The 57671-nt window shown below is 47.2% G+C and carries 46 protein-coding genes (2 of these 46 cut by a window edge); 31 read left to right on the top strand and 15 right to left on the bottom strand.

Annotated elements, in window-relative coordinates; translation table 11 throughout:
* The 4 genes in view from Q4Q49_RS12125 to Q4Q49_RS12110 are tightly spaced (each overlapping or abutting the next) and all read right to left on the bottom strand, a layout consistent with a single transcriptional unit that may run on beyond the window.
* Positions 1-1901 carry the 5' end (the start) of a beta-ketoacyl synthase N-terminal-like domain-containing protein gene (locus tag Q4Q49_RS12125; RefSeq protein ID WP_311999456.1) on the bottom strand. It extends 4063 nt beyond the left edge of the window, so 1901 of the gene's 5964 nt are visible here — the first part of the coding sequence; its start codon is at positions 1899-1901; its stop codon lies off the left edge, out of view.
* Positions 1898-4111 carry a PfaB family protein gene (locus tag Q4Q49_RS12120; protein WP_311999455.1) on the bottom strand — a complete coding sequence of 738 codons (2214 nt, stop codon included), beginning with the start codon at positions 4109-4111 and terminating at the stop codon, positions 1898-1900. Before Q4Q49_RS12120 ends, Q4Q49_RS12125 begins: the two co-directional genes overlap by 4 nt.
* The gene (locus Q4Q49_RS12115; RefSeq protein ID WP_311999454.1) at positions 4108-12405 is read right to left on the bottom strand and encodes a phosphopantetheine-binding protein; all 8298 of its coding nucleotides are present in this window, start codon (positions 12403-12405) and stop codon (positions 4108-4110) included. Before Q4Q49_RS12115 ends, Q4Q49_RS12120 begins: the two co-directional genes overlap by 4 nt.
* Positions 12402-13271: a helix-turn-helix domain-containing protein gene (locus tag Q4Q49_RS12110; protein WP_011846331.1), complete on the bottom strand. Its 870-nt coding sequence runs from the start codon at positions 13269-13271 to the stop codon at positions 12402-12404. The genes Q4Q49_RS12115 and Q4Q49_RS12110 overlap by 4 nt, the downstream gene beginning before the upstream one ends.
* Positions 13272-13922: 651 nt before the next feature.
* Between Q4Q49_RS12110 and Q4Q49_RS12105 the strand changes: the two genes are divergently transcribed.
* The 3 genes from Q4Q49_RS12105 (at position 13923) to Q4Q49_RS12095 (ending at position 16383) form a co-directional block, all read left to right on the top strand.
* Positions 13923-14816 carry a 4'-phosphopantetheinyl transferase superfamily protein gene (locus tag Q4Q49_RS12105; protein WP_311999453.1) on the top strand — a complete coding sequence of 298 codons (894 nt, stop codon included), beginning with the start codon at positions 13923-13925 and terminating at the stop codon, positions 14814-14816.
* Between the two features lie 192 nt (positions 14817-15008).
* A complete protein-coding gene (locus Q4Q49_RS12100; protein ID WP_311889268.1) occupies positions 15009-15554 on the top strand; it encodes a hypothetical protein in 546 nt (181 codons plus the stop codon).
* A gap of 88 nt (positions 15555-15642) precedes the next feature.
* Entirely contained in the window at positions 15643-16383 is a 741-nt protein-coding gene (locus Q4Q49_RS12095) for a sporulation protein (RefSeq protein ID WP_006085223.1), read from the top strand.
* A 49-nt stretch (positions 16384-16432) separates the two neighbouring features.
* Here Q4Q49_RS12095 and Q4Q49_RS12090 read toward each other — a convergent pair whose 3' ends face one another.
* Positions 16433-18421, bottom strand: a complete 1989-nt coding sequence (locus tag Q4Q49_RS12090; protein ID WP_311999452.1) for an alkyl sulfatase dimerization domain-containing protein — start codon at positions 18419-18421, stop codon at positions 16433-16435.
* A gap of 123 nt (positions 18422-18544) precedes the next feature.
* On the opposite strand from Q4Q49_RS12090, the gene Q4Q49_RS12085 reads away from it, so the two are divergent.
* On the top strand, positions 18545-19486 hold the full coding sequence (locus tag Q4Q49_RS12085; RefSeq protein WP_071939089.1) for a LysR family transcriptional regulator: 942 nt from the start codon (positions 18545-18547) through the stop codon (positions 19484-19486).
* Positions 19487-19579: 93 nt separating this feature from the next.
* Here the strand turns inward: Q4Q49_RS12085 and queF are convergent, their stop codons facing one another.
* Complete coding sequence (gene queF / locus Q4Q49_RS12080; protein WP_006080957.1) at positions 19580-20437, bottom strand: NADPH-dependent 7-cyano-7-deazaguanine reductase QueF; 858 nt, start codon at positions 20435-20437, stop codon at positions 19580-19582.
* A 59-nt stretch (positions 20438-20496) separates the two neighbouring features.
* Here queF and syd point away from each other — a divergent pair, with 59 nt between their 5' ends.
* Entirely contained in the window at positions 20497-21147 is a 651-nt protein-coding gene (syd, locus tag Q4Q49_RS12075; RefSeq protein ID WP_311987654.1) for a SecY-interacting protein, read from the top strand.
* A 154-nt stretch (positions 21148-21301) separates the two neighbouring features.
* On the opposite strand, the gene Q4Q49_RS12070 is transcribed toward syd, so the two are convergent.
* The gene (locus tag Q4Q49_RS12070; protein WP_311987653.1) at positions 21302-22075 is read right to left on the bottom strand and encodes a Zn-ribbon-containing protein; all 774 of its coding nucleotides are present in this window, start codon (positions 22073-22075) and stop codon (positions 21302-21304) included.
* Positions 22075-22458 (bottom strand): hypothetical protein, encoded by a 384-nt coding sequence (locus tag Q4Q49_RS12065; protein WP_311987652.1) that lies wholly within the window; start codon positions 22456-22458, stop codon positions 22075-22077. The genes Q4Q49_RS12070 and Q4Q49_RS12065 overlap by 1 nt, the downstream gene beginning before the upstream one ends.
* Positions 22459-22622: 164 nt before the next feature.
* Here Q4Q49_RS12065 and Q4Q49_RS12060 point away from each other — a divergent pair, with 164 nt between their 5' ends.
* Positions 22623-23030 carry a DUF3192 domain-containing protein gene (locus Q4Q49_RS12060; RefSeq protein WP_006080961.1) on the top strand — a complete coding sequence of 136 codons (408 nt, stop codon included), beginning with the start codon at positions 22623-22625 and terminating at the stop codon, positions 23028-23030.
* A gap of 10 nt (positions 23031-23040) precedes the next feature.
* On the opposite strand, the gene Q4Q49_RS12055 is transcribed toward Q4Q49_RS12060, so the two are convergent.
* Positions 23041-23274 carry a DUF2789 domain-containing protein gene (locus Q4Q49_RS12055; RefSeq protein WP_012588139.1) on the bottom strand — a complete coding sequence of 78 codons (234 nt, stop codon included), beginning with the start codon at positions 23272-23274 and terminating at the stop codon, positions 23041-23043.
* Between the two features lie 149 nt (positions 23275-23423).
* Here Q4Q49_RS12055 and Q4Q49_RS12050 point away from each other — a divergent pair, with 149 nt between their 5' ends.
* Both Q4Q49_RS12050 and Q4Q49_RS12045 read left to right on the top strand, forming a co-directional pair.
* Positions 23424-24071, top strand: a complete 648-nt coding sequence (locus Q4Q49_RS12050) for a GNAT family N-acetyltransferase (RefSeq protein WP_259482144.1) — start codon at positions 23424-23426, stop codon at positions 24069-24071.
* Positions 24055-24360: a DUF962 domain-containing protein gene (locus tag Q4Q49_RS12045; RefSeq protein WP_311987651.1), complete on the top strand. Its 306-nt coding sequence runs from the start codon at positions 24055-24057 to the stop codon at positions 24358-24360. The genes Q4Q49_RS12050 and Q4Q49_RS12045 overlap by 17 nt, the downstream gene beginning before the upstream one ends.
* 1727 nt (positions 24361-26087) lie before the next feature.
* On the opposite strand, the gene Q4Q49_RS12040 is transcribed toward Q4Q49_RS12045, so the two are convergent.
* Entirely contained in the window at positions 26088-26474 is a 387-nt protein-coding gene (locus Q4Q49_RS12040) for a DUF3301 domain-containing protein (protein ID WP_006080967.1), read from the bottom strand.
* Complete coding sequence (locus tag Q4Q49_RS12035) at positions 26471-27484, bottom strand: DUF3549 family protein (RefSeq protein ID WP_261272160.1); 1014 nt, start codon at positions 27482-27484, stop codon at positions 26471-26473. Before Q4Q49_RS12035 ends, Q4Q49_RS12040 begins: the two co-directional genes overlap by 4 nt.
* A gap of 162 nt (positions 27485-27646) precedes the next feature.
* Here Q4Q49_RS12035 and Q4Q49_RS12030 point away from each other — a divergent pair, with 162 nt between their 5' ends.
* Together Q4Q49_RS12030 and truC are read left to right on the top strand one after the other, a co-directional pair.
* Positions 27647-27967 (top strand): YqcC family protein, encoded by a 321-nt coding sequence (locus Q4Q49_RS12030; protein WP_311999451.1) that lies wholly within the window; start codon positions 27647-27649, stop codon positions 27965-27967.
* Entirely contained in the window at positions 27954-28817 is an 864-nt protein-coding gene (truC, locus tag Q4Q49_RS12025; RefSeq protein ID WP_311999450.1) for a tRNA pseudouridine(65) synthase TruC, read from the top strand. The genes Q4Q49_RS12030 and truC overlap by 14 nt, the downstream gene beginning before the upstream one ends.
* A 185-nt stretch (positions 28818-29002) precedes the next feature.
* On the opposite strand, the gene Q4Q49_RS12020 is transcribed toward truC, so the two are convergent.
* Positions 29003-29197, bottom strand: a complete 195-nt coding sequence (locus Q4Q49_RS12020; RefSeq protein ID WP_106650014.1) for a hypothetical protein — start codon at positions 29195-29197, stop codon at positions 29003-29005.
* Positions 29198-29318: 121 nt separating this feature from the next.
* Between Q4Q49_RS12020 and Q4Q49_RS12015 the strand changes: the two genes are divergently transcribed.
* The 4 genes from Q4Q49_RS12015 to Q4Q49_RS12000 all read left to right on the top strand — a co-directional run bounded on the left by Q4Q49_RS12015 (position 29319) and on the right by Q4Q49_RS12000 (position 34369).
* Positions 29319-29783 carry a flavodoxin gene (locus tag Q4Q49_RS12015; RefSeq protein ID WP_220592467.1) on the top strand — a complete coding sequence of 155 codons (465 nt, stop codon included), beginning with the start codon at positions 29319-29321 and terminating at the stop codon, positions 29781-29783.
* Complete coding sequence (locus tag Q4Q49_RS12010) at positions 29735-31216, top strand: PTS transporter subunit EIIC (RefSeq protein ID WP_311999449.1); 1482 nt, start codon at positions 29735-29737, stop codon at positions 31214-31216. The genes Q4Q49_RS12015 and Q4Q49_RS12010 overlap by 49 nt, the downstream gene beginning before the upstream one ends.
* Before the next feature lie 165 nt (positions 31217-31381).
* Positions 31382-32248: a formyltetrahydrofolate deformylase gene (gene purU / locus Q4Q49_RS12005; RefSeq protein ID WP_220593024.1), complete on the top strand. Its 867-nt coding sequence runs from the start codon at positions 31382-31384 to the stop codon at positions 32246-32248.
* 204 nt (positions 32249-32452) lie between these two features.
* Entirely contained in the window at positions 32453-34369 is a 1917-nt protein-coding gene (locus tag Q4Q49_RS12000; RefSeq protein WP_220592469.1) for an HD domain-containing phosphohydrolase, read from the top strand.
* Positions 34370-34418: 49 nt separating this feature from the next.
* Here the strand turns inward: Q4Q49_RS12000 and dapD are convergent, their stop codons facing one another.
* From dapD to map, 3 genes are read right to left on the bottom strand one after another with little or no spacing between them, the layout of a single operon-like run.
* The gene (gene dapD / locus Q4Q49_RS11995) at positions 34419-35243 is read right to left on the bottom strand and encodes a 2,3,4,5-tetrahydropyridine-2,6-dicarboxylate N-succinyltransferase (RefSeq protein WP_006080976.1); all 825 of its coding nucleotides are present in this window, start codon (positions 35241-35243) and stop codon (positions 34419-34421) included.
* 21 nt (positions 35244-35264) lie between these two features.
* Complete coding sequence (glnD, locus tag Q4Q49_RS11990) at positions 35265-37850, bottom strand: bifunctional uridylyltransferase/uridylyl-removing protein GlnD (protein WP_311999448.1); 2586 nt, start codon at positions 37848-37850, stop codon at positions 35265-35267.
* 33 nt (positions 37851-37883) lie between these two features.
* Positions 37884-38714, bottom strand: a complete 831-nt coding sequence (gene map, locus Q4Q49_RS11985) for a type I methionyl aminopeptidase (protein ID WP_281422414.1) — start codon at positions 38712-38714, stop codon at positions 37884-37886.
* Positions 38715-38997: 283 nt separating this feature from the next.
* On the opposite strand from map, the gene rpsB reads away from it, so the two are divergent.
* From rpsB to tilS, 17 genes are all read left to right on the top strand, one after another.
* On the top strand, positions 38998-39726 hold the full coding sequence (gene rpsB, locus Q4Q49_RS11980) for a 30S ribosomal protein S2 (RefSeq protein ID WP_037458301.1): 729 nt from the start codon (positions 38998-39000) through the stop codon (positions 39724-39726).
* Positions 39727-39846: 120 nt separating this feature from the next.
* Positions 39847-40698 (top strand): translation elongation factor Ts, encoded by an 852-nt coding sequence (gene tsf / locus Q4Q49_RS11975; RefSeq protein WP_106650020.1) that lies wholly within the window; start codon positions 39847-39849, stop codon positions 40696-40698.
* A 68-nt stretch (positions 40699-40766) separates the two neighbouring features.
* Positions 40767-41504, top strand: a complete 738-nt coding sequence (gene pyrH / locus Q4Q49_RS11970) for a UMP kinase (RefSeq protein ID WP_106650021.1) — start codon at positions 40767-40769, stop codon at positions 41502-41504.
* Positions 41505-41525: 21 nt separating this feature from the next.
* Positions 41526-42083 carry a ribosome recycling factor gene (gene frr, locus Q4Q49_RS11965; protein ID WP_106650022.1) on the top strand — a complete coding sequence of 186 codons (558 nt, stop codon included), beginning with the start codon at positions 41526-41528 and terminating at the stop codon, positions 42081-42083.
* Positions 42084-42165: 82 nt separating this feature from the next.
* The gene (gene uppS / locus Q4Q49_RS11960) at positions 42166-42993 is read left to right on the top strand and encodes a polyprenyl diphosphate synthase (protein ID WP_106650023.1); all 828 of its coding nucleotides are present in this window, start codon (positions 42166-42168) and stop codon (positions 42991-42993) included.
* A gap of 20 nt (positions 42994-43013) precedes the next feature.
* Entirely contained in the window at positions 43014-43871 is an 858-nt protein-coding gene (locus Q4Q49_RS11955) for a phosphatidate cytidylyltransferase (protein WP_311889257.1), read from the top strand.
* A gap of 4 nt (positions 43872-43875) precedes the next feature.
* On the top strand, positions 43876-45066 hold the full coding sequence (gene ispC / locus Q4Q49_RS11950; protein WP_311989580.1) for a 1-deoxy-D-xylulose-5-phosphate reductoisomerase: 1191 nt from the start codon (positions 43876-43878) through the stop codon (positions 45064-45066).
* A gap of 39 nt (positions 45067-45105) precedes the next feature.
* A complete protein-coding gene (gene rseP / locus Q4Q49_RS11945; RefSeq protein ID WP_311889255.1) occupies positions 45106-46476 on the top strand; it encodes a sigma E protease regulator RseP in 1371 nt (456 codons plus the stop codon).
* Positions 46477-46507: 31 nt separating this feature from the next.
* The gene (gene bamA, locus Q4Q49_RS11940; protein ID WP_311889254.1) at positions 46508-48991 is read left to right on the top strand and encodes an outer membrane protein assembly factor BamA; all 2484 of its coding nucleotides are present in this window, start codon (positions 46508-46510) and stop codon (positions 48989-48991) included.
* Between the two features lie 64 nt (positions 48992-49055).
* Positions 49056-49553: an OmpH family outer membrane protein gene (locus tag Q4Q49_RS11935; RefSeq protein ID WP_011846353.1), complete on the top strand. Its 498-nt coding sequence runs from the start codon at positions 49056-49058 to the stop codon at positions 49551-49553.
* Positions 49554-49556: 3 nt separating this feature from the next.
* Entirely contained in the window at positions 49557-50582 is a 1026-nt protein-coding gene (gene lpxD / locus Q4Q49_RS11930; protein WP_311999447.1) for a UDP-3-O-(3-hydroxymyristoyl)glucosamine N-acyltransferase, read from the top strand.
* Between the two features lie 31 nt (positions 50583-50613).
* Positions 50614-51078, top strand: coding sequence for a 3-hydroxyacyl-ACP dehydratase FabZ (gene fabZ, locus Q4Q49_RS11925; protein WP_006080990.1), 465 nt, complete (start codon positions 50614-50616; stop codon positions 51076-51078).
* Positions 51075-51845, top strand: a complete 771-nt coding sequence (lpxA, locus tag Q4Q49_RS11920) for an acyl-ACP--UDP-N-acetylglucosamine O-acyltransferase (RefSeq protein ID WP_006080991.1) — start codon at positions 51075-51077, stop codon at positions 51843-51845. The genes fabZ and lpxA overlap by 4 nt, the downstream gene beginning before the upstream one ends.
* A gap of 220 nt (positions 51846-52065) precedes the next feature.
* Positions 52066-53244 (top strand): lipid-A-disaccharide synthase, encoded by a 1179-nt coding sequence (gene lpxB, locus Q4Q49_RS11915; protein WP_311999446.1) that lies wholly within the window; start codon positions 52066-52068, stop codon positions 53242-53244.
* The gene (rnhB, locus tag Q4Q49_RS11910; protein ID WP_311999445.1) at positions 53244-53876 is read left to right on the top strand and encodes a ribonuclease HII; all 633 of its coding nucleotides are present in this window, start codon (positions 53244-53246) and stop codon (positions 53874-53876) included. Before lpxB ends, rnhB begins: the two co-directional genes overlap by 1 nt.
* Before the next feature lie 118 nt (positions 53877-53994).
* Positions 53995-57468: a DNA polymerase III subunit alpha gene (gene dnaE / locus Q4Q49_RS11905; protein ID WP_311999444.1), complete on the top strand. Its 3474-nt coding sequence runs from the start codon at positions 53995-53997 to the stop codon at positions 57466-57468.
* Positions 57469-57509: 41 nt separating this feature from the next.
* Positions 57510-57671, top strand: the beginning of a protein-coding gene (gene tilS, locus Q4Q49_RS11900; protein WP_311999443.1) for a tRNA lysidine(34) synthetase TilS. Its footprint extends 1299 nt past the window's final position; 162 of the gene's 1461 nt are visible here — the first part of the coding sequence; it begins with the start codon at positions 57510-57512; its stop codon lies off the right edge, out of view.

Genomic DNA, 57671 nt, shown 5'->3' with positions numbered 1-57671 from the left:
AATTCAAGCTCTGTTTCCATCGCCACTAATACAGCAACCTTGCCACCGGGCTTTAAATTCGCATCACGAATCGCTTCATCGGCCACTTTGATCAGCAGCAGTTGCTGGGAGATCAGGCGGTCGTCTTCATTGGGCGGCACTTTAAAGCGCAGAAAGTCAAAATCGAACTGGTCGATATACGCGCCCTGTGGTGCGGCTACGAGGCCAGTTCCGGTTAAACCAAAGTTGGCTAGAATATCAGGGTGTTTATCTAAGCCTTTCCAGCGTTTAGCGGGCAGCGGGATAAAGGCATGTTGCCGAGCTTGAATCGTGTTATCCAGTGCATTAATGGAGGATAAAGGCCCAAAGTGCGATGCTAAACCGATGATATTTAATGGCGTGTGCTGATAACTTACAGCGGCTGCGGCTTGTTCATTCTTTTTGTTTGTATTGGCAACATAGGATTCCAGCAGTAAATGCGCGTTACAGCCGCCAAAACCAAACACGGAAACACCGGCGTGGCGGCGGTCATTGCCGGCTTTATCGGGCCAAGCATGCAATTCTGTTGGCAGATTTTTTGCGCTAAACAAGCCCTTAGGCGAGGATATCGGCGCTGATAAGTTAATACTGGGCGGCAGTCGACCCGAGCGCATGGCAAAAATCATCTTCATGATCCCCGGCATGCCCGCGGCTGTGAGTAAATGGCCTAAGTTGGATTTTGCCGAACCGATCAGCGGCACAGCAGAGCCCGCGAGTTTGTCCTCGAAGAAGCGCTCCATCGAGGCGAGCTCGACCTTATCCCCGAGCGGCGTGCCGGTGGCATGGCATTCAATCACTTCGATATTGGCAGGCTGAGTGTTTGCCGCACTATATGCGCGCTCGAAGGCTTGCACTTGGCCCTTGCTGTTAGGGCTTAATACAAACTGGCCTTTACCGTCGTTCGACAAACCAATGCCGCTGACGACCGCATAGATGTTATCGCCATCGCGCTCGGCATCTTCTAAGCGTTTTAAAACTAAAACCCCAGCGCCTTCTCCGGCGAATAAGCCCTTGCTGTTACTATCAAAGGGCGCCGAAATACCATGATCTGGATAGGCGTGAAAAATCGAGAATCCCATGTTGATAAAGAAGGGATCTGCGCCCGATACTGCGCCCGCAAGCATCATATCGGCCTTGCCAGTTGTTAGGTAATCGCAGGCGAGTTTGAGTGCGTAAACTGAGCTAGCACAGGCGGCGTCCAGGCTTAACTGAGTGCCGCCTAAACCGAGTGCATCGCTGACCAGCTTTGAGGCTGTGTGAGCAACGGCGCCATTGGCGACGTTTAATACTTGCTCGACGTTTAACGCTTCTCCAGCGTGAGCTTGGTTAAAATCAGCCAGTTGAAAAGCGCTTTGGTTAAGTTTGTTTTGCAGCGCCTTTTCAACGGTTTGATGATACAGAGGCAAAAATAATTCATTGGAGCGGGCGGTCGGGAACGACAAGGTTCCCATCACGATACCTGTGCGCGCCAGTATGGCATCGCTTGTGGCAATCCCTGCGTCTTGGAGGGCTTTACGACTGCAATCGAGTGCCCATAAAAAGCTTTCATCTAAACCGTCAAAGGCAGACTCAGGCAGTTGATAACCCTTGGCATCAAACTGGAAGTGTTGGATGTAGCCGCCCTTATCACAGTAAAAACGGTCAGACTGACCCTGCACACCTTGGTAATCGGCGGGATTGGCATTGAGCTTTTCGCGGCTAATTTGGGTGCGCGAGTCTTTTTTATCCAGCAGGTTTTGCCAGAAGGTTTGGGGATTATCGGCGTCAGGGTATTGAGTCGCGAGACCGACAATCGCGATTTTTGACGCACTTTTTGATGCGCGGTTTGACGCAATGGTAGGCACGGTAGTTTTATCAATAGTAGGGGAATGCTGAGAACTCACTGGGGTTCTCCTTCTGGTGATACTGCTGATGATAAAGGGGCTGCGTTAGCACTTAGTGGCTGAATGAGCGGCGCGAGCGAAAGCGGCACTCTGTGGCTTATCAGCTGAGCTAAACACTTGAGTAAGCTGGTGATCGCATCGGCCCCCTTGGCATTGCAAGCAATGGCGGCTGTCGCCGCGTTCGCAGTGCTTTGGCTTGCGTGGGCGTGGCTAATTTTATCTATGAGTGTGCTGGTTTGCCTATCGGCGCCCACTTCGACAAACAGCCTTGCGCCTTGCTCAGTGGCATTGTGAATGAGCGCACTAAAGTCGAGTGGCGAACAAAAGGTATCGGCAATCGCGCGGCCAATGCTGTGGCTATCCACGGTTACTGGCGCAGTTTGCGCTGCGCTGATAAAGCGAATCGGCAGATCTTGCGCCGCCGCTTTCAGCGCCTTAGGTTTCAGTGCCTCGGGTTTTAGCGCTTGAGTATAGAAATCTTGTACTTGCCCGTGGACTAACATGGCAGGCGCGGTATGCATTGCCGTGACGCGATTGGCGGCAATGCCGCGTTTGCCTAACGTGGCAAGCAGGGCTTTACAGCTTGTTTCGCAGCCTGCAATGACGCACGTATCACCTTGGGTGATGGCTAAGTAGGCGCGAGGGAACTCTGGCAATAATGCCTTGATTTCATGGCTACCTGAGCGCACCACAAAGCTGTTCCACACTATGGCTTCATCATCCGCAAGCTGCCATGCTCGGCGCACTGCGGTTAGCTCACCAGAAATCGCATGGTTGAAAATATCGCTATTTTCGGTGGCGTTGATCATAGCATGGGGCGTTTGCCACACATTAAGGCTTGCCCACATGGCGGCTTCACCCATTGAGTAGCCCAGCGCCATTTTTGGCTGAATATTAAAAACTTGGGTGAGCAATTTAGTGAATAGGTAACTGGCGCCCACGCCGCTAATCGCTTGCTGACTTAAGCTCATGCCAGCTGCAGTTTTAACATCTGCCGCATAAATTTGCGGAGATTGCAGCATGGCGCTTAAATCGCCTTCACGTTCTAGCTGGTGATACAGCGTGGGGAAATATTCATGCAAATTATTGAACATATTGGCGTAAACCGTGCCAACGCCGGGATAAACAAAGGTCAGTCCCGCATCCCCTAGCGGCTTAGCGGTAAAACAGCTGCCTGCTGGGGTCTTAAAGGCTTGACCCTGATGACGAACCGCATCATTTTCAAGCGCCGCAAGTATGGCGTTGGCTTCAAGTTTCAGATCGTCAATCGATGCCGCCATCAAGACTAATGCCAGTGGTGCGTTGGCATCATAGCGTTCAAACCAGAATGCGAGTTGATTTGATGCAAATGACGTGTTTAGTGCGCCAATCTCTAGTGAACTAAGCAGCTGAAATAGTTTTGCTTTTAGCTCATTAATACTGTCACCACTTATCGGCACAAACAGCCGGTTTTTATCAACAAGGGCTTTGGGCGCGATAACTAGTGTGCCTTGGGTCAGCACAATACTTTGGTTTAGATGTCGAGATTCATCCGTTTGACTTGACGTTTTTGCGACAAGATTTAGACACAACACCCGCGCTTGATGTTGGTCGCTAAACCAATAGCCCGTTTGCTGATTTCTCCCTTCTTTGTCATAAAGCGGCACTAGTGTTCGCGCCGCGAGGGCGGTTACGCCTTGGCGCAGCGCAATACATGCTTCATTAAGTGTGTTGGCGACAAGTTGATGCTGAACGGCTTGTGCTGGATTGCGCTTTGCCGCCCCTAATGCCTTATTAGCAACAGCTGCCGCATTAGCAACAGCCGCATTCACGCCATTTGTTGCCTCATTGCCTGCGGCAAAGCCCGCAATAAACCCGTGGGCGTGCAGGCGCAGTTTGGCGGCTGTTAAACCATCGAGCAAATATAAAGACTGAGTCAAAGGCTGGGGCTGATTGCCATCATTGAATTTAAGTTCAACCAGCTTGCCTTGCTCAAGGGCCGTCACCGCTTGACTCAATAATGCAGTAAGCGACCTTTGCTCATGCACTATTGGTTCATGTGCTGGCGATTGGTCGGCATCTAAAGCGCAAATCTGAACGCTTTCACGTTCAGCAAAACTCCCTAATATTTGGGCTGAGTGAGAGTCAAGGTTGAGCGCATCGCCAAGCAACACTGCAATACGCAGTGGCTTGGCGTTATTTGTCGTTGCTAAAGGAGAGGCTAAGTTCACTCGACTTTTGCCTCCACGCTTTCAATGCTTTTATTAGCAATTTTATTCGCAACTTTATTGGCTAAGAATGCACCGTTAAGGTTTTTGCTGATGGTGACTTTGGCGTTGTTCATCTCGCAGCTTAAGCGGCCATCTTGATGATATAGCGTGATATTGGCTTCAAGGGCGCGGCCAGAGTGTTTTACCACCTCGAGCACTAGATGACCTGTATCGCCAAAGGCAAATGGCGCATGGGAAATAAACTCACCAATGCTTGATGGCAAACTCGCCGCGCCATATTTGAGTCTCGCCCATACCAGCATCGCCTGCAGCAACAAATCTTCCGCAAAGGCTTGTGAGCCTTTAGGGGTGAGATTGGGTGCAAAACTCCCGCAGTCCGCTAACGCAACATGGGGTAGGCTCACCTTGGCGACTAAGCTTGCATCGTCAAACTTTAGCACTGACTCAATACCTTGCAGTCTTGGGCCGTGGAACAGCGTGCCATCGCTGTAAAGGCTGCCCGCGGTTGTGATGACAGAAAGTCCCGCTAAACTTTGCGCGTCAAAAGCAGTTGCTTTGTTCAAGCTGATAGCCGTGTCATCAACCACTAAAATAGCTTGATATTGCGGACGACCTTCAAAGCTGATTAAGGCATTGAATGCTTGTGCATTATCCAAGGGCGTTAGCTCAAGTTCCAGCATGATGGGGGCTGCACTTTCTAACACTCCATTTTGTAACACGGCAGTGTCGAAAATAATGCCCTTCAGCAGCTTGTAGCTTTGCACTTTGACAGGCTGCTTGAGCACGTCAAAGGCGGCTTCACGCATCCACTGAATCGCGCACACAGTCGGCAATACGGGATTACCATTAATGCAATGATCTTCAATAAAGATCATTGCCTTAGGGTCCAGTGTGCGCTGCAGTGTTAGCGGTTGCGTTAAAGCGATTGCAGCAAGTGTTGATGCCAAAGCATGCGGATCCGACGCGTCAGTGGTCAGATCCGCTTCAGGCTTTTTTAGATTGCTACCTTGAGTTGCTGGTTCGTCACTTGGAACTGTGCCTTGCATATCAGTACCGACCAGCAATTGTGCGCCTGTGTTGCTCAGTAATTGGCTCGCAAATAACTCAGCACCCGCCTTTAACGGGATCACATAAACACCGCGATCCATAAACATCTTTTTCAGCGCAGGGTTCACCATACCGCCGTCCCACGGACCCCAATCGAAGCTCATCACTTTGGCATTTGGCAGTTGCTGCGCCAGTTGCAGTGCGGCTTTGTTGAGTATGTCGTTGGACATAGCGTAATCGCTTTGGCCGGTATTGCCGTAAAAACCCGCCGCCGAAGAGAACAGGGCGATCAGTTTCACTTTATCTAAATCCAGTGCGGCAAGCAGATTGCTAATGCCTGTGACCTTAGTGCCATATACCCGTGCTAACTCATCTAAGGTTTTGTCTTGGATGTGTTTATCGGCGAGTACGCCCGCACCATGGATGATGCCGGTAATAGGTGATAACTCGGTGATAGGCACTATCGTGCTGGCGATCGCGTCTGGATTGTTTACATCGAGGCTTAAGTACTCGGCGCTCGCGCCCATGGCGGTAAAGGCTTCTAGTGCGGCTGCAATTTCTAGGCTGCTTTGCACTGGCCATACTAAGGCATCCACTTGTTTTGGCGTGGGTTTCTCGCCCAAGCTTTGAATGTGGGCAATGGCAGCGGCTTTAAGTTCACTGTTATTTTTACCCTGCGCCCAAGCGGGAATGGCTTGTTGGCTGCTTCTGCCGGCAAGGATAAAGTGCGCCTTGCTGCGTTTTGCCAGACTCAAGGCACATTCAAAGGTCACGCCTTTTGCGCCGCCGGTCACCAGAATTTTATCAGCACTGGTCAAGTTAGCTGCGCTGTGGCGGGTATCTGCCTTGCCTGCAACTAAGGTCACGCGTGCCAGTGTTTCAGTTGCGCCAGCTTCACTCACACCGACTTCTAATAGCTTATCGGTTGCGAATAACTCAGCGATGACTGCATTGGCCAGTTGTTTGGCATCAAGTGCTGGCGCGATATCTAAGGCGCGGCAATGCACGTTCGGCCACTCGTGGCTCAAGGTTTTAGTCAGACCTGCCAATGCCGCTTGGTTTAACTCGCTGCGGGCAATTTGGCTGTGGTTAAGATAACCAAAACCACCGTCGATACGACTGACGCTGATAAAGCTGCTGCTAGTATTGGCGGTTGCTGCTGTTGTTAAAAGCGGTTGTAAGTGCTTGGCGAACAAGAATGCTTGCTCGACCGACGCTTTGGCGGCACTGGACAACACTAAACCTTTCGCATCGGCTGAGGTTTTATGTTGTGGTTGCAGATGAATAAAGCCTGCAACCTGACCTAAGGTTTTGATCTCATTAATTACTGCGCTGATGCTGGTATCGTCAATCGCCGCCAATGTGAAGCTGGCAATGTGGCTATTGAGCGGTGATGCACTGGCTACAAGGCTTTCTGGCGAGCGCACAACCGCAACCGTTAGACCTTGAGCATGCAATTTCTCGGCAAGTACGCCAGCATTGTGACCATCATCGCTAATGATAATGCAGGCATCTTTAGCAAAAACGCGTGGCAGAGCTTTTTGTGCTGATTGTTGCGCTAGCTCAGCCGCCGCTGGCAACTTTTTTAGCACCACCTCACTGTGTGGTGGTAAATCATGGGGTGGCAAATCGATAGTAGGTTCAGGCTGAACGACAGCGCTAATTGGCGCTACATTCTGGCCTAGCTTACCTTGCATATAACTAACGATTTCGCCTAAGGTGCGACACTCGGCCAGATCTTCAGGATTCAGCTCAGGTAAGCCTGGTAGCTCGTCTTGCACTGTGCCTAAGATTTCAACGCGCTTGATAGAATCGATACCTAGATCGGCTTCCATATCCATGCTGAGTTCCAGCATTTCAGTGGGATAGCCTGTTTTGTCGGCCACCACTGCCATCATAGTTTGTTGCACTAACGCAGCGCTTAAACCGCTGGCGGCAGGCGCGGCAGTTGTCACATGAGTTGCTACGATAACTGATCCCACAGCTGGCAGTTTGCTGTTCATGTAGTTAACGATTTCGCCTAAGGTGCGACACTCGGCCAAATCTTCTGGGCTGAGCTCAGGTAAACCCGGCAGCTCGTCTTGCACTGTGCCTAAGATTTCAACGCGCTTGATCGAATCAATACCTAAATCGGCTTCCATATCCATGCTCAGTTCCAGCATTTCAGTGGGATAGCCCGTCTTGTCGGCCACCACTGACATCATGGTTTGTTGGACTTTTTCAGCACTTAAGCCGTTATTTGTTGGAACTTGTGCTGGCGTTGCTTCAACGTTTGCCGCTGGTGCAACTGCTACCGCGCTAACTACTGGCAATTTGCTGTTCATGTAGTCAACGATTTCGCCTAAGGTGCGACACTCGGCCAGATCTTCAGGATTAAGCTCAGGTAAGCCCGGTAGCTCATCTTGCACTGTGCCTAAGATTTCAACGCGCTTGATAGAATCGATGCCTAGATCGGCTTCCATGTCCATGCTGAGTTCCAGCATTTCAGTGGGGTAGCCCGTCTTGTCAGCCACCACAGCCATCATGGTTTGTTGCACTAACGCAGCGCTTAAACCGCTGGCGGCAGGCGCGGCAGTTGTCACATGAGTTGCTACGATAACTGATCCCACAGCTGGCAGTTTGCTGTTCATGTAGTCAACGATTTCGCCTAAGGTGCGACATTCGGCCAGATCTTCAGGATTCAGCTCAGGTAAGCCCGGTAGCTCATCTTGCACTGTACCTAAGATTTCAACGCGCTTGATGGAATCGATACCAAGATCGGCTTCCATATCCATGCTGAGCTCCAGCATTTCAGTCGGATAGCCAGTCTTGTCAGCCACCACAGTCATCATGGTTTGTTTAACAAGTGCAGCGCTTAAACCGTTGGCGGCAGGAGCTGTTGGCGCTGTTGTAGAAACTACAACTTGGCCAGCCGCAGGCAGTTTGCTGTTCATGTAGTCAACGATTTCACCCAAGGTGCGACACTCGGCCAAATCCTCTGGGCTGAGTTCAGGTAAGCCCGGCAGTTCGTCTTGTACTGTGCCTAAAATTTCAACGCGCTTAATAGAATCGATACCTAAATCGGCTTCCATATCCATGCTGAGTTCCAGCATTTCAGTGGGATAGCCAGTCTTGTCGGCCACCACAGCCATCATGGTGCTCTCGATTTCAGAAGCATGCACTAACGCAGCGCTTAAACCGTTGGCGGCAGGAGCTGTTGGCGCTGTTGTAGAAACTACAACTTGGCCAGCCGCAGGCAGTTTGCTGTTCATGTAGTCAACGATTTCACCTAAGGTACGGCACTCGGCCAGATCTTCTGGGCTGAGTTCAGGTAAGCCCGGCAGTTCGTCTTGCACTGTGCCTAAAATTTCAACGCGCTTAATCGAATCGATACCTAGATCGGCTTCCATATCCATGCCAAGTTCCAGCATTTCAGTGGGGTAGCCTGTTTTGTCGGCAACCACAGCCATCATAGTTTGTTGAACAAGTGCAGCACTTAAGCTGCTTGTTGCTGGTGCCACAGATGTCATTTCTGGCATAACTAAAACAGGAGCTGCTGGCGCAACTTGTACTGTCGCAGCAGGCGCATGAGCAACTGGAGCGGTTTGCACAACAGATGCAACAGGTGTGTTAATTGCTGGTCTCGTCGCAACAGCCTGAGCCGCTACTGGTGCGGCATTGTGTGCCACTGTCGATGTAGCAACTGTCGATGCAGCAACAGGTGCTGGAGCCGGCGCAGTTGCTCGTGGCTGAGCAACTGCTGGAGTAAAGTTAATCGGCGCATTGTTTAACATCGCCAAGGCCGCTTGGCTGCTACTGCTTTGCAGTTGCATAAATTCGGCGTGGCTTTGCAGGGTTTGCGCTTGATGCTGGTGGAACATTTCCATCGAGCGTTGCAGGCTTTCTGGGATTGCAATGCCTTGGCTTGCCATCTTGGCTTGTTCTGTCATCAGCGTCGTGAAGGTATCGCCGTATTGCTGCGGGATAGCTAAAAACTGTTGATGTAACTGCGCCGCTTGAGATTGTGCGCTGAAAAATGCCGTTAACGCATCGCCGCTGACGTTAGGTGTGCTTGGGTTTAACTGCGCCGTCGCTTGCTGCTGATTGCTTAAGCCTTGCGCAACGCTTGGGGATGTTTGTTTCATTTCAACAGCTGCCACTTGATTCGCTTCCACTTCTATTATTTTCTCAACAATTTTTTCGACTTCTTTTTCGACAACCGTTTCAACGATGCGATCCACATATTGCACTTGGCTAGTCACGCTGCCTGTGGCGAGGGATTTGGCCATCTTAGCTTTGGTCGCAGCACTAATATGGTTAGTGGCGGTGAGTTTGATGTTCATTGCTGATGGCGCTTCACGTTCGGCAATCTCTTGTGACGTGACTGCTTGATAGGGATCAACCTCAGTTAATGCCACACCGGCTACCGCGAGTTGCACAGCAGCTAAGCGTAATTGACTGTCACTGTCGCCCTTAGGATTCGGGTTCATGCTGACAAGGCAAAGCTCATTTAAGTGTTCGCCTAAGGTATTTTCAACTAACTTTTGCAGTATGTTTTTAGGGCCAAACTCAACAAAAACCCGGGCGCCAGCGTCATACATAGCCTGCAGTTGTTCGCTAAAATGAACTGATTGCAGCATATGTTGCTTGAATTCTGCTTTAATGGCTTTGCCATCGCTTGGGTGTAATTGACCCGTTCCGTTGGCATAAAGTGCGACTGAAGGTGCGCTGAATTTAGCTTTATCAATGGCTTTGGCAAATGGCTTTTGTGCGTGTCCAACCAATGGAGTATGGAATGCGCCTGAGACAGGCAGGGCAATCGCTTTAAAGCCCAGTTTGCTAATGGCTTTAGCGGCCAGCTGAGTTTGCTCTGTGCCACCTGCGATGACTAATTGTGTCGGCGCGTTGTAGTTGGCAATTTTAACGCCATCAAACTGGGCTAAACAGCTATTGAGCGCATCGATATCATTCTTTTGCTTAAGAATGATGGCGAACATTGTCCCTAAGTCAGTTTGAGTCCCAGTGTCTGCGGCTTTACTCGCGGTATCGCTCGGCACTTGCGCCATGGCATGTCCGCGGGCGAAGGCCAGTTCGACGTAATCAACACTCGAAATCACGCCTGCCGCGCAAAGAGCTGACAATTCACCAAAGCTGTGACCCGCCACCATATCGGGGGCAAAACCCGCCTGAGTCAATAGCGAATATTGCGCCATTGAAATCGCGCCTATAGCGCTTTGGGCGAACAGGGTATTGGTTAGCGCCGCTTCTTGGGCTTTCACCGCATCGGCATCGAATGCCGGAATAGGGTAAAGGATGTTGGATAACGGTGTTTGGCCGTGGTGAGCAAATACCTTATCGCTGGCCATCACTTGTTGGCGCATTTCAGGGAAATGGCAGGCGAGTTCGCGGCCCATGTTGAGGTACTGTGAACCTTGACCGGCAAACAGGGCGGCTACTTTCTTTGATTCATTCTTAGCCACTAAGGCATGAGAGCGGTAGCTGATACCAGACGGTAATTGCCACACTTCAATTGCATTGGTTTCTAAATGTGCAATCGATTGATTTAACTGAGCTTGTAGCTGTGCGATATCCTTAGCTACAAAACCTAAACGGGCATCTGTGCTTGCCAGTGTGCGTAGTGGATATTGCTGAGCGATAGCGTTCAGGCTCGCAGCGCTGCTCTTATTCGCGTTCGTGTTCACACTTTGGCTCAGCGCAGCTTTTAACTCGCTAAGCAGCGCGGCTTTATTGGCGGCGGCAAACAATAGTGTCTGCGGCACACTGCGCTGACGATATTGCTCGTCACGGCTATGCTCAGGTTTGTATTCTTCTAATACAAGATGGAAGTTAGTGCCGCCAAAACCAAAGGAGCTTACACCTGCACGGCGCGGTGTTGCATCGGCGCGTTGGAACCATGGGCGAGTTTCGGTATTTAAATAGAATGGCGAGCTTTCGATATTCAGTTTTGGATTGGGCTTACTGACGTTAATGGTCGCAGGCAATACCTTGTGGTGCAGTGCCAGCGCAGCTTTGATAACCCCGGCAGTACCCGCAGTTGATTTAGTGTGGCCCACTTGGGATTTCACTGAACCTAACGCGATATGCTGATTTGTGTCGTTGCCTTGGGCAAATACCGATTTTAAGCCATTGAATTCAGCCACATCACCCGCGGCAGTACCTGTGCCGTGGGCTTCAATCAAACCAATGCTGTGCGGTGCAAAACCTGCATCGTCGTAAGCGCGTTCGAGTGCTTTAGCTTGGCCCTCAGGGCGCGGCGCATAAATACTCTTAAATTTACCGTCCGATGAGGCGCCAACGCCTTTGATTACGGCATAAATTCGGTCGCCATCGCGCTCGGCATCTTCAAGGCGCTTAAGCGCGACCATGCCAATACCTTCGCCGATCATCATGCCTTTAGAATCGATATCGAAGGGTTGAATGGTTTCGTTAGTGGTGAAGGCTGGCGTTTTTGAGAAGCTCATGTACATTGATGGCGAGTTGTCGGTACAGACGCCGCCGGTGATCATCATGTCGCTACGACCTTCGGTCAGTTCAGTCAACGCCATACGCATAGCGGCAAGCGAGCCCGCGCAGGCAGCATCGACTACGCAGTTCATGCCGCCAAAATCAAAACGGTTGGCGATACGGCCTGCAATCACGTTGCCTAAGGACCCTGGGAAAGAGTTTTCTTCCCAGTGGATATATTGGTCTTGGAACTTTTTGATCAGCATTTCGCTGTCTTCATCGCTCAGGCCGCTGCTTTTGAATACTTTTTTCAATACTGGATATTGCAGGCGCGAGTTCAAGCTCTGACTGATTTTTTGACCACCGCCCACGCCTAGGGTGATGCCGATACGATCGCGATCATAATCGGTGGGCAGATTGGCATCGGCGAGCACTTCTTTGGCGACAATCAGCGACAGCAGTTGCGAGGTATCTGTCAGTTCTAAAATATTGGGCGGCAGACCGAATTCCATGGGATTAAAGTCGACTTCAGGCAAAAAACCACCGCGTTTACAGTAGCTTTTATCGGCTTTGCTTTTGTCGGCATCGTAGTAATCTTCGGCGCGCCAATGGGTGTCTGGGATGTCAGTAATGGCATCGATTTTTTCGCTGATCAAATCCCAAAATTTATTTAAATAACGCGAGTTAGCGAAGATACTGGCCATGCCGACGATGGCAACGGGCATATCTTTCAAACGTTTGTTGAGTCGTTTATCTTTTTTTGACTCAGTCGCAGAATTAGGTACAGAAGGGGTATGGCTCATAAAGAGTCTCCACGGGTCGACCTGGATACGGTGACCTTGTTTTGGGATTCAGCCGCGCTTGTCTTTGGCGTGCCATGGGCACCGGGAAAACGGGCTAAGAAGGTGTGATAGTTGCGAACGAGCAACTTTCGTAAATGAAACGGCCCATGTCTGAGAACATAGGCGATATATCTATTGGTCGCTTGGGTATTGCTGTCTTGATAAATATCGAGGTAAATCCAATCACTTGCCGTATCTATGCCTAATAGCACTGAGCTTGGGGCTTGCTCAGTAAGCTGCGGCGGTATGGTGAGTGACACCACTTGCACCACAGTATCGCCGTCGGTACTTGGCAGAGCTAACGCCTTGGCCAAGGTTTCTGGATTGACCGTATAGGTTTGGATATCGCTGCCTTGCGTCACAGGCAATTGATTAAAATAGCGTTCGGGTACTTGTGGTGCTTCAAACTCATCGAGCCGCGATATGCCGTAGCGCTTTAAACAACGGGCAAGGCCGGAGCGCGACACATTGGGATTAATGTAGGTTTGGGTGACGTGGAGCAATCTATCTAAGGTGAGTCTGAGTTGGTAACGTAATCCCACCACCACGTATTCTTCCATCGGCGTGAGCGTCGTGTTGAGATGGTGGGGCGTGTTCGAACTGTTGCTGATGGACTCACGCTTACGCCACTTACGCACTGTTGCCTCGGTAATATTTAAAATCTTTGCCAGCTGGCTCACGCTCAGATCCGATTGTTGGATAAAGAGTCGCATTTCAGGCGTAGTGGTGGCGTTGCGATGCCGAGGTGTGCTGTCTTTTTGCGCCGCTGGAGTTGTGCTCTTGGGGGCATAAGACGGCGCTTTAGATTGAGAGTCGCGAGTTGCCATTAAAAATAATTATTATCCGACATAATCTATTGGGACTGAGAAGCGATTTTGGCTGAGTCAAGACTGACATTTATGACTAATGTCGTGACACTCATAGTAAAACCTGTGCTTATCATCTGTGTCACTTAATGGGGATGCAGATTACCTGAGGTTTGGGGGCGATACAATCATCTGGGACTGGAATTTATTGGCTTTCGCTGAGTAATGGTATTTTCTGTGCGTTATGTTGGGTTTTCGCTTACCCCTTGGGCTGTTTAATACTTTGATAGCGGAAGATTTATATTGGTAGCGGCGATGAAGGCAGCTTTTTTGAGTTATCGGGGTAAAATAGCCCAATATTGGCTTACGTCCCTTTAGTCCTGAATGAGACTGTGCGGCTAAACCTGCTAATTTTTGGGGAACCTTGGCGCAATTGCAGCAAAAAATTGCGCTTAGGATGGAGCTAATAGTCGTTCTAAGAATTGCTCTTATTAGAGTGCGGCTAAGAATTGAAATAGGGCTTAGTTGAAACGATTTAAGATGCATAATGAACTCAGATAATGATGAACCTAGACAATAATGAACCCAGATAAGAATATTGCTAAGTGCTCTCCAAAAAGCCAGACAATGATAACTCATCAGCCGCAAGGTTTTGTACAGCTAGGCTCTCGAATGACCGACTCTCTAACATCTAGCAAAAACGGCGTGAATGTGGATCTGTTTTTTATTCCGCTGAACGATATGTCAGCGGCGCAAACATCACTTGCCGAGTCTTGGTTAAGTGATGATGAACTCGCAAAGGTCAGGCGTTATCGCGATCCCAAGGCGCAAATAAAGGGGTTACAGGTGAGGGCGGCGCTGCGGGCCGTATTATCTCGCTATGCGGATTTATCGCCACATGAGTGGTGTTTTGAATATGGCGCTAAGGGCAAACCGAGTTTAACGGCGAAATTGCAACAGCAAACGGGGCTTGAGTTTAATTTAAGCCATAGCGGCGATTGGTTATTGATTGGTGTGGCTCAGTTTGATGGTGTTGAGTCTGGTTTATTTGGGGTCGATATTGAAAGGTCACGGCCGAAGACGGATATCTATCCAATCCTAAATCACTATTTTTCTCCCCAAGAAACTGCAGCCTTGCTCGCCCTCGCCGATGAAGCGAGTCAGCGGCAGCGTTTTTTCGATTTATGGGCGCTAAAGGAGTCCTATATTAAGGCGACAGGACTAGGTTTAGCGCAGTCGCTCAAATCCTTTGCCTTTGAGCTTAAGCCGTTTGAGCAATTGGCGGCAGAATCGCTTGAGTTATCATGCCAAGATACCGGATTGAGGCAAGCCTGCGGCGTAGCTTCAATGCTTAATGTTTATCCACATATTCCATTACAAGTCCCGCTACAAATTCCAATACACACACTGGATTTAGCAGACCCTATGCATTGGCATGCACATTTTGGTCGTTTGACCGAGGAGTATCGCTTTGCCATTAGCCTAGCGCATGCCGGTAACGCCAGTCTTCCTTTAACGCTAACCGCACAACTGAGCAGTATAGAGTGCTTACTTGCTGCTGATTAACGACGAAAGTGCGTGTTTTTTTCACGCCAGTAAACTCAGATAAACCGCTGAAGTTCGCGATCGCATTTAGCCATGGTTCTTTCTCAGTCTTATCTTGCTATCAACCCGTTTTATTCATCTTCGGTTAAACATTGCTGGGTATAGTCACGCCGATAATATTTTGAATTTGAATGGATTAAATGAGGTTTAGCAATGAAACAGATTAAGTGCATGTTACCGGCTACTATGCTGGTGATGCTATCTGGTTGTGGTTATTTTGGTGGCGATGAAAAGCAACAATTAGAGCAGGCTTGGTTAGCCCAAGATCCACAATTGCAGCAAGTGGTTGAGCAAATTCGTGCTAATGGCTTAGATGTTGTGGCCCAAAGCGCAGCGGCGGGCACAGTTTCGGCCTGCGTGGCTGAAAAACTGAGCCAAGATCCGCTTGGCAAGTTAGTGAATGTTGAGGGCTCGCTGGTGGAGTCGGCCAAGGTGGCAGAATTGCTGGGTGACTTACAGAAAGTGATGGAACAAGATATCAGTTTTGATCAGGTCGCGAGCTTGCTGCAAAAAGGCGCCGATGCGGCGGCCTATGCTAAAAGCCTCATCGAGCAACAAGGTTTAGATCAAGCCTTACAAAGCCTTAAGCAAATGGCGACTGCGAGCGAGCAATTTGCCCAACAAGACTTAGGTGCGCATTTCCAGCAATTATTACTTGAGTGCAAAACTGCAGCGCCAACGCCAGGTTCTGCGAACTAATTCTGCTTTGTTAATCTGACAACATTATCCTCAATCACTTGGAACTAGGTTGATGATAGTTAATAGGTTCACTGGATAAGGAACCCCTATGTTTAAAAAAATGCTTGCCTCTGTCGGAATTGGCGGCGCGAGTGTCGATACTTTACTGGAAGATAATCGCTTGTTGCCGGGCCAAATGTTTAACGCGACAATTGTCGTTAAAGGCGGCAATGTGGCGCAGAGAATTTCGGGACTCGACTTGGCGTTAATGACTAAAGTTAAAGTGAGTACAGATAATGGCGATTATTTTAAAAATCATAAACTTGCAACTTGGCGTTTAAGCGATTCTTTTGAGATCCAAGCTGGTGAAGTGCGCAACATTCCTTTCAGTGGTAAGTTGCATCCTGAAACGCCATTTACTCAGTTACCTGTGCGGAATAATCAGTGTCAAGTTTGGCTGCAAACAGGTGTAGATATTGATTCAGCGATTGACCCTAGCGACACCGATGTTTTGGTTGTCATGCCTACACCAGTCCTTGAACATGTGCTTAATGCTATGTTTAGTATGGGTTATGTACTTTATAAGGCCGATGTTGAGCAGGGATTCTTGAATACCCGCGCCTTTCGCTCAACCTCTGGATGTTATCAAGAATTTGAGTTTAAGCCGCGTAATCTAGGGTTAAATACGATACGTGAGATTGAAATTTCTGTGGTGTGTGAAGCCGAGCAAACCCATTTACTACTTGAATTAGACAGGGCATTTCGTGGTGATGGCTATTTGTACTTTACGTTAGCCAATAACGCTAGCGCCAGCCAAGTGTTAGAAGTGTTCAAGGCGAATATACGCTAGTTAATCTTTTTCCATAAAAACGCCCTGAATCATCAGGGCGTTGATGTCACTACTTCGCGTTCGGAAGTGGGACGATTTCAAAGTTTTCATCAAATTTTACTAAGGTCGACGCTATCTTACCGAAGGCTGCTTCATCGCCTTCTAGTTTGGCCGTGCCGTTGGCAAGTAAGTCTTTGAGGGTCACTTTGCCGAGTAAAATCCCGGTAATGTCACGCTTATCAATATAAAGATTGGTATCGGCCTCTATTGGTTTATCAACCTTAATATTGCTTAAGTTACCGTTGCTTAACTCGACGAAGAGTGTTTCTTTAGTGTCGGGGTTAATCACATTAAGCCTTAACAGTCCAAGTTCAGCGGCCTTGATACTATCGACTTTGACGGCGAGGAAGTCGAACAGAGTCGAGATATCCATTTCACCTAAAATATCTGCCGAGGCCGATTTAGGGGCGCCGGGTTGGATCCCTGTGCGTAACTCTTGGGCGCCAGTAAGATAAATGTTGCGCCAGCCTGCACCTTCCGCTTGGTAACCCAGTTGTTCATAGGTATCGGCCAGTAATTGTCTTGCCTTTTCGTTATCGGGTTCTGCCATGACCACTTTATTCAGTGCCGTTGCCACGAAACGGTATTCGCCTTGGGCATAGTCGGCCTTGGCATGTTTAACCACAGCTTTAGCACCGCCCATATACTCGACAAATTTCTTCGCTTCATCCTTAGTCGGTAGCGGGTTTAAGTTGGCTGGATTCATATCGAAATAGCCTAAATACATGTTGTACACGGCTTTGGCATTATGGCTGTAGGTACCATGGTAACCATTGGTATACCAAGTGTCGCGCACGGCTTTAGGAATGGTGGTTTGAATCGCATCGCCAATATCTTGAATACCCACGCCATTATTGGCTAGACGCAGGGTTTGATTATGCACTAGGCCATAGTTATCCCTTTGCATTCTGAGGTAAGCATTTACATCCGCATTGCCAAAGACGGGCGCTGAATGGGCCTCGAAAAGTACCTGTGCATCATCGCCAAAGCGTGTCAGCAATGCATTGATATCCTTTGACCATTTGATGGCATCACGGACTTTTGCACCGCGCAAGGTGTAAATGTTGTGCATGCCATGGTAGGTGAGTTCACCCGTCCACAGGGCTTTCATTGAGGGAATATAGGTGGCCATTTCCGAGGCGGCTTCTGTGCCTGAGGCATCCATAAACACCATGTCTATGCCATCAATGGTGAGTGTTTCCCACTTATCTTTGCCGTTTAAGGTGACATCGGGTTTAACGTAGGTCACTTCGCCTTTGGATAATCCCTTGGCGAGCGCTGCATCGACAATGCCTTGATCGTTTCGCTCTAATGTTGCGCCGTATTGATAGGCAGCGCGGCGGCTCATGGCATTACCGGCGAGGACGTTTTCGTCGACAATTTCTTTGGTAATGTTATTTGAACCATAGACTTTGACCTTAGGGTACATGTCTTTGATTGCACGGGAACCGCCAAAATGGTCCGCATGACTGTGGGAATAAATCATCGCCACCACAGGTAAGTCATTACCCTCAGGCAAGTTTTTTAGCGCAAACTCCAATGATAACTTTGCCGCTTCTTTGGTGAGCAGCACGTCATAAAGGATCCACCCCGTTTTACCGCGGATAAGCGTTAAGTTCGACAAGTCAGTACCGCGAACTTGGTAAATCCCCTCTGTGACCTTGTATAAGCCGTTAGACACCATATTCAACTGGGCTTGGCGATAGAGTGATGGATTGACAGTGTCTGGGGTTTTGTCGCCGATAAAGCTAAATTCAGTGCGCAAAATGGCGGCTGTTGGTTCATCGAGTTCGGCGATGAGATTCTTAGAGAACTCTTCAAAGGCTTTTTTATCGGTGTAATTTAGAGTGGCTGCTGTGGCCTTGTTGACCTCAGCGGTTTGCTGGGTCGCAGGCTTTCCCTGATAGTGCAGACTGATATGTTCATGCTCGTGTTCTGCCGCTGTAGCGCTGAGGGAGAACGTTGCGATAATACTCAATGTCATCAAAGATTTTTGCATAATTTTACCTACAGATAGGAGGGATAGTGTCGTTGATGGTTTGAGTATAGACAGCTTGTGTATTTAGATAACTCGCGTTAGCTTGGGTTGTAATATTCATATTGTGAATGAGTAGTTTCCCTTATGCCGACACAAAAGCCATTAGATTTAAACTTATTGCGGGTGTTTATGGTGGTTTACCGTACTCGTTCATTCACGCAAGCGGCTGAAGAGTTGGACTTAACTCAGTCTTCAGTCAGTAACGCGATCAGTCGATTCAGGGTATGGGTCGGGGAGTCACTGTTCAATCGGGTTGGGAGGGGAATTGAACCGACGGCAGTGGCGCGGGAAATGTACCGTAAGTTTGAGCAGCCAATGGCAGATATCGAAACTGTATTGCTGGGGTTTGAGCATTTTGATCCAAAGTGCAGTCAGCGACGCTTCTATGTGTATGCCAATGAGTCGGTTATCGAAGCGCTGCAAACCGGTGTGCAGGCTTTATTACAGGATGCGGATATTGAAGTGATTTTTCGGGAATCACCGCCACAGGAAGCTGATTTATATCGCGATATCTTGCTTGAGCGAGTCGCTGTGGCGATAGACATTAAACCCGCGCAGCAAAGTTTGCTCTCGAGCAAATTACTCTTCACCGAAACCTTAGTGTGTATCGTCAGTCGGCAGCATCCTCGGATTCAAGGCGCCATTACCCATGAGCAGTATTTTGAGGAGAAACACGTCTTTTTGAATATGCGGCGTTTTAATCTTACTGCGGGGGATTTGTTTACCGAAGGCGTCTTGCCTAGACGCAAGATGTATAGTGAGCAGTCATCTTTATTGAGTATGTTTGCTACCGTAGGCAAAAGTGAGGCTATCGGCATAGCGCCTTTGCGATACGCCAGTCAGTACGCCGAGTTGTTCGGCATCCAGATTTTACCTATGCCACTGAAAACAAGACCCATTGATTTGTATATGGTGTGGAGCAGTAAATACACCCAAAACCCGAGCCATCAATGGCTACGAAGCTTATTGCTCGATGCCAGTGCGAGCACGGTAAATGAAAAAGCTCTGAATCTTGCTAGCAACTAGGCTAGCGATTCAGAGCTTAGTTTCGGTATGTAACCTTGGTTTTTGCTCAGTTCTAAACCTTAGTTCGTAATCTGATACTCGAACGAACGTTAATTACTGCCTTGCGAGTCTGTGGCTTTCGCCAGGTTGCTCGAAGTCACTGCGATACGGGTTGATATCTAAACCGCCGCGGCGCGTATAGCGGGCGTAAACGGTCAATTTAGTGCAATGACAGAAACGCTTCAAATCGACAAAAATTCGCTCGACACATTGCTCGTGGAACTCGTTATGTTGGCGGAAAGAAATCAAATAGCGCAGCAGTTTCTCGCGATCGATTTTAGGCCCTTGATAACGGATCATTACGCTGCCCCAGTCGGGTTGCGAAGTGATCAAACAGTTGGATTTCAGCAGGTTTGAATTAAGCGTTTCCGCAACTGTTTGCTTATCGTCCGTGCTGTTTTCCAAGTAATCAGGATTAAAACTATAATCGCTGACTTCAATATCGAGATCGTCAATACACGTGCCTGGTAACTCGATAATACGCTGAATGCCAAAGCTTTTTGGTTCGATGATTTTAACGCTAATATCACCTTGAGCACATTGACTTAAGTCTGCGACTAAGGTCTTTTGCAGTGAATCTATACTATCGAACTTGGTTTGATTAAAGCTATTGAGATACAGTTTGAACGATTTCGACTCAATCAGGTTCAGGCTTTCATAGCTTAAATGAAATTCAGCTATGGCCACCATAGGCTTACCTTTAGCATTTAACCAAGACAGCTCATAACCCGTCCAGATATCGGCACCATGAAACGGTAACGTCCCAGTTAGTGCAATAGCATTACGGTTTAGTGAGCGTGGAACCCCTTGCAGCAGCGACGCATCATACTCGGCTTGATAGTCTGTGGCTTTACCTAAAGTCAGGCCAACAAGCGCTTGCGCATCACTATAGGGATCGTGATTCTGTGTCATCAATACTGTTTCCATGTCAAAATAGGCGCACATTATACCTGAAATTGGATTGTGCTTAAGTGTCTTGTCTGCCCGCACTCGATAAATTTTTGCAAAACTACCATCAAGCTTACCTAACGAGTTTAGGTGAACTACCGCGTTATTACCCACAGGGTGAGGCTTCTGTGTGTATTCAAGGCGAATTTCATGCTGATCTTGATCAAGCCGTTTCTTGGCAGCCGGTTAAACGCGAAGTCGAAGGCAGTTTTGCCAATGTTGAGCATGCGCTTGAGTTGACTTTATGGCCAGAAATCAATCATTTTTACGGTCAGTATTATTCTGCACCTTTATTATTCGACTCAGAATGGGGCACGGGTGAGTTACTGCAAGTGTGGAATGAGGATGATTTTACCTGCCTGCAGCAAAACCTGATTGGTCATCTAATGATGAAGAAAAAGCTCAAGCAGCCACCGACGTGGTTTATCGGTTTGTTAGATGAGGGTGATAAAATGCTCACCATCAACAACAGTGATGGCAGCGTGTGGGTAGAGCTTCCAGGTGAGATCCCCACTCAGCAATTGTCGCCAAGTTTAGCGGAGTTTATTGGGGCGTTATCACCACGGATAGCACCGCCCGTTAAACATGAAGAACTGCCTATGCCCGCATTAGAACATCCGGGGATTTTTGCCAGCTTTAAACGTATGTGGCAAAACCTCTTTGGTAAACGTTAGTTGGCGTGAGCTTGACGCTATCTTGCTGCGAGTTCTCTGCCTTCAATCATGTTTAGCCAGAGTGTGGACGCTAAACCACACTGAGTTTGAGTGTGAACGCTCAACCTAAGCGTGGTTTATCTTAGGTTGAGGTTTTTGGCGAGATAAGATGATGTTACTGATGATCCCAAGACAGATTCGATACTATGCGGCAAGGCTCGCAGCGAAAGTGGAACATATCCAATAAAGGTTTATCGAGTTTCCAATCATGACTGCCACAACGTGGGCAAGGTCGCGCTTTTTCTGAGGCCAAATCTTGGCCGCCGACGCGGTATAAGTAGTAATAGGTCGGAATTTTAGTGAGATATTCGATACGGCCGCGCAAATCCCAACCTCTGCGAAATAAATCACTGTCTGGACTCGATAATTCCTCAAGTGCGGCAAATTCTGCTTTGGTGGCCGCCGCCATTTGTAACTCGTCACAGGCTTGCCATTCGCTCTGCCAACGGATAATGCGTTTGTGATCGCCATTAAAGGTTGCTGGGAGTCGATATAAAGGAATGGGCAGTAGATTATCGCCGCTGCGCAGGGGCGAGCACATGTGCACAAAGCTGGTATACAGCAGTTGCCAGCTGGGTGTGTCAGTATTGCTGACCTCAGAATTAATGTCCTGACCGATAAACTTTTCTCGCGGCGCGAGTAGCTTAGCGTCGGTTAACTCTGCTAAGGCTTTTTTGACCCAAGGGCTGTGATATTTATGCGCTAAACTGCTTTTCTCTGGCATCAGTAAACGCACTCTAAACTCACCGTCATTAAAGGCGACCGCAAATTCTCGCCCTAAGATTTGGCCATTAGCTCGATAGGCTTCAAGGAGCTGATTAATGGCTTTTTCGGCGGCAGAGATAGTGGTGTCGGCGAAGCATTCGAAGCGCAGTTCAGTGACAAACATTAAGCGGTTTTTCCTTGGGATTCTAATAAGTTGATGCGTTGTTTTAGTTCAAGCAGTTCGTTTTTCAATTGCATGATTTCTGCTTTTTGCTGCTCAGCATGACGCTCAAAATGCGTCTGTTGTATCTGCAGACGCTCGGCAAGCAGCGCAAGCGTCAAGGTATCGTTAGTTGCTGCGGCTTCGATTGTCGGGCTGAGGGCTTGTAACTCGGCTAAACGCTCGCGATCCGCCTTAGGCATAGATTTAAATTGCTGCAAGCCTTGGATCAATATCGGTAAAGGTAGGCTGCTACCTAAACGGGTTTTAATTAAGGCAAGGCTCGGTACTTTACCGCAGGCTTCGAGCGAACGTGCAGCCGCTAATACTTGGTCAAGTGGACTCATAATTAGCAAAATTCCTTAATTTGTTGAATGATTTAAACTAATCTCAAAAGGTTTCGTAAGTTTTTTCATTTAAAAACAATGTGTTGTCATTTGGCATCTATTTTGCTTATTGTCCTGCCTAAATCGCTTTTTCAAGCAAAAATAATAATCACACAGGATGTCACATGATTAACCACAAATTGAATAACAAACTTATCGCCATCACTTTTTTAGGGCTTGCAAGCTTAGGTCTTAGCGGCTGTGTGGTCAATGTCGGTGATGGCGAATCGGGTTGGGATAGCAGCGAATCATGGGAGAAAGTGCAGGATAAAAACCGCACGAACTTAACCAAACTGAGTTTAGGGATGCCCAAAGACCAAGTGATGATCTTAATGGGCACCGCTGATTTTAGTGAAGCCTACATTCAACAAAGTGCTCAACAAGGTGAATCGAATAAAGAAGTCTTAGTGTTGTTTTATCGTACCCAGCGCAATAATGGCGATGGAAAAACCACTAAGGATGAATGCACACCTATCGTGCTGAGCAACAATGCCTTAGTGGGTTGGGGTGAAACGGCTTACAGTAAAATTTAACCCGCGAGTTTTATAGCTTACGTAGCTGAGTATCGAGTTGCTCAATGGGCTCAGTCCAGAGTGCGTCAGCTTCTAGGCCTTCGATGATAAAGCTCTTTTGAGCTGGGGTCCAAAAGGGCGCTTGGCTTAGATGGATGTGATGGTCGATATCATGGGTTGCAATAAATTGCGCTATGGCTTCATCGCTACTGTCTAAACCGAGTTGCTCGAATAAGTGGCTTAGGTCTACTGGAGTTGTATCCATCATTGTTTCCTTTTCAGTATAGTGCCTTCGTTTAGAGTAAGCGCCTGATTGAAAAATGCAATCTATGATTAAAATTTGCACTTTTCCGTTTCCTTGGTAAATTAATTGTTACTCATAAAAAGTGTGAGCTAAGTCAAGGAATACTAATAATGGACAATGAAACCTTGGAAGACTGCCGTGCAGTCTATTTGACAGCGGAAGACTTACGCATTGCTGCCTCTATCCTCTATAACGCTTACCATGATGACCCTTTTTTTGTCGATTCACTTTTCACCTCAGATAAAGCCGCTTACGAGCAAAAACTGCGCGCCGCGATCCGCGAAGAACTCAATACGTTATGGCAACAAAAACAAGCACTCATAGGTTTGTTCGACCATGAAAGACTGGTTGGTTTAGCCTGTGTGGTAACGCAAGAAGTGCCTTTGGGAGAAGGGCGTTACTGGCATTGGCGCTTAAAGATGTTGTTAGGTACGGGCTGGCAATCGACCCAAGCGTTGATGAAAAAAGAGTCCAGTATTGTCGAACTCTTACCCAGTAAGCACTGCGGTATTTTGCAGTTTATCGCCCTTGCACCGAACGAGCAGCATAAAGGACTCGGACATAAGTTAGTGCAAGCGGTAGTGAGTTGGTGTGATGAACAGCCGGATTTGGATGGTATTGGCGTGTTTGCCGCCCAGGAGAGCCATCTGCAGTTATTTACCCAGCATGATTTTGTCTCTTTAGGCGAGCTCAATATCGGCAGTGTCCATGGTCAGTTATTATTCTATTCGGTTCAACAAGATGACTCACTCTTATAAACGGTTCGCCGATTTCTATCCTTTCTATTTATCCCAACATCAGCACCCGACTTGCCGGCAATTACACTTTATTGGCAGTTGTTTAGTCCTGCTGCTGATTGGCATTGCCTTGGTTTCACAAGCCTGGTGGCTATGTTGGTTTATTCCGGTCGTTGGCTACGGTTTTGCGTGGGTGGGACACTTAGTATTCGAGAAGAATCGACCCGCGACATTTCAGTATCCCTTTTACAGTTTGATGGCTGATTGGATAATGTTTGCTCAGATGATCAGCGGCTTTTTTAAGCGTTAAAAAAGCCGTCCGAGTGAGATGCCCATGCCCGTGTGAGAGATCGCTTACAAACGCTGTAGGACATAATGTTTTCTTTTTGATTGTTTTTTGTTCTATTATGTTTAATTTTAAATAGAATCATTTGCTTATGTTTATTTAGTTTATGTTTGACCGTAATTTCTTTTGTAGTCCGTTCTTTGAGCCGAACAAAAAAGTCATGGTTAACGTAGAATTCACTCATGGCCAAAGCAAATGGATAGCAAGGAAAGCGAAACAGGCCAAAGGGACTCAAGAAGCAACGAATTAAGATTTCAAGGTTGAAATCGCTGACGGTAGGAAAACTGTCATTCGCCTAGGATAGGCTAAGGAAAAGCAGGATTGCTTTTCAAGGATGATTAGAGACAGTGAGTCGTATCGTCAGGATGATGAATTTCAGGAAGAATACAGGACACGCTTAAGGATTAAGCATGAACTCGAGACAGGATGTGTCGAGACAAGGATAAAGTATAAGGGTGAACAGCTTGTACTACTCTATGGAAGACAAATTTTTGCAGGATGCAATAGGAAAAAGTCATAGGAAGTGACAGGCTCTGTAAAATGGGTTTACAGGTCAAAGGACTGAGTGTTATCTCACGCAAGTTTGATACACAGGGACGAAAAGGGATTACAGGGACGACGCAGGACGCAAGCAGACGCATGGATGGTGCAGGGAGCACAAATCGAGCAGGACGGCTTACAAAGGATAAATGGGGCGCACTTTAGTTGCGCCCTTTTCTTTGGTTCATTTTCAGCATTAATCTCGCTTTGCCAAGCTATAAAGCTATTCACACAGATTTTATCTTAACTCTGCTTAAAGACTTATCACCGTAAAGCATGTTTACCAGTCTACTTCTCTTATTGCCCAATGATTTACTCTCTGTGTTGACTGTGTTTTGGTCATGCACGAATGCTTGTCGAATTTTGAGCGATAGTGGTTTATGCATAACTCCTTCAGGGGAGAACATCTAGCGCTTTGCTTACTTTTGATTCGAATTGCCATCCTCCGTGTAAGAGATCTCTCACAAGTATGTAAGTAATTTGTAAGTTAAAGGGGGGGTATATCTTGGATTTGGTTATTATTTTTATTTATATCAGCCGGTTAGTCTATTTTTCATCAGTTAAGCTCACTATTTTCGTTAACATTTTAAATAATCCGCAATGAGTACTTTTGTTGGTTGGCGTAGAATTCATTTTGTAGAAGGAGTTACGGGCAACAGGATGTTGGCGATCAGGATGATCGAACAGTGACTAAGGAATGTGACTTAAGGAATAGGGATATAGGCCTTTCAGGATGAAAGATAGCCAATACCAAGGAAGGGAGACTATCAAGGATTGATAGACTCATTGCATAGGATGGCAATGGCACAGGGAGTGCAATTGAATGGATGCAATACCCGTTTCATGGATGATGATGGAACCGCTCAGGAAAGAGCAAGCTTGGGACTGGATGACCAAGAGATAGGGAAGTACATGAGTACAAGGACCTCAAGGATTGAGCAGGGATGAAGCAGGACGCAGATTGACGCATGGATGGTGCAGGGAGCACAAAAATAGCGGGATAGCTTAACAGAGAATAGGAGGGCGTGGCTTTAGGGCCGCGCCCTTTCTTTTTTAACTTTTACAGTGAGTTATTTTGCAGCACCAGAGAATAACTGATTATTCTCAATTCTGGCGAACAGCTTATTTGAGCCAACATTGTCGATAAAAGCTTAATGGCATTTGCCTGAGCTACAGCCGCTTTGCGTACCACAACCGCCAAATTTCCCCTGCGCTGTCGGCGCCTCTTGCCATTCTGGCTCTGGGAAGATAGGCCATTCTATTTTTTGAATTTTCTTACCTTGCATCCAAATATGGCCACTGTACTGGTTAATACCGTCGGTGCTGAATTCAAATAAATATTTCGCTTTCCAACAAATCCCCGTGGTGCCGCCAATACTTGGGCGGGCGGTTTCCATTGCTATGGCTAACAGTTGCACTTTTTGTCGCCAGCATTCTTTTTCGGCAAAAATACGGCTCAGCTCTGCCATTTGGCGTAACTGCCAAAAAAATGCGGCAATCACGACGAGGCCAATAATTAACAGTAAATCTGACATCATTTGCTTGCTGCCTTAAACAAACCACCTATGGCTTGTGATAGTTGAATGCTTCGATTGGGATTTCTTAACTCGCCTAGCAGTTGATTGCGCAAACTAGGAATAGCCACAATATCAGCAAAGACCTGATTAAAAAAGGCTTGGGGCTGCAGTGCTAGGGCTTCTAAGTAAAGACTGCGACTTGAATCTTGTTTTAAGACCGACCAGTTACGTCCGGCAATGCTGATGAGGGCATTGGTATCTAAAGAGGCTTGGCCGTGTAGATGCTCAAACGCTTGTTGGCTGTGTTTGGCGCTAGAAGCCAAAGCCCGTAGGAAATAGGCTTGGTGCTCTGGGGCTGCATCTTGAAGTTTTGCGAGAATTTTATCGGCGAGTGTGTCGCTAATCAGTAAGTGTTCAAGACATTGGCATAGGGCGATTTGCACTTCAATGGCGGCGGTGTCAAAACTCGATACTAACTGCTGCTCATGATCAAATTCATTTGCGCGCGCACACACATCGGCTATGCCTTGCATCCCAATATGTTGCCATTGAGCTGGGGCAACTTGGCCTGACAAATACTGCACGGCAAATTCGTATTGCGATGACGCGCGTTGGCCGAGTTGTTTACGAACAAGCGCGTTGAATACGGCGAGTTTTTCTTGGCTTGGCTTGAAGTTAAACGGATTATTCGCGAGTCGTTCTTGCTGCTCTTCACTGAGTGGCTGAGTGGGATCTTGCCCTAATGCCGCTAATATCATTTCGATAAATTGTGAGCGCGGTGCAGGCGACAGTAATCCTTGCTCATCTAAGGCCAACTTTAGAAACCAAATAAAGTGTTGCTGACTGGCATCCCAAAAGACGATAGCAAACTGCGCATGTCCTTGAATGGGGTAAGGATAAGGGGTAGCGAGAGATTCTATTTGGTGAAACGCGAGCATATCAATATGTTGCACCCTACGGCCAAGATCATACACTTGGAACTGGGTTTTGGCTGTGGTTAAAAACTGGCTTAAAGTTGTAATTTCAGTCATTTGGCTGCCATATCAATCAAAGAGGCTCAATAAATTGGCGCCATTATAGGGGGAAGTGCGTCTGGATGGTATGATTGCGGCACTTTAATCGACCTATTCGGCCTGTGGATTATGGCAAGTTCCTTAATCACAACGGCTAACATGAGAATGGATCTGAAAGCTATGTTATACAGTCAAACCCAAGCTAAATTGGCTCAGATTGCCCAAGCGCTGCAAGCGGCCGAGTTGTGGTCTGAGCAGGCGCCCTCTGCCGAGGCAATGGCAAGCACAGCGCCTTTTGCCTGTGATCTTATGCCCCTTGAGCAGTGGTTGCAGTTTATTTTACTGCCTAGAATGCAGACTTTAATCGAAACGGGTGCGCCATTGCCAACGCAAATAGCGATAGCCCCTATGGCTGAGCATGTTTGGCAGGATATGCCCCCGCGCCAACCTCTGATTGGCGTATTGAATGAATTGGATATGTTGTTAAATGAATCAAGATGATATCTGGCTTGAAACGCCTGAAAATGCACTGAATGCATCCCAAGAGGATGATTCAGAAGAGCAGGCGCCTGAGATTGAAATTCTTTATGAAGATGATCACTTAGTGGCAATTCATAAACCTGCAGGCTTATTGGTCCACCGCAGTTATTTAGCGCGTCGGGAGCGATTTTTTGCCATGCAGCTGACCCGCGACTTAGTGGGCTGTCATGTCTTTCCGGTGCATCGTCTCGACAGGCCGACATCTGGCGTGCTTTTGTTTGCCAAGAGTAGTGAAGTCGCCAATGCACTGTGTGAGCAATTTGCTTCCCATACGATTGAAAAGCAATATTTGGCTTTAGTGCGCGGTAATATGCACGAGAGCGGTATTTTAGACTATGCGCTTAAGGTTGAGTTGGATGAATTGGGCGATAAGAATGCCGATCCCAACAAAGCGGCGCAAGAGGCTGTGACGGCGTATGAGCCGTTACTCAATACTGAAATTCCGTATCCGTCAGGCCGATATCCCACTAGCCGATTTGCACTGGTACGCTTGAGCCCTAAAACGGGGCGCAAGCATCAGCTCAGAAGACATATGGCGCATTTACGTCACCCCATAGTTGGTGATACCACCCATGGTGACGGTAAGCAAAATGCGTTTTTCCGCGAGCATTTTGGCATTAATCGCCTGTGGCTTATCGCGAAAAAGCTCAGCTTCACCCATCCTGTCACTCAAGTTCGGCTCAGCATAGAAACCGAGATCGAGCCTGAGTGGGAAACCGTGTTTGCTGAGCTAGGTTGGGACGAGGCGACCTTAAGTCAACAGGCTGAGTTGTTAATCGCCACGGATGAAATACCAACTGGCAATGCGTAACCCATGAGCTTAACTCTGACAATCTCAACTGAGACAATCTCGACATAATTGGCTGTCAGCCAAGTGAGTGGCATCAAAAGTCATTCGCTTGGCTTGGTTATTGGCACTAAAGCAATTGAATCAAAACTATCGAATCCATACACGGTCGAATCAACACTGTTTCACTAAAATGAGTCTTGCGGTTGTTAGTCGAGGCGTTGCGGAGTTTGTGCAGTTTGCGGACGCAGTTCTTGCATCATCACGGCTAAGGTTGAGAATCCAGAGGTAGATACAAGTGGTGATGTGAGATTTTGCTGGGCGGAGTGGAAATAGTTTTTACGTCGAATATGGGTTGTTTTGTGGTGTTGCTTGAGGTGTTTTTGGCGGGTGGACTGTCGCATCAGATATTTCCTCATGCTCAATGACTTGATTTATAAAAATTTTGCGCCTTAGCTTGCCCATCCGCTGAACAATAAAGTATGGTCAGCATAATAAGGTTTGCAACGCGATGTGGAGTGTACCATGAAAAAGGTGAATCTGGTGTTTGGCACTGTCTATGGCAGTGCACAATTTGCAGCCGAAACCCTAGAGAAAGAAATGCAAGTTTTAGGTTATGATGTCACATTGTGGCAACCTAATGAGGTAGCAAGCTTTATTCCTCCGCAGGATGAATTGTTAGTTGTGGTCACTTCTACGACAGGCCAAGGGGATTTACCCGAAGATATTCAGCCTTGGTATCATAATCTTAAAAATCTTGCGCCCTATTTACCAGCGCTTAACTACAGTGTAATCGCACTGGGTGATTCAAGTTATGAAACCTTTTGCGGCGCCGGTAAGTCTATAGATGCGCTTTTGAGTGAGCTTGGTGCTAAACCACTTGTAGAATTATTAGAAATCGATGCCTGTGAAACCATGGAACCTGAGGTTGAAGCGATAAAATGGCTAGAACGCTGGAATCAAGTCGTCAAGACCGAGCTCGTCGCTTAGGCAGTTTCGTTACTCAGCAATGGTTTAAATTTGCCCAGCGCTTAAGCCAAGCGCTGCTTATTCCTATTGCCATTTTGCCTGCAGCTGGGGTCATGCTCGGCTTAACCGTTAGTCCCATTCCTTTTATGCCCGAAGAGCTGACAGTGTTGATGTTGGCTGTGGGTAAACTCATTTTTGCCATCATGCCGATGTTATTTGCCGTAGCGGTCGCTATTGGCTTTTGCCGCGATCAAGGCATTGCCGCCTTTACGGCGGTGTTTGGTTATGGGGTGATGACGGCGACGTTAGCCGCGCTAGCTGATTTGTATCGACTCCCAACCCAGCCTCTATTGGGAATGGATACCTTAGATACTGGGATTGCGGGCGGCATGATGCTCGGCAGCATTACTTGTCTTGCGGTGCGCTGGAGTCAATATATACGCTTGCCTGCGATTTTCTCCTTCTTTGAGGGACGCCGCAGTGCATCTTTGTTGATCATTCCCCTAGCGATGGGCTTAGGTTATGTGCTCGCCCATGTGTGGCCACCCTTAGCGCTATTGATTGAGCGGGTATCTGACTGGGCGGTTTATCAAAAACCGGCTATCGCCTTTGGCGTGTATGGCGCATTAGAGCGGTTACTTATTCCCCTTGGCTTACACCATATTTGGAATGCACCTTTCTATTTAGAAGTGGGCCAATATCAGTTATTAGGGCACGAAGTCGTTCGTGGCGAGGTAGCGCGTTATTTAGCGGGCGATCCGCAGGCGGGAAACCTTGCCGGTGGTTACCTGATTAAAATGTGGGGATTACCTGCGGCGGCGCTGGCAATGTGGCGCTGCGCCGATCCCTCTGAGCGCAATCGCGTGGCGGGCATTATGCTCTCGGCGGGGGCGGCCAGTTGGTTAACTGGGGTGACTGAACCTATTGAATTTGCCTTTATGTTTGTGGCGCCAATCCTATTTATTATTCACGCCTTACTCACTGGGCTCGCTTACTTTATTTGTATCATGCTCGATATTCACCACAGCATAGTGTTCTCCCAAGGGCTGGTGGACTTTACGCTGTTATTTCCATTGTCCCGTAATGCCAGCTGGTTTATTTTCCTCGGACCTTTGACCGCCATCATATATTACCTGTTGTTTAGGTTGAGTATTTTAGCCTTTAATTTGAAAACGCCCGGCAGGCTTGAGCATAACGACAGTAAAGGACCTAAAGAAAGTTTACGGGCGATTATCGCGGCGCTTGGTGGGCGTGACAATATTGTTGAGCTGAATGCCTGTTTGACACGGTTACGCTTGAGCGTACACAAGCCAGAGTTAGTTAATAAGGTGCGTTTGAGTCAGTTGGGTGCTAAGGGCGTGATTGTTATGGGCAAAGGTGTGCAGGTGGTTTATGGCACTAAGGCCGAAACCCTGCGTAAAGTATTGCAGCGTTACTTAGATACTCGGCGCTAGGATTGTGTTTTTACAAAATTAACTGCTTAATTTTTACATTTTATTGATTCAAGCCTCTGAAATGTCATTTTTATTTTCGCATTATAGGATTTTCATGCTGTTCAGCGCGATTTGCTATGGCAAACTCGATGTAAGGACAATATAGGAGATCCAATTTTGCAACAAATGACTGAAACTCGCGGTAATATTTCGCCATCCATAGAACGTAAAATTTTACTGACGGATTGCGCCGATGCCCAAGGCCTCATCGCCAAAATCACCAGTGTTTGTTTTACTCATAAACTGAACATCATTAAAAACAGTGAGTTTGTGGATAATGCCCAAGGGCGTTTCTTTATGCGAACTGAGTTAGAGGGCATTTTTAATAGCGAACAGTTATTGCAGGATCTGCGCGACGTGCTGCCTGCTAAGAATCACATGACCTTGGTCAGCGCCGGCAAGAAACGCATTGTGGTGTTAGTGACGAAAGAAGCGCACTGTTTAGGCGATCTGTTGATGAAAGCTTATTACGGTGGTTTAAGTGTCGAGATTGCCGCTGTGGTGGGCAACCATGATGCGCTGCGCGAACTGGCCGAAAAATTTAACATTCCCTTTCATCTGGTGAGTCACGAAGGCCTAGACCGAATTCAGCACGAGCAAGCACTGTTAGCTGCGGTATCTCAATACGAACCCGATTATTTAGTCTTGGCTAAGTACATGCGGGTATTAACGCCTGATTTTGTGGCGCAATATCCTAATCGCATCATCAACATTCATCATTCTTTCTTACCAGCCTTTATCGGCGCAGCACCCTATCGCCAGGCTTGGGAGCGCGGGGTGAAAATTATCGGTGCGACGGCGCATTTTGTGAATAATTGCCTCGATGAAGGGCCGATCATCAAGCAAGACGTTATTCCCGTCGATCACAGTTATAGCGCCTTAGAAATGGCACGCGCTGGGCGCGATGTTGAAAAGAGTGTGCTGAGCAAAGCGCTGCAGTTGGTGCTTAACGAGCAAGTGGTCGTGTACGGCAATAAAACCGTGGTTTTTTAATCATCAATTGTAAAAAATAAAAGCGCAAAGCGCGATTTAAGGGGGGGGCTGCGCAACAGTATTAAGTGTTGGGAAATAATTTAATATGCTGTTGGGGGCATAGTCTTTATTTGAATGAGAGGTCCGAGGTGTTGCGAGGGTGTGAATAAATGAATAGTCGCTATAGTTAAATAAGGACATAACTCAATGAGATAAGGATGTGTGATGATTCCACAAAAGTACGACTTATTTTTAAAGCATGGAGCATTTCCTAAAAATGTTGAATTAAATTGGGCGGTTATAAATCAAAAAAAAGAGCTAGTTCGTCTTAGTGAGGCTTTTTATCAATTTGTTGGTAAGCCGATATCTGCAATTTTAAACCGTGCATTGACGTCTTGCTTTTCATCAATTGACATTAATGAGTTACTCTTGCCACAACATGGGTACCACATTACCCATTGGATCTCGGATAAAGGTGTTGCCGTTCAAGGCCGTTTTAGTTTAATGCCGAATGAAGATAATTTGTGGTGCTTGCAGATCACTACTTTTGCTTTGGATGAGCGTTGGTTGATGGAGTTACACCCTGAGTATTCGAATGCGGTACAAAAAAGTGACGATTGGCTACAGCAAATTGAAGCTGTTGTGGCCTCAAAACCCGAAGATGTGTTCCGTGTCGCAATTAATCAAGCTGTTGCTTTGACCTCAAGTACGGTTGGCTATTTGCATCTATATGATACGCAAAAAGCCCAGATCACATTAACTGCTTGGTCTGATGCAGTTGTTGAAAAGTGTGTTATTCCTGAAGAAAAGCATTATGCAGAGGGGGACGCTGGAATATGGATGGACTGTGTGCGGACAGGGCACGCTGTTATACATAATGATTATCTCAATGAACCTAAAAGAAAAGGTTTGCCTTATGGACACTTCAAAATAACCAGTCACATGAGTGTACCTATCTATTATCGTAACCGTATTGTGGGTGTTATTGGCGTAGGTAATCGAGATAAACCTTATACTGAGGTTGATGCTAAATCACTTACAGTTTTTGCTACCATACTCTGGCACTGTGTTGAATTGCCAAAATCAATGCGTGCTATTTCAAAACAATCGGTAGTTATACGCGAGCAAAAAAATAAGTTAACACAAACGTTAGTAAAATTAGTCGGTGCTATATCTGAAGCCGTAGAGTTAAAAGATGCTTATACGGCAGGGCATCAAAAGTCGGTGGCCCAATTAGCTTACCTTATTGGAGAGCGTTTAGGGTTGGACGCTAACCGGCTTGAAGGGTTGAAGCTAGGGGCAATGATCCACGATATAGGTAAATTAGGTGTTCCAACACAGATACTGTCTAAGCCTGCTAAATTAACCACTGAAGAATATGCCTTGATAAAAATGCATTCTCAGCAAGGTGCAGATATTATTGCTGAAGTCGAGTTTCCTTGGCCTATAAAAGAAATGATTTTGCAACATCATGAACGTTTAGACGGTTCAGGCTATCCTTTGGGGTTAAAAGGTAACGATATTATTTTGGAGGCTAAAATAATCGCCGTAGCCGATGTGGCTGATTCTGTTTTAAGTCATAGACCATATCGCCCATCATTAGGTTTACATAAGCTTGCGTCAATACTAGAGCAAGGCAAGGGAGTACAATTTAACGCAAAAGTAGTTGAGGCGTGTCTCGATATTTTGGCCGATCATGATTTGGAAAACGTGCAATATATTTCGCATCTTCCGCTAGCTCCAGTTGTTATGCTTACACTAGATAACACTTTGAATGAAATTCAGACATTATTCCATCAGCATAATTCAAAGGTTGGCTTGGTGACTGATGGCACGAATCATAAAATTTTAGGTGTCGTTGACCAATCAATGTTGATTTTCTGGCGTAGTCCCTTACTCGACACCGCAGCAGAACGTCTGGTTGACCGAAATATTGAGAATAAACGGGCACACCAAGTAATGAAACACAAAGTGCCTTTTATTGCCGCAAACACAATTTTAAAAGATGCAAAGCATTCTCTAGAACAGTTAAATGAAGACTATTTAATTGTTATGAATGAAGATAAGCCGCTTGGGTGTGTTACTTGGAAGATTTTAGCAACCGTTGAGAGCATTGAAATAGATAGTCATGGGTATCTCTAAGATGAAGGCAGTTCAGTACAATGTCCTGCCCTCATTTGAGATAATACTGTTAATCAACAATACGCAGTAATTCGTTGATACCCACTTTTCCGCGGGTTTTTGCATCCACTTTCTTAACGATAATGGCGGCATAGAGGCTGTACTTGCCACAGGCAGAGGGCAGGTTGCCAGAAACGACAACGGAACCTGCTGGTACACGACCGTAATGCACTTCACCAGTTTCGCGATCATAAATTCGAGTGCTTTGGCCGATATACACGCCCATAGAAATCACTGAGCCTTCTTCAACCACAACGCCTTCAACAATCTCAGAACGCGCACCGATAAAGCAGTTATCTTCGATGATGGTTGGGCCCGCTTGTAATGGCTCAAGTACGCCACCAATACCTACACCGCCAGATAAATGCACATTTTTACCGATTTGTGCACATGAGCCAACGGTCGCCCAAGTATCAACCATAGTGCCTTCATCAACATAAGCACCTAAGTTCACATAAGATGGCATCAACACGGTATTTTTACCGATGAATGAGCCTTTACGCACTGTAGCCGAAGGCACCACGCGAATGGCTTCCGCTTTAAAGCGAGCTTCATCATATTCGGCAAATTTTAACGGCACTTTGTCGAAGTATTTGGTTTCGGCGCCATCGATAACCACGTTATCGAAAATACGGAAGGACAGTAATACCGCCTTTTTCAGCCATTGGTGTACATGCCATTGTCCGTCGATTTTCTCGGCGACACGGACTTCACCTTTGTCGAGCATATTGATGACATTTTGTACATCGTCACGCACGCTGGCGTCAACTGTGCTTGGCGTGATGTCGGCGCGAGCTTCAAAAGCCGCCTCAATACGTTGGCGTAAAGCCTCCATTTACTTCTCCCAGTGGTCTCGTTAATTAACTGATTCGATATTCTTTGCACTCAAGGCACTGATTAAAGCGTCCCTGAGGGTATTCTCTTGGGTTTCGTTAAGCTGCAGGCCATCGTTGGTTTGCAGCATAAAAAAGTCTTCGGCTCGCTCACCAATGGTGGTGATCTTGGCCGCGAGTAACGTCGTGTTGCAACGGTAAAAGATATCCCCGACTTTTGCCAGTAATCCTGGCGAATCTAAGGCGATAAGCTCCATCATACTTGTACCATGACGACTGCTTTCGAGGAAACTCACTTGTGTCGGAACATTAAAAGGTTTCATCTTGCGCGACAGTTTTCTAAAGCGTGGCAGTTTTGGACTGTCGCTCGACAGGGCTTTTTCGAGCGCCTTACGGATACTTTGAATACGTGACAGCTGGCTAACGGGCGCGCCATCTTGCTCTAAGATCACAAAGGTATCGAGGGCATAATTGTCTTTTGACGTCATGATGTTGGCATCATGGACGTTGATATTTTTATTGTCGAGTACCGCCATCACAGTTGCGAATAATTTAGGTCTGTCTTGGCAATAGACAAAAAGCTCAGTGCCACCACGAGTCGTGTGTTTGGACACTAAGACTAAGGGCTCATCCTGTTGTTTATGCTTTAAAATCGCTTCGGCGTGCCACGCGACTTGATTGGGCTGGTGGCGTAAAAAGTAATCTGCCTTGAAACGTTGCCACAGAGTATCGAGATCTTTCTCTTTCAGTCCACGGCGCAGCAGTTCTTTTTTCGCCTTGGCTTGGTATTCACGAACCCTGGCACGAATGTCGACGGGTTTTTCTTTACCACGGGCGAGCACCCTTTGGGTCGAAAAGTACAAGTCGCGCAGCAGTGAGCCTTTCCAGTTGTTCCAGGTTTTTTCGTTGGTGGCGCAGATATCGGCGACGGTTAAGCAGTACAGATAGCTTAAATGCACGGCATCGCGGACTTTATTGGCAAAATCGGCCACCACATCGGGATCGGAAATATCTCGGCGCTGAGCAGTAACAGACATCACCAGATGATTCTCGACCAGCCAAGCGACTAGACGACCATCGTGATCGTTTAACCCGTGTAGCTTACAAAAGGCGAGGGCGTCGGCGCCGCCAAGTTTACTGTGATCGCCACCGCGGCCTTTGGCGATATCGTGGAAGATCGCGCCTAATACCAGTAAGCCCTTTTTCGGCAGTTGGTTGATGAGAATCGAGCCTAAGGGAAATTCTTCTTTTTGTTCGGGCTGGGAGAATCGTTCGATATTGAGCAGCAATCTGTGGGTATGTTCATCGACTGTGTAGGCGTGGAATAGGTCAAACTGCATCTGGCCTTCAATATTTCGCCATGCGGGTAAATAGGCCGATAACACACCGTGTTTATGCATTAAAGACAAGGCAACAATACCGCGAGGGTGGCGCAGAATTTCCATAAAGGCTTGGCGACAAAGCGGATTCTCTTGCAAGGCTTGCGGTTGGGCGCGTCTTGCTCGGCGCAGTGAACGCAGTGTTGGCGCGTAAATGCCTTTGATGTTGGAGTTTTTAGCGACCAACAAAAACAGCCGGACAATTTCTTCGCCGCTATCGAACAGATCATCGCTGAGCGCTTCAATAAAGGTGCCACGGCGCTGGTAGTGTTTATCTATCGATTGAATTTCTAAGGCTTTTGTGTGCCCCAGCGTTGCGCGCTTAAAGAGCTGCAACAGCATTTCGTTCAGCTCCATCACTCGGCGTACCGTGCGATAGTAGCGTTTCATCATCTGCTCAACAGCAAGCTGGGTGGCGTCTTCATAACCCATAAGTTCGGCAACTTGGCGCTGCACATCAAACAGTAAGCGGTTTTCATCGCGACCGACCACCATGTGCAGGGCAAAGCGTAGCTTCCATAAAAAGTGCTGACATTCGAGCAGCTCTTCTAATTCACCGGTCTCTAAAAAGTCGTATTGGACTAATTCTTCGAGGCGAGCGGCGCCAAAGTGACGCATGGCCACCCAAGCAATGGTTTGAATATCCCTAAGGCCGCCGGGACAACTCTTGATATTGGGTTCTAAATCGAAGGCACTGGCTCTGGCATGGCGGGCATTTTGTTCGTCACGCTTAGCGATAAAGAAGTCGCTTGAGGTCCAAAAGTCACTCTGACGAATGGCATCGTAGAGTTGGTCGAATAAAAACTCGGGCCCTTCGAGCAGTCGTGCCTCTAACAGGTTAGTGGCTATGGTGATGTCTTCACGGCCGAGAGTAATAGTGTCGTTTAACGTACGGACACTGTGGCCGATTTCGAGATTAGCATCCCACAGAAAGGCAATAAACTGACTGAGTGCCGCTTCGGCGGCGGGTGACAAGATATCATTAAACAGGAACAGCAAGTCGACATCTGAGTGGGGATGCAGCTCCCCACGGCCATAGCCGCCTACGGCAATCAGGGCAATATCGTATTCCCTTAGTCCGTGCTGTTCCCAAGCTTGCTTGACAAGGGCATCGACAAATTGACAGCGCTGCGTGACGAGCTCTTCAATCGGGGTTTTAGCCTTGAAACTGGCTAAAAGAGTCTGATTCTGTTCGATTAATGATTGTTTAGCGAGCAGAGCTGTATTCATCGAGTCCCTTGTTTTTATGCTTGTTAGTTTGGCCTATCGCTCGTGATTGATGATACGCGGGAAATCTTCATCCTCACGCAGAGTCAGTACTTCAACCCCTTTTTCTGTTACCAGAAGAGTGTGTTCCCACTGGGCAGAGTTTTTTCCATCGGAGGTGGTAACCGTCCACTTATCATCACGATCGAGTATGGTCGTGTGGCGACCGGCATTGATCATAGGTTCAATGGTGAAACACATGCCTGGGCGTAATACTGTGTTATCGCCGTTACGGTAGTGCATGACCTGAGGTTCTTCATGGAAACCTGAGCCAATACCGTGGCCACAATAATCTTGCACGATGGAATATTTCTCAAGGCCTGTTTTGCTTGCTTTGATGAATTTTTCGATAGTATTGCCAATTTCACCCAGTTTTAAACCTGGACGCACCTTGCGAATGGCTAAATAGAGGCTTTCTTGCGCGATGCGGCACAGGCGTTTGTCCTTAGCGCTCACTTCACCAATTAAAAACATCATCGAAGTATCACCGTGATAGCCGTCTTTAATCACTGTGATGTCGATATTGAGAATATCGCCTTCTTTCAATGGTGGGTTATCGTTCGGAATACCGTGGCAAATCACATTGTTTACTGAAGTACAAATGGACTTAGGAAAACCATGGTAGTTAAGCGGCGCCGAAATCGCACCTTGCTCTTCGGTATATTTGGCGCAGAGATCATTGAGTTCATTGGTGGTCACGCCCGGCTTAACATACGGGGCGATCATTTCTAATACCTGTGCGGCGAGTTTGCCCGCAGCACGCATTTTTTCAATTTCTTCAGCTGTCTTGATGACTATACTCATTGCGTTTTCTCTTGTGTCTTTAATGTCTGTTGGCCACGCAACCTAATGCAAAAATTTGTGCTTTAGGGCTATTTATGGTATAAAGCGCGCCGTTATGTTTAAGTCTTGATGAATTGCCTAAGCCAGCATTTGCTCTGTTTAGATACTTGCAAGACTAAAGATGGCGGCCATTATACATGGCTATTTGTCTAAATACTAAATCACACACGTGTCGACACATTCTTCGGGGTGCCCTCAGCTGTTAACTGCGGGGTCGAAGACATGGGATACGTGGAGGTCTAACCCCCTAAATTTTAAGGTAATAGAAATGACTACAGTTTCAATGCGCGATATGCTTCAGGCCGGTGTCCACTTCGGTCACCAAACCCGTTACTGGAACCCAAAAATGAAGCCATTCATTTTCGGTGCTCGCAACGGTGTTCACATCATCAACCTTGAGCATACTGTGCCAATGTTCAATGAAGCGCTGGCTTTCATCAGCAACGTAGCTTCAAAGAAAGGTAAAGTATTATTCGTTGGTACTAAACGTGCTGCTGGCGAAGCGATCAAAGAAGCTGCTCTGTCTTGTGACCAGTACTATGTTGATCACCGCTGGTTAGGCGGTATGCTGACTAACTGGAAAACCGTTCGTCAGTCAATCAAACGTCTGAAAGAACTGGAAAGCCAATCAGTAGATGGTACTTTCGACAAGCTGACCAAGAAAGAAGCGCTGATGCGTACTCGTGAGCTTGAAAAGCTGGAAAAATCTTTAGGTGGTATTAAAAACATGGGCGGCCTGCCAGACGTATTATTCGTCATCGGTGCTGACCATGAGCATATCGCTATTAAAGAAGCTAACAACCTGGGTATCCCTGTTGTTGCAGTTGTTGATACTAACTCTGCGCCAGATGGTGTTAACTACATCGTTCCTGGTAACGACGACGCTATGCGTGCTATCCGCCTGTACACTACTTCTGTTGCTGCTGCTGCTAAAGCTGGCCGTGGTCAAGATTTGGCTGTTCAAGCTGAGCAAGACGGTTTCGTAGAAGCCGAATAATAATAAGGCGGGATGAGTTTCATCACCCTTATTAACCAAGATTTTTGATTGGTTAACAGGGGCCATTCGGCCCCTGTTTTATATCTGCAAATTAGTCGATTTTTTATAGAGGATTTAACAATGGCAATTACTGCTGCCCAAGTTAAAGAACTGCGCGACCGTACTGGCGCAGGCATGATGGATTGTAAAAACGCTCTGACAGAAGCTAACGGCGACATGGAGTTAGCGATTGACAACATGCGTAAGTCTGGCGCTGCTAAAGCGGCTAAAAAAGCGGGTAACATCGCTGCTGACGGTACTATTTTAATCAAGAATGGCGAAGGTTTCGCTGCTCTGTTAGAAGTTAACTGTCAAACTGACTTCGTTGCTAAAGATTCTAACTTCTTAGGCTTTGCAAACGCGGTGTTAGATGTTGCTGCAGCATCTAAAGTGACACTTGAAGATTTAAAAGCACAGTTCGAAGATGCACGTGTTGCTCTGGTAACTAAAATCGGTGAGAACATCAACATTCGTCGTGTTGAGTACATCGATGGTGCAAACCTGTCTTCATACCGTCACGGTGAGCGCATTGGTGTTGTTGTAGCCGGTGAAGCTGACGAAGAAACCTTAAAGCACATCGCAATGCACGTTGCTGCTTCTAAGCCTGAATTCGTTAATCCAGAAGATGTGCCTGCTGATCTTGTTGCAAGAGAGCAAGCACTGCAAATCGAAATCTCTATGAACGAAGGCAAATCTGCTGAGATCGCTGAGAAGATGGTTCTGGGTCGTATGAAGAAGTTCACCGGTGAGATTTCTCTGACTGGCCAAGCTTACATCATGGAACCAAAGAAAACTGTTGGCGAAGTTCTGAAAGAGAAAGGCGCTACAGTGACTAACTTCATTCGTTTAGAAGTTGGTGAAGGTATTGAGAAGAAAGAAGAAGATTTTGCAGCTGAAGTTGCTGCTCAAATCGCTGCTTCTAAAAAGGCTTAATCGCCAACGCTAAATACCCCCAAGACCGTGGCATTCGCTGCGGTCTTGTTATAACCAGGATAAAAATTATGAGCACCAATCCAAAACCCGCATTTAGACGCATTCTTCTTAAATTAAGTGGCGAAGCACTGATGGGCGACGAAGGCTTCGGCATCGACCCTAAAGTATTAGATCGCATGGCTCAGGAAGTGAAAGAGCTGGTTGAACTGGGTATTCAGGTGGGTGTGGTTATTGGTGGTGGCAATCTGTTTCGCGGTGAAGGCTTAGCAAAAGCTGGCATGAACCGTGTGGTGGGCGATCACATGGGTATGCTGGCAACGGTTATGAACGGCTTGGCAATGCGCGACGCCTTGCACCGTGCCTATGTTAATGCCCGTCTGATGTCAGCTATCCCGTTAAAGGGTGTGTGTGACGATTACAATTGGGCTGAAGCGATCAGCTTGCTAAAATCTGGCCGAGTGGTTATTTTTGCTGCCGGTACAGGTAATCCATTCTGCACGACCGATTCTGCTGCCTGTTTACGCGGCATTGAAATTGAAGCTGAAGTCGTGTTGAAAGGGACGAAAGTCGACGGTGTATACTCCGAAGACCCAATGAAAAACCCAGACGCCGTTAAGTATGATGAAGTCACTTATGCGGAAATTCTGGAAAAAGAATTAAAAGTAATGGACTTAGCAGCCTTTACTCTGGCGCGTGATCACGATATGCCTATTTTAGTCTTCAACATGAACAAGCCTGGCGCTCTTCGCCGCGTTATCATGGGTGAAGAGGAAGGCACGCTGATCAGAGCAAAAAAAGTTATTTAATGACCAAGAAGGACATTTAACGTGATTGAGAACATTAAGAAAGATGCGCAAGAACGCATGGGTAAATGTGTAGAAGCGACTAAAAACCAAATGGCGAAAGTACGTACCGGTCGTGCTCACCCAAGCCTGCTTGATTCAATTCAGGTTTCTTACTACGGTACTATGACACCACTGAACCAAGTGGCAAACGTGGGCGTTGAAGATTCACGCACTCTGTCTGTGACTGTATTCGATCGTAGTGCTATCCAAGCCGTTGAAAAGGCCATTATGAGCTCAGATTTAGGTCTGAACCCTATGTCTGCTGGCGCGACCTTGCGTATTCCATTACCTGCGCTGACGGAAGAGCGTCGTAAAGACTTCATCAAAGTGGTGCGTAACGAAGCCGAAAACGGTCGTATCGCTATCCGCAACGTACGTCGTGATGCCATTTCTGAAGTGAAAAAGCTTGAGAAAGCTAAAGAATGTACAGAAGATGACGTTCGTCGTAGCGAAGAAGAAGTACAAAAGTTCACCGATGCTCACATTAAAAAGGTTGATGAGATTTTAGCAGCCAAAGAAATTGAGTTGATGGAAGTCTAATCTCAAGTTCGATAAGCTAGAGTTGATGCGCCGTGTAGGGGTATACTACACGGCGTTTGTCTATTTTAAAGGGCTGTATTAGATGTCATCCACAGTGGAACTTGATCCGCACCCTAGGACGAGTGAGAGTGATTTATACACTCAAACGACCTTGCCGGGACAATTACCCGAACTCGTGAAACAGTCGCTACCTAAGCATGTCGCCATTATTATGGATGGCAATGGGCGTTGGGCACAAACCCAAGGTAAGCCACGAGTGTTGGGGCATAAGGCCGGTGTTAAGGCAGTTAGAAGAGCCGTAAGCACGGCAAGCCAATTGGGTATTGAATCGCTAACGTTATTTGCATTTTCTAGCGAGAATTGGCGTAGACCCGATAAAGAAGTCAGCTTGCTGATGGAATTGTTTTTTACCGTATTACAGCGTGAAATTAAATTGCTGCACAAGAATCAAGTTAAGCTGAAGATTATTGGCGATATCAGCCGTTTTTCTGCGCGATTACAGAAGCAAATTGCTGCCGCGCAAGAGAAGACATCAGGCAATACAGGCTTAGTTTTGAATGTCGCCGCTAACTATGGTGGCCGTTGGGACATACTTCAAGCAGCCCAAAAATTAGCTGAAAAGGTTGAAACTGGCGAAATGACCAGCAGTCAGTTCACCGAAGAAGCCTTAAGTGCACATTTGTGCATGCAAAATCAGAGTGAAGTTGATTTAATGATCCGCACGGGCGGGGACTGTCGCATCAGCAATTTTGTGCTGTGGCAGGCGGCCTATGCAGAATTGGTGTTTACCGACACCCTTTGGCCTGATTTCGATGAACAGGCTTTTCATGAAGCGATTGCCATTTTTGCAAGTCGCCAGCGCCGCTTTGGTTTGACTGGAAGTCAGATTGATGAGATGCGTGCATTGTAAAACCTCATGAGGGATTTTTTTTGCTAAAACAACGAATAATAACAGCAATTTGGTTAGTTCCATTAGTTTTGGGGGCGATATTCTTGCTCCCTGCCAGCTACTTCGCTTGGGCTTTGGTCGGCGTCTTTCTCATTGCAGCAAAGGAATGGGGAAGAATTATCGATAATCAGTGTGATGTGACTCAGTGGAGTTTCACTTGCACGGTCGGTATTTTATTGGTGGCACTGAATCTGATTGTGCCCATCGATGCGGTTTGGTTAAGCCATCAATTACACCCTATCTATTTAGCCATTCTCTATATTGGCGCACTTTGGTGGTTAGCCTCACTATTATTAGTGGTGACTTATCCTAAGAGCGCTAAGTTTTGGCAAAAAAATCCTATGTTTAAGTCCATGTTTGGACAGTTAACCTTAATCCCTTGCTTTGTCGCTCTTATCGCGCTCAAATCTATTGGTTCACAAGCTTCGCCTTATTTTGGCCCAGTATTGGTATTATTGGTGATGTTGATTGTGTGGGCTGCCGATTCTGGCGCTTACTTTGTTGGTAAGGCGATAGGTAAAACCAAACTGATGCCCGCGGTGAGCCCAGCGAAAACGCTTGAAGGCCTACTCGGTGGTTTAGCAACCACCATGATAGTGGTTGCGATTGTGATGTATTATTCGCCTGAGCAAGAACTGGGCTTAGTTGTGGTAGTAACCTTATTTGTTGCCTTAGTGTCAGCAGTGGGGGATTTATCTGAAAGTATGTTTAAGCGTGCGGCCTGTATTAAAGATTCTGGCACCATTTTGCCAGGTCACGGCGGCGTGCTCGACCGCATCGACAGCCTGACCGCAGCCTTGCCGGTGTTTACCCTGATCTACATTGCATTCTGGATGTAACGCTATGCAAAATATGGTGATTTTGGGTGCTACCGGCTCTATAGGTGCCAGTACCTTAAGTGTGATCTCGGCTAATCCATTCGCTTATCGCGTGTATGGATTAGTGGCCAACGCGAGTGTTGATAAGATGCTTGCACTTTGTTTGGCGCATAGACCGAAAGTGGCGCATATGGTGGATGAAGCGGCAGCAAAACAGTTGCGTGCCGTTTTACCTGCGACGCTCAATATCCAAGTCACCACAGGCATGAATGATTTACTCGGGTTAGTGACCGCTGCTGAAGTGGATACTGTGATGGCGGCGATTGTTGGGGCTGCAGGGCTAGTACCGACGCTTGAAGCCGTGAAGGCGGGTAAGCGGGTATTACTGGCCAACAAAGAAGCCTTAGTCATGTCAGGTGAGCTGTTTATTGAGGCGACTAAGCGTTCTGGCGCAGTGCTCTTGCCTGTGGACAGTGAGCATAATGCCATCTTCCAATGTCTCCCCCAGGAAGTGCAAGCCAACCTTGGCCGTTGTGACTTAGCGGCATCGGGTATTTCCCATATTCTGTTAACCGGTTCTGGCGGACCTTTCCTGCGGTCGGATCTTGCGACACTGGCCGCCATGACGCCAGCCCAAGCCTGTAAACATCCTAATTGGTCCATGGGACCTAAAATCTCCGTCGACTCCGCCACTATGATGAATAAGGGCTTAGAGTTTATTGAGGCACGTTGGTTGTTTAACACTCAGGCTGAGCAACTTAAGGTGGTTATCCATCCGCAAAGCGTGATCCACTCTATGGTGCAGTACCGTGATGGTTCCGTTATTGCCCAAATGGGTAACCCAGATATGCGTACGCCTATTGCCCATTGCATGGCTTATCCGCAAAGAATTCATTCTGGCGTTGAACCTTTAGATTTTTTCAAAGTCGGACAGTTAAGCTTTTATGAACCTGATTTTGAACGTTTCCCCTGTTTAGCTCTGGCAATGGACGCGTGTGCCCAAGGCCAAGAGGCGACAACTGTGTTAAATGCGGCCAATGAGATTGCTGTTGAAGCGTTTTTACAGGGACAAATTGGCTTTACTCAAATTGCAAAAGTGAACGAAGCTTGTTTAGTGACTGTGCCTAAGCGCCCTATGGGCAGCATAGAAGATATTTTAGCCTTAGATGCGCAAACCCGCGTCTATGCGCGTGAGACCTTAGCAAGCATCGCTTAGCAATGGCTGAGTGATTAAATCAATGACGTAAGGAGTGGGATGTTAGATTTTTTATGGAACTTAGGTTCTTTCATCGTTGCACTGGGCCTGTTAATCACCGCCCACGAATACGGCCATTTCTATGTCGCACGCCGTTGTGGTGTCAAAGTCGAACGTTTCTCCATTGGTTTCGGTAAGGCGATTTGGCGTCGTGTCGGTAAAGACGGCACTGAATACGTGTTAGCCATGATCCCACTCGGTGGCTATGTCAAAATGCTCGATGAGCGCGTCGAAGACGTCCCTGAAGCATTAAAAGATCAAGCATTCAATCGTAAAACCGTTTGGCAACGCATTGCGATTGTGGCTGCTGGCCCGATTGCGAATTTTATTTTTGCCATCGTTGCCCTGTATTTTATGTATCTGATTGGTGTGCCGTCACTGAAACCTGTGATCACATCGACAACACCTGGAACTGCTGCCGCGCAAATCCAGGTCACTGAGCCCATGCAAATAACGGCCATTTCCGGCCAGGCTGTGCGTAACTGGGAAGAAGTGAATTTAGCCTTAGTGGGCCACATAGGCGATGAAAGCCTAAGTGTATCGCTGACGCCATTGAGCGGTTTGCAGGGCCTAGATTCCAGCGCGCGCTCTTATACCTTAGATACCCGCAATTGGCATTTTGATCCTGAAAAAGAATCACCGATTACCACCTTAGGTTTAGGAATATATCGACCCGAAATCGTCCCGACTATTGCTGCTATTAGCCCTGACAGCGCCGCTGCCAAGAGCGAACTAAAAGTTGGCGATACCTTAGTGGCGATAAATGGTAAAAATTATACCGATTGGCAGGCTTTTGTTGACATTATTCAACATTCTGCCAATGTGCCTGTGAGCTTAACTGTGCGTCGCAATGGCGAGCAGTTTAACGTGGCAGTGACACCGTTAAGCAGTAAAAACGCCGATGGCCAAGAGATAGGTATGCTGGGGGTGAGCCCAACCCAAGCGCCATGGCCAGACAATATGCGTTTACAACTTGAATATGGACCAATCGATTCTTTCGGCATCGCAGCGGATAAAACATGGCAACTTGTTGCTGTGAGCTTTAAGATGATTGGCAAATTATTTACCGGCGATGTGTCGGTGAAAAACCTGAGTGGACCCATCTCGATCGCACAGGGTGCGGGCAGTAGTGCAAACTATGGTCTGGTCTATTTTCTCGGGTTCCTCGCGCTCATCAGCGTTAATTTAGGCATCATTAACTTGTTGCCTTTACCTGTGCTCGATGGGGGACACCTGCTGTATTACTTTATTGAAGTAATAACTGGTAAACCTGTACCTGAAAAGGTGCAGGAAATAGGATTCAGATTTGGGGCAGCAATACTGCTGATGTTGATGAGCATTGCGCTTTTCAATGATTTTGCCCGACTCTGAGCAAGGACAGACTAATAATTAGAAGTGCTCTATGAGATTGAATAAACTTTTTGCCTCGATGTTATTCGTCGGTGCGTCGTTTTCAGGGACTGTGTTGGCTGATACTTTCCAACCGTTTGAAGTGACCGACATCCAAGTTGAAGGTTTGCAGCGAGTTGCACTCGGTGCTGCCCTGTTAAGCTTACCAGTAAAAGTAGGTGACACTGTTGACCAGTTAAGAATTCAACAAGCCATTAAAAGCTTGTATGCATCGACTAACTTTGAAAATGTCTCCGTGAGCCGAGATGGCGGCGTATTAGTGGTGAAAGTCACTGAACGTCCTACCATCAGTGCCGTGACCTTCGATGGCAACAAAGACATTAAAGATGAACAGTTACAGGAAAGTCTGGACGGTTCTGGCGTTAAAGTCGGTGAGTCGCTCGATCGCACTATGTTGACCGGTATTGAAAAGGGTCTGCAGGATTTTTACTACGGCGTGGGTAAATACGGCGCTAAAGTGGAAGCTCAAGTGATCAACTTACCCCGTAACCGGGTTGAGCTGAAATTTAAGTTCACCGAAGGTTTAGCGGCCGAAATCCGCCAAATTAACGTGGTCGGTAATCATGAGTTCACCGATGCTGAGTTGATTGGCATGCTGGAGCTTAAAGATTATGTGGCTTGGTGGGATCTGTTCGGCGAACGCCGTTATCAGAAGCAAAAGCTGCAGGCCGATCTCGAGACCATCAAAACCTATTATCACAATAAAGGTTATATCCGCTTTGAAGTCACCTCGACTCAAGTGGCGATGACACCTGACCGTAAAGGTTTATATATCACCATCAACGTAGATGAAGGTGAGAAATATAAAGTTAAAGAAGTAAACCTGACGGGTGATTTGATGGGCCGTGAAGAGTTGATGAAATCAATTCTGCCGATCAAAGCGGGTGATATGTACAACGGCGGTGATGTGACTTTCACCGAAGAAATGTACAGCAAGTATTTAGGCCGCTTCGGTTATGCCTATCCAGAAGTCAAAACGTATCCTGAAATTGATGATAAGACCAAAGAAGTCACCTTAAACATCAATGTTAAACCGGGTAAACGTGTTTACGTTCGTGCGATTAACTTCACTGGTAACACAGTGACTAAAGATGAAGTGATGCGCCGTGAACTGCGTCAGATGGAAGGGGCTTGGTTAAACTCAGCACAAGTTGAGCAATCTAAAGCGCGTCTTAACCGTTTAGGCTTCTTCGAAACCGTTGACACTGAAACCATTCAAGTGCCTGGTACCGATGATTTAGTCGATGTCGCAGTGAAAGTGAAAGAACAGCCGTCGGGCTCATTCAACGCTGGCGTAGGTTATGGTACTGAATCAGGCCTGAGCTTGCAGTTTGGGGTGCAGCAAAATAACTTCTTAGGTACGGGTAACCAAGCTGGTGTGAGTTTGAGCACCAACAAGTACTCTAAGAACGTTAACTTATCCTATACCGATCCGTATTGGACGAAGGATGGCGTGAGTTTAGGGGGGAGCGTTTATTGGAGTGAGTTTGACGCCAATGAAGCGAACTTAGAACGTTATAAAAACAGTTCTTACGGTGTGGCATTGAACTCGGGTTTCCCGATCAATGAATACAACCGTATCAACGGTGGCATCGGCTATCGTCATAACACGATTTCTGAAATTTCCGCCTACGAGCAAGCGCGTCGTTTCTATAACATCTATCGTGATAACGATCCAAATGCGGACTTAAGTTTCGATAACTTTGAATTGAGTCTGGGTTGGTATCGTAGCACCTTGAACCGTGGCACTTTCCCTACAGACGGCTCGTCTCAGCGTTTGAACGGTAAAATGACTTCGCCAGGGTCTGATTTACAGTACTTTAAGACAGACTTTGACACTAACTTCTATTTCCCTATTAACCGTAGTCAGAGCTTTGTGCTCTTGGCCCGTGGTCGATTAGGTTATGGTAACGGTTATGGTCAATTTAATGATAACGACCAAATTCTGCCTTTCTGGGAAAACTATTACTCGGGTGGTAGTAGCTCTCTACGTGGCTTTAAGTCAAACTCGGTCGGTCCTCGCTCCTTCTATATGTATAGTGGCAGCGAACCTTGCTTCGATCCATCCGGCGATGGTTGTAACTTCCCTCAGCCGGATCCTGATCGTATTCAAGTGAGTTCTGGTCGCTCAATCGGTGGTAATGCCCTTGCGACAGCGAGCATGGAGTTGATTGTACCGACGCCATTCTTGGATGAGGCTTACACGAATTCAGTACGTACGAGTTTCTTCGTTGATGCGGGTAACGTCTGGGATACTGAGTTTGATTACGATTATTATAAAAATAGCTTGCCAGCAGACGAGTTTGCTAAGTTACAGGATTATAGTGATCCAGCACGTTTACGCGCCTCTTGGGGCTTAAGTGTGCAGTGGTTATCACCTATGGGTCCTATGGTGTTTAGCTTAGCGTGGCCGATTAAAGAATACGAAGGCGACCAAACAGAGATCTTCTCTTTCAATATTGGCAAAACTTTTTAAAAGGCATACACTCGGCAAGTTTTGCTGACTATAACAAGGTAACAAGGAGTTTATTTTGAACAAGATGGTAAATCGCGCGCTGATGACGTTAGTTTTGTTAGGCGCGCCGTTAATGGCACATGCTGAGAAAATTGCCGTAGTGGATATGGGCGCTGTGTTCGAACAGCTGCCACAACGTGAACAGATCTCTCAATCTCTGAAGAAAGAGTTTGGCGATCGCATGGCTGATGTCCAAAAAATGCAAGAAGAAATGCGCTCTCTGATGGAGAAGCAGCAACGTGACGGTGCTCTAATGAACGATGCACAAAAAACGGAACTGGTTCGTAAAATGGAATCGCTAAAATCTGAATATCAGTTAAAAGGCAAAGCATTGGATGAAGACTTACGTCGTCGCCAAGGTGAAGAGCAAAATAAACTGTTAGTTAAAGTGCAGAAAGCCATCAACACTATCGCTGAAAAAGACCAATATGATTTGGTATTACAACGTGGTGCAGTCATTTATGTTAAGCCTAACGCTGACATCAGTGGCAAAGTGGTTGAAGCCTTAAGCAAAGGCAAGTAATAGATGAATAGTGTGACTTTAAAAGAGCTAGGCCTGTTATTAGACGGTGATATCCAAGGCGACGAAACGCTAATTATTGATAGTGTGGCGACCTTAGAACATGCCAAAGCAGGTCAAATCTCTTTTTTAGCCAACAGTAAATATCGCTCTCAGCTTGAGGAAACTCAAGCGAGTGCGGTGTTATTGTCAGCTAAAGATGCGCAGGATTATCAAGGTACTGCGTTAATTGTAAAAGATCCTTACGTTGGTTTCGCCCGCGTTGCCCAGTACTTGGACACTACGCCTAAAGCGGCGGTGGGTATCCATCCTTCGGCTCAAATAGACGCTTCTGCCCATATAGGTGAAGGTGTTGCGATTGGTGCTAATGCGGTTATTGGTGCGAACGTTATTTTAGGTGAAGATGTCCAAATAGGTGCCGGTGTTGTGCTTGGACAAGATGTGGTAATTGGCTCAAAAACGCGTTTATGGGCTAATGTTACCGTCTATCACGATGTGCATTTGGGGCAAAATTGTATTATCCATTCGGGTGCCGTATTAGGCTCGGATGGTTTTGGTTATGCCAATGAACGCGGCCAGTGGATTAAAATTCCACAAACGGGCGGCGTTCGTATCGGCGATCGGGTTGAGATAGGTGCGAATTCAACGGTAGATCGCGGTGCATTAGGCCATACCGAGATCCACGATGGGGTGATTATCGATAACCAAGTACAAATTGCCCATAACGATATTATCGGTGAAAATACCGCTATCGCTGGTAGTACGACTATCGCTGGCAGTGTCACTATTGGTAAATATTGCATTATTGGCGGTAGTTGTGCCATCGCAGGTCATTTGAGCATTGCCGATGGTGTGCATGTGTCTGGTGCTACCAATATTACCACTAATATGCGTGAGCCCGGTTTATACTCTTCTGCCACAGTGGCAATGGACAATAAACTTTGGCGTAAAAACACAGTTCGTTTCCGTCAGTTAGATGAACTGTTCCATCGTGTTAAAACGTTGGAAAAAAATTTAAAAACACCAGATTAATTGCTCCAAGGCAATTTGAGGAACTCGGTTCGTGTCTAATCAAATGAACACTATGGATATTAAAGAAATACTTAAATATCTGCCCCATAGATATCCATTCTTATTGATCGATCGTGTGCTGGACTACACCCCAGGTGTCAGTTTGCAGGCGATTAAAAACGTTTCAATAAATGAGCCATTTTTTCAGGGACATTTCCCGATTCAGCCTGTGATGCCTGGCGTGCTTATTTTAGAAGCCATGGCACAGGCAACTGGCCTGTTAGCCTTTAAAACCATGAGCAGTGATGTGCCACCTCCAGGGGTGTTGTATTACTTTGCTGGTATCGACAATGCGCGTTTTAGACGTGTCGTTGAGCCAGGTGATCAAATCCATTTTGATGTCAAAATGATTAAAGAGCGCCGCGGGATTGGCGTCTTCTACGGTGAGGCCAAAGTGGATGGTGAAGTGGTTTGTTCCGCTGAAATCATGTGTGCCCGCAGAGAGATTAGTCAGTGATAGATACATTAGCGTTTGTGCATCCCGATGCAAAAATTGGCAATAACGTCACCATTGGCCCTTGGACCTATATCGGTGCAGGCGTTGAAATTGGCGATGATTGTTGGTTGAGTTCCCATGTGGTTGTTAAAGGCCCAACGATTATCGGCAAAGGTAATCGTATTTTTCAGTTCGCCTCAGTAGGCGAAGAGTGCCAAGACAAAAAGTACGCTGGCGAACCCACACGATTGATCATTGGTGACAATAACGTCATCCGTGAAAACGTGACTATCCACCGCGGTACAGTCCAAGATAACAGTGAGACGCGTATTGGGTCGAACAACCTGTTTATGAACTATGTACATATCGCCCATGACTGTGTGGTCGGCGACAATGTGATCATGGCCAATAACGCTTCTATCGCGGGTCACGTACATGTGGGTGATTGGGCGATTTTAGGCGGCATGACAGGTGTTCACCAGTTTGTGCATATCGGTGCCCATGCGTTTACTGCAGGTTGTTCTTTAGTGCTGCAGGATGTACCTCCCTTTGTGATGGCGGCGGGTCAACCGACGATTCCACGCGGTTTAAACAGCGAAGGCATGAAGCGTCGTGGTTTTTCTAAAGAAAGCCAATTGGCAGTGCGCCGTGCTTATAAAACCTTATATCGCAGCAGCTTGACAGTTGAAGAAGCGATTGAAGCGTTGGCTGAAGATGCGCAGAACGATGAGCAAGTGAAATTGTTCCTTGAATTTGTAAAGTCATCGAGTCGCGGTATTATTCGCTAACTTGATGACCACACGACAACAAAAGGGCATTTTTATGCCCTTTTGTATTATTGGCTTAAGCCTATTGGGTGGTTAGACTTCGTCGTTAGCAATGTCCTTGTGCATTCAACCATCAATGAGCTTAATCATTAATTTACAGCAGTATGGCTTGGCATGATGCGTTTTAGCTGGTGTTCGCCCCGTCATCCAATGTCATTCATTCATGAGACATGATTGGTTTATGAGCAATAAAACTCCATTAGTGTTTGCCATGGTTGCCGGAGAACTCTCGGGCGATATTTTAGGCGCAGGTTTAATGGCGGCGCTGCAAAAGACTCATCCCGATGCACATTTTGTCGGTATCGGTGGTCCCCGCATGGAAGCCCTTGGCTTTAAATCCCTGTTCGCGATGGAAGAACTCGCCGTGATGGGAATTGTTGAAGTGCTATCCCGTTTGCCTCGTTTATTAACAGTACGTTCCTCCCTGATTAAAGAGATTACCGCGCTTAAGCCCGATTGTTTTATTGGCATTGATGCACCGGACTTTAATATTGGTCTTGAGCTTAAACTCAAAGCGCGCGGCATTAAGACGGTCCATTATGTGAGTCCGTCCGTGTGGGCGTGGCGCCCAAAACGGATATTCAAAATCGCCAAGGCTACTCATATGGTGTTATCGCTGTTGCCCTTTGAGAAAGCCTTTTACGATCAGCATCAGGTGCCTTGTACCTTTGTGGGTCATACTTTGGCCGACGATATTCCCATGCAAAGTGATAAAGCTGCTGCCCGCGAAGTGCTTGGATTAGATGCCGATGCTGAATATTTAGCGATCCTGCCCGGTTCCCGCGGTGGAGAGCTAAAGCAACTGGCTGAGCCGTTTGTGAAAGCGGCTTTGTTGATCAAACAAAATTTCCCAGACATACGTTTTGTGACCCCGCTGGTGAATCAAAAACGCCGTGACCAATTTGAGCAAGCACTGAAGGATTTTGCGCCTGATCTTGAAATCCACATGATTGAAGGCCAGTCCCGTGAAGTGATGGCAGCGGCCGATGGGATTTTATTGGCCTCTGGCACTGCGACGTTAGAAGCCATGTTGGTCAAGCGTCCTATGGTGGTGGCTTATCGCGTGAGCCCGATAACCTATCGCATTGCTAAGCGCATGATGCAGGTCGAGCGTTTCTCGTTACCGAATTTGCTTGCTGGAAAAGATCTCGTCCCAGAACTTATCCAAGAAGATTGCACCCCAGAGAAAATTGCGGCGGCCGTGACCCTTGAACTCAATCGCGATTTTGCGCCGCTCAAAGCCGAGTTTGAAGCACTACACCAAGTATTACGTCGTGATGCGAGCTTAAAAGCTGCAGAAGCGGTAATGGCGCTGGTTGAGCCTAAACACACTCAGGCTAAATCGCCGGAGGCTAATTAGTGGCAACCTATAAAAGTTTAACTGAAGCCGATTTGCTGGCCTTTTCGACGGGGTTGATTGCCGGAGTGGATGAAGTCGGCCGTGGTCCCTTAGTCGGCGATGTGGTCACTGCAGCAGTAATTTTAGATCCAAACAAGCCCATCAGTGGCCTGAATGATTCTAAAAAACTCAGTGAGAAACGCCGTGAAGCCCTGTTCGATGAAATTTGTGATAAAGCTTTGTGTTATCACATTGGCCGCGCCAGTCCTGCTGAAATCGATGAGTTGAATATTCTGCACGCCACTATGCTGGCGATGCAGCGTGCGGTTGCTGGGCTTAATATTGCCCCTGAGCTTGTGCTTGTGGATGGCAATCGTAGCCCCATCTTTGTTGCCCATAATGGCGCTGGGCTTACCAGTCACAGCATCGTTAAAGGTGATGGTTTAATTGCTAGCATCAGCGCCGCTTCGATCATCGCGAAAGTGACGCGGGATCGTGAGATGGACGTGCTCGATGCTGCTTATCCGCAATACGGTTTTGCTCAGCATAAGGGCTATCCAACTAAGGCACACTTTGCGGCTATCGCTGAACATGGTGTGTTTGACCAGTATCGTAAAAGTTTCAAACCCGTCAAAGCATTACTGGGACTGTGAGCGCTGATTTTAGCACTATAGTTCCCGTTAACCGGCAAAGTCACTGGCTCTGGCTGCGTGACTTTGTTAGTCTGCTTTCTAGTTATTGTTAACCTGCTATTCAAAGATAATCCTAATTATGTCCGATCCTCGTTTTGTGCATCTTCGTGTCCACAGTGACTTCTCTATGACCGATGGCGTGGCCAAGGTTAAGCCGATTTTGGCGCAGGTGGAAGCGCAGGGAATGGCGGCTGTCGCCCTGACTGATCAAAACAACTTTTGTGGTTTGGTGAAGTTTTACAGTGGTTGCCATGGTGCGGGGATTAAGCCGATTATCGGCGCCGATTTTTGGATGCAAGTGCCTGGATTTGAAGGCGAATTATGCGCCTTGACCATTATTGCGATGAACAATGTCGGTTATCAGAATCTGACTCAAATTATCAGTCAGGCCTATTTGCGTGGCCAAGTGGCTGGCCGTGTAGTGATAGACCAAGAGTGGTTACTCACCTATAACGAAGGCATTTTGTTGTTATCAGGTGCCAAAGAAGGCGATCTGGGTAAGGCGCTGCTCAAGGGCAATGGCACACAAGTCGAATCTTTATGTGAGTTTTATCAAACCCATTTCGCCGATCGCTATTTTCTTGAACTTATCCGCACTGGACGCCCAGACGAAGAGCGCTATCTGCACATGGCTGTGGCCTTAGCGCAGGAGAAGGGCATCCCTGTGGTGGCTACCAATCAGGTGGTGTTTCTTAAACCCGAAGATTTTGATGCCCACGAAATTCGGGTGGCAATTCACGATGGCTTTACCCTTGCCGATCCTCGCCGACCTAAAAAATACAGTGAACAGCAGTATTTGCGTAGCGAAGAGGAAATGTGTGAACTATTCGCCGATATTCCTGCGGCGCTGGCGAACAGTGTCGAAATCGCTAAACGCTGTAATGTAACGATCCGTTTATACGAATATTTCCTGCCCAATTTCCCGACGGGCGATATGTCCATCGAAGACTTTCTGGTCGATTGTTCGAGGAAGGGTCTTGAAGAGCGGCTCGAGTTTTTGTTCCCCGATCCTGAAGTACGCGCCGAGAAACGCGGTGAATACGACGAGCGCCTCGATATCGAACTCAAAGTGATCAACCAGATGGGGTTCCCTGGTTACTTCTTGATCGTAATGGAGTTCATCCAATGGGGTAAAGATAACGGTATTCCAGTAGGGCCTGGTCGTGGCTCGGGTGCGGGTTCACTCGTGGCCTATGCGCTTAAGATTACCGATTTAGACCCATTGGAATTTGATCTGCTATTCGAACGATTCCTCAATCCAGAGCGGGTTTCCATGCCCGACTTTGACGTCGACTTTTGTATGGATAGACGTGATGAGGTTATTGATCACGTGGCCGAATTGTACGGCCGTGAAGCGGTATCGCAAATCATCACCTTCGGTACTATGGCGGCGAAAGCGGTTATCCGTGACGTTGGCCGTGTGCTGGGTCATCCCTATGGTTTTGTTGACCGAATTTCTAAACTCATTCCACCAGAACCAGGCATGACGCTGGCGAAAGCGTTTGAGGTTGAGCCTGCACTGCAAGAATCCTATGATGCCGATGAAGATGTCAAAGATCTGATCGACATGTGCCGTAAGCTCGAAGGTGTGACCCGTAACGCCGGTAAGCACGCGGGTGGTGTGGTGATTGCACCGACAAAAATTACCGATTTTGCGCCGCTCTATTGCGACGCTGAAGGTAAAAACCCAGTAACCCAATTCGATAAAAACGACGTCGAAACTGCAGGTCTGGTTAAATTCGACTTTTTGGGTTTACGTACTTTGACTATCATCGACTGGGCACTGGAGATGGTGAATAAGGTCGAAGTCAAAAACGGTCGTCCGCCTGTGCGTATTGAAGCGATTCCGTTAACGGATCCTGCGTCGTTCCGCCTGCTGCAAAAGTATGAAACCACAGCAGTATTCCAGCTCGAATCCCGCGGTATGAAAGACTTGATTAAGCGTCTGCAGCCCGACTGTTTTGAAGACATGATCGCACTGGTTGCTTTGTTCCGCCCAGGTCCGTTGCAATCGGGCATGGTCGATAACTTTATCGAGCGTAAGCATGGGCGCGAGGAAGTATCTTATCCCGATTCTCAGTACCAGCATGAATCACTAAAAGAACTGTTATCACCGACCTACGGCATTATTCTGTATCAAGAGCAGGTAATGCAGATAGCGCAGGTGCTGTCGGGTTACACCCTTGGCGGCGCCGATATGCTCCGCCGTGCTATGGGTAAGAAAAAGCCCGAAGAGATGGCCAAGCAGCGCAGTATTTTTAAAGAAGGCGCAATCAATAACGGCGTCGACGGCGACTTGTCGATGAAGATCTTCGACTTAGTGGAAAAGTTCGCCGGCTACGGTTTTAACAAATCTCACTCAGCCGCCTATGCGTTGGTGTCTTATCAGACCTTATGGCTAAAAACCCATTATCCTGCGCAGTTTATGGCGGCGGTAATGTCGGCCGATATGGACAACACAGATAAAATTGTGACCTTGGTCGATGAATGTGAGCGTATGGGGCTACCGCTCATTCCTCCGGATGTGAACAAAGGCTTGTTCAAATTTACCGTTGATGATGATCTGCGCATTGTTTATGGCATTGGTGCCATTAAAGGTGTGGGTGAAGGCCCAGTTGAATCGATTTTAGAGGCGCGTAAGGATGGCCCCTTCGTGGATCTATTCGATTTTTGCGCCCGTATCGATTTGAAAAAGCTCAATAAGCGCGTGATTGAAAAGCTTATCTGCGCGGGCGCACTCGATACTCTTGGACCGCATCGTGCGTCTATGATGGCAACCTTGCCCGAAGCGATTCGCGCCGCCGATCAACACGCTAAAGCTGAGGCGATTGGTCAACACGATATGTTTGGTTTGCTCAACAGTGAACCCGAAGATAGTAAGCAGCAGTTTGTTGAATGCACCCCTTGGCCGGATAAAATTTGGCTTGAAGGCGAGCGTGAAACCTTAGGCTTGTATTTGACCGGTCATCCGATCAATCAATATTTAAAAGAGCTTAAGCATTACACTTCTGGCCGTTTGAAAGATGTGCATCCGACCGAGCGCGGTAAAACCGCTAAGGCTGCGGGGTTAGTGGTGGCAACTCGAGTGATGCTGACTAAGCGCGGCTCGAAAATGGGCCTGTTGACGCTTGATGATAAGAGCGCGCGTCTTGAAATCATGTTGTTTACCGAAGCCTTTGAAAAGTTTAATCATCTGCTGGAGAAAGACCGCATCCTCATTTGTGAAGGTGAGGTGAGTTATGATGATTTTGCCGGCGGTAACCGTATGACGGCGCGTAACATCATAGATATCAGTGAGGCGCGCAGCCACTTTGCCAAAGCGCTGGAAATTGATATGGATGGCAGCGAGTTAACACCATCGGCGTTAGACACTTTCGAGCAAGCCCTAAGCCCGTGGCGTAACGGTGCTGTGCCTGTGGTGATCAATTACACTCAAGCTCAAGCCAAAGGTCAGTTTAGGTTAGCCGATGCTTGGCGAGTGAATCCGACCGATGACTTGATGCTCTCGCTCGAATCGCTCCTCGGGCCAAACAAGGTGAGAATTTTATTCTAATGTTGGCGAATGTCTTAGGTGTAAACAGATGAAGTTAACTTATGTCGGCTAAGCGTGACGAAGCGTTGACTGCTGGCGATCTCAGCGCGCATATCTGTGATTTTTTGGCAGCGCAATCCTTAGCGCCTGACAGCAAGTTAGTGCTGGCTTACAGTGGCGGAGTTGATTCCGAAGTCTTGGCCTTTGGTTTAAGCCAGTTTGCA

Source organism: Shewanella sp. SP1S1-7, assembly GCF_031932105.1.
Lineage (GTDB): Bacteria > Pseudomonadota > Gammaproteobacteria > Enterobacterales > Shewanellaceae > Shewanella > Shewanella baltica.
The sequence above is the reverse complement of the archived record's forward strand: the minus strand, read 5'-3'. Positions and strand labels throughout refer to the sequence as shown.

Bases quoted from the DNA above. Each gene is read 5' to 3' on its own strand.
- Q4Q49_RS12115 (WP_311999454.1), bottom strand. From the start codon at position 12,405: ATGAGCCATACCCCTTCTGTACCTAATTCTGCGACTGAGTCAAAAAAA.
- Q4Q49_RS12110 (WP_011846331.1), bottom strand. From the start codon at position 13,271: ATGGCAACTCGCGACTCTCAATCTAAAGCGCCGTCTTATGCCCCCAAG.
- Q4Q49_RS12105 (WP_311999453.1), top strand. From the start codon at position 13,923: ATGACCGACTCTCTAACATCTAGCAAAAACGGCGTGAATGTGGATCTG.
- Q4Q49_RS12100 (WP_311889268.1), top strand. From the start codon at position 15,009: ATGAAACAGATTAAGTGCATGTTACCGGCTACTATGCTGGTGATGCTA.
- Q4Q49_RS12095 (WP_006085223.1), top strand. From the start codon at position 15,643: ATGTTTAAAAAAATGCTTGCCTCTGTCGGAATTGGCGGCGCGAGTGTC.
- Q4Q49_RS12090 (WP_311999452.1), bottom strand. From the start codon at position 18,421: ATGCAAAAATCTTTGATGACATTGAGTATTATCGCAACGTTCTCCCTC.
- Q4Q49_RS12085 (WP_071939089.1), top strand. From the start codon at position 18,545: ATGCCGACACAAAAGCCATTAGATTTAAACTTATTGCGGGTGTTTATG.
- queF (WP_006080957.1), bottom strand. From the start codon at position 20,437: ATGACACAGAATCACGATCCCTATAGTGATGCGCAAGCGCTTGTTGGC.
- Q4Q49_RS12070 (WP_311987653.1), bottom strand. From the start codon at position 22,075: ATGTTTGTCACTGAACTGCGCTTCGAATGCTTCGCCGACACCACTATC.
- Q4Q49_RS12065 (WP_311987652.1), bottom strand. From the start codon at position 22,458: ATGAGTCCACTTGACCAAGTATTAGCGGCTGCACGTTCGCTCGAAGCC.
- Q4Q49_RS12060 (WP_006080961.1), top strand. From the start codon at position 22,623: ATGATTAACCACAAATTGAATAACAAACTTATCGCCATCACTTTTTTA.
- Q4Q49_RS12055 (WP_012588139.1), bottom strand. From the start codon at position 23,274: ATGGATACAACTCCAGTAGACCTAAGCCACTTATTCGAGCAACTCGGT.
- Q4Q49_RS12050 (WP_259482144.1), top strand. From the start codon at position 23,424: ATGGACAATGAAACCTTGGAAGACTGCCGTGCAGTCTATTTGACAGCG.
- Q4Q49_RS12045 (WP_311987651.1), top strand. From the start codon at position 24,055: ATGACTCACTCTTATAAACGGTTCGCCGATTTCTATCCTTTCTATTTA.
- Q4Q49_RS12040 (WP_006080967.1), bottom strand. From the start codon at position 26,474: ATGATGTCAGATTTACTGTTAATTATTGGCCTCGTCGTGATTGCCGCA.
- Q4Q49_RS12035 (WP_261272160.1), bottom strand. From the start codon at position 27,484: ATGACTGAAATTACAACTTTAAGCCAGTTTTTAACCACAGCCAAAACC.
- Q4Q49_RS12030 (WP_311999451.1), top strand. From the start codon at position 27,647: ATGTTATACAGTCAAACCCAAGCTAAATTGGCTCAGATTGCCCAAGCG.
- truC (WP_311999450.1), top strand. From the start codon at position 27,954: ATGAATCAAGATGATATCTGGCTTGAAACGCCTGAAAATGCACTGAAT.
- Q4Q49_RS12020 (WP_106650014.1), bottom strand. From the start codon at position 29,197: ATGCGACAGTCCACCCGCCAAAAACACCTCAAGCAACACCACAAAACA.
- Q4Q49_RS12015 (WP_220592467.1), top strand. From the start codon at position 29,319: ATGAAAAAGGTGAATCTGGTGTTTGGCACTGTCTATGGCAGTGCACAA.
- Q4Q49_RS12010 (WP_311999449.1), top strand. From the start codon at position 29,735: ATGGCTAGAACGCTGGAATCAAGTCGTCAAGACCGAGCTCGTCGCTTA.
- purU (WP_220593024.1), top strand. From the start codon at position 31,382: ATGACTGAAACTCGCGGTAATATTTCGCCATCCATAGAACGTAAAATT.
- Q4Q49_RS12000 (WP_220592469.1), top strand. From the start codon at position 32,453: ATGATTCCACAAAAGTACGACTTATTTTTAAAGCATGGAGCATTTCCT.
- dapD (WP_006080976.1), bottom strand. From the start codon at position 35,243: ATGGAGGCTTTACGCCAACGTATTGAGGCGGCTTTTGAAGCTCGCGCC.
- glnD (WP_311999448.1), bottom strand. From the start codon at position 37,850: ATGAATACAGCTCTGCTCGCTAAACAATCATTAATCGAACAGAATCAG.
- rpsB (WP_037458301.1), top strand. From the start codon at position 38,998: ATGACTACAGTTTCAATGCGCGATATGCTTCAGGCCGGTGTCCACTTC.
- tsf (WP_106650020.1), top strand. From the start codon at position 39,847: ATGGCAATTACTGCTGCCCAAGTTAAAGAACTGCGCGACCGTACTGGC.
- pyrH (WP_106650021.1), top strand. From the start codon at position 40,767: ATGAGCACCAATCCAAAACCCGCATTTAGACGCATTCTTCTTAAATTA.
- uppS (WP_106650023.1), top strand. From the start codon at position 42,166: ATGTCATCCACAGTGGAACTTGATCCGCACCCTAGGACGAGTGAGAGT.
- ispC (WP_311989580.1), top strand. From the start codon at position 43,876: ATGCAAAATATGGTGATTTTGGGTGCTACCGGCTCTATAGGTGCCAGT.
- rseP (WP_311889255.1), top strand. From the start codon at position 45,106: ATGTTAGATTTTTTATGGAACTTAGGTTCTTTCATCGTTGCACTGGGC.
- bamA (WP_311889254.1), top strand. From the start codon at position 46,508: ATGAGATTGAATAAACTTTTTGCCTCGATGTTATTCGTCGGTGCGTCG.
- Q4Q49_RS11935 (WP_011846353.1), top strand. From the start codon at position 49,056: ATGGTAAATCGCGCGCTGATGACGTTAGTTTTGTTAGGCGCGCCGTTA.
- lpxD (WP_311999447.1), top strand. From the start codon at position 49,557: ATGAATAGTGTGACTTTAAAAGAGCTAGGCCTGTTATTAGACGGTGAT.
- lpxB (WP_311999446.1), top strand. From the start codon at position 52,066: ATGAGCAATAAAACTCCATTAGTGTTTGCCATGGTTGCCGGAGAACTC.
- dnaE (WP_311999444.1), top strand. From the start codon at position 53,995: ATGTCCGATCCTCGTTTTGTGCATCTTCGTGTCCACAGTGACTTCTCT.